The following is a 57,671-nucleotide window of genomic DNA, read 5'->3' as shown; positions in this document are numbered from 1 at the left end:
AAGCAAGCACTGATTAGCGAGGTCGTAATTTTCTCTGACGCGTTAAATGTCGAGCTGATTGAGCTATTAAAAGAGTCGCTGACTGGTATTAAATATGATAAAGAAGCTATTAAAAACAAGCTCGATGACTTAGGCAGAGCGCATCTTGAGTTAGCTGCACACATTGAAGATGTTGGTTCGTGGATGGTTAGAGAGTTGGAGGATGTAGAGCTCGATGAGCTTTAGTAGCTTATTGTTTGGCGGATGACGCTGTCGCTAATCTTACGCTTGCTAGACAGTTCGGCTTATTTTTTAAACTAAAAAACGCTGCTGAATAAGCTATTCAGCAGTACGCTTACACAGAGTGTCAATATCTAGATTATCCAACCATTCTACGATTATCATAAAGAGTGTGGCTATGAATAAAAAAAATGAGTTTTCTCAATGCCTTGTCTGCGGCAAAAGTTATCCTATCAAAAACCTGACCCCGATAGGCTCAGTACGTAAAGCCATTACAGAAGAAATTTCACATGATTTCCCTGAATGTTTACCACAAAACTATATTTGCCAAACAGACTTGGGTAAATACCGAATGCAGTATGTGCACTCGTCACTAAAATCTGAAAAAGGCGAGGTGTCAGATCTAGAATGTGAATTGATTAAAAGTATGCAACAGCACGAACTCATCACCAAAGATGTTGATACGACCCTCGAGCAAGAATGGACATTTGGTGAACGCTTAGCAGATAAAATTGCCACGTTTGGCGGCAGTTGGACGTTTCTTATTTGTTTTGCTATTTTTCTAGCCATTTGGATTATCATCAATACCGTGGTGATGGTCGCCCGTCCTGCTGATCCTTACCCGTTTATTCTATTAAATTTGATCTTGTCCTGTATCGCTGCGATTCAAGCCCCTATGATTATGATGAGCCAAAATAGACAGGAAACCAAAGACCGATTGCGCTCAGAGAATGACTATCAAATTAACTTAAAAGCCGAGCTTGAAATTCAGCATTTGCATGAAAAAATTGATCATCTTTTATTGCATCAATGGGATAGGCTGGCTGAAATACAAGAAATGCAACTCGATTTATTATCTGAAATGAGCAAAAAGCGTTAGGATAATACTCCTACTATTCCTACCCTAGCTTTATTAAAGTACAGTCAATATTTAAAAACGAGAATAATATGAATAAACTAACCTTGGCGGCAGTAAGCATGGCAAGTATTTGCATATTATCTACTCATGCAAATTCAGCCAGTTTTAATTGTAAAAAAGCCACTACTTGGGTAGAAAAAACCATTTGCGAAAGTCCTAAGCTATCTAAGCTTGATGAAGCAATGGCAAAAAAATATAAAAAAGATATTACTAACACAGCTAATGACGAAGACAGCGAAATCTATAAAAACAATGCAATTATAGATCAGAAATTATGGCTTAAATTTCAGCGCAATACCTGTAAAGAAGAAGCTTGTTTATTACGCGAGTATAAAGAGCGTATTGAAGATAAAAATCATTATGGTGTAGCTTGGAACTTCCCAGACGAGCTAAGTAATTCTGATCTACCTAGCAAAAACTCGTTTGGTGATTTTTCTCAAAATTTTAAAATTTCAATATATAATTCAGAAACTGGTAGACATGATACGCAAGAAGGGAAAAACACTTTATCAATTCATAGTGTCGCTAATAAACCTTATCTTTCAATGATTGAAGGCGTTTTCATTTTTACTAATGCGCATACCTGTGAGATTGAAACGAGCAAGGCAACATGGTCACAGAATCACTGGGTTATAAACGAGAGTCAGCAAGATAAAACCCTTGAGCTTCGCTTATACCCTGCGCCTTATCAAGGTAAGAATCAGTTACTACTAAGAGATATGGATAACAAATATAGAGAGTTACATTGTGGTATGCGAGGGTATTTTGACGGTATTGTATTAGAGCGTGAGTAAGTAAGCCGAGTCTCTTATTTTTATTGAAGCGATCATACGCTGAATTGAAGCTTTATTATAAGAAGCCAAATTTGCTAAACCAAAAAAACGGCAGGAGATATTATATTCTCCTTGCCGTTTCTTAATTTGCTAATTTAAATTACTCTTTAAATACTTGCCGCAACCTCAGCCCCATCACGAATCGCGCGTTTAGCATCTAGCTCAGCAGCTAGCTTTGCACCACCGATGAGATGATATTGCGCGTCTGGTGCGTCACCGACATTTGGCATCAGCTCAACGACTGACTCTTGACCGGCACAGACAACGACACTATCAACACGTAGCAACTGGCTTTGACCTTGATTATTGGTGATCCAAATACCTTCGTTGGTGATTTTATCATACTGCGCGCCTGATACTTGGATGACGCCATGTGATTTGATGTGCGCGCGATGTACCCAGCCCGAGGTTTTATTCAAACCACTGCCCAAACGCCCTTTGGTGCGTTGCATCAGATACACTTGGCGGATAGGTTTGATGGCTTCAGGTTTAATCAGCCCACCTTCAGTTTGATATTCTGTGTCACTAGTCACGCCCCATTCTTCACGCCATTCGCTAATAGACTGGGCTTTTGGACGATAGCTTGGGTCTTTTAACAACTCAGGACCTAGCTCATCTAATGGCTGACCGTGCTTGGCAGTTAGATATTCACTAACATCAAAGCCAATACCGCCTGCACCGATGACGGCAACCGTGTCACCGACTGATTTTTCACCAGAGAGCAGTTCAGCATAGCTCATCACTTGTGGCAAATCAGCGCCTTCAAGCTTACCTGCTAGGCTTCTAGGGACAACACCGGTTGCAACAATAACGTGATGAAATTTGGCTTTTTCTAACATCGCTTTATCAACTTTGGTATTGAGCTTAATCTCAACGCCTAAGTGCTCAAGCTCATTGATATAATAGCGAATGGTTTCAAAGAACTCTTCTTTACCAGGGATGACCTTGGCATAGTTAAACTGACCGCCCAAGATATCTTTGGCTTCAAATAGTGTCACATCATGACCACGCAAGGCTGCAACGTGCGCCGCTGACATGCCAGCAACACCGCCACCGATAACGGCGACTTTTTTAGGTTTTTTAGTTTTCTTATAAACCAATTCAGTCTCGTAGCAGGCTTGTGGATTGACCAGACAAGTTGAGCGTTTATTGGCAAAAGTATGATCGAGGCAAGCTTGGTTACAGGCGATACAGGTATTGATGCGATCGGCTTGACCGTTTTTGGCTTTATTCACCCAATGGGCATCGGCTAAAAATGGACGCGCCATTTGAATCATATCTGCTTGCCCACTAGCGACAATCTCTTCAGCGGTTTCTGGCATATTGACACGGTTGGCCGCCATCATTGGAATGTTGATATGCTTTTTAATCTCAGCGGTAAAATCAACAAACGCCGCACGCGGTACGCTGGTTACAATCGTTGGAATGCGCGCTTCATGCCAGCCGATACCAGTGTTCATAATCGTCACGCCCGCTGCTTCTAAGGCCTTGGCGACGGTGATGACTTCATCCATGACGTTACCGTCTTTGACCAAATCAATGACTGATAAGCGGAATAAAATAATAAAATCTTCACCGGCAGCTTCTCGCACCGCTTTGACCACATCGACGGCAAACTTCATGCGATTTTGAATATCACCGCCATACTCGTCCGTGCGTTTATTAACATGGCGCGATAAAAACTGATTCAGCAAATACCCTTCTGAGCCCATAATTTCAACACCGTCATAACCCGCCTGCTTAGCCAGTTTTGCACAGCGCGCGTAGTCTTTTACTGTTTGCTCGATGTTTTTTATGCTCATCTTACGCGGTTTAAATGGCGAGATTGGTGATTTTATCGGACTTGATGACACCACAAATGGTTGATAGCCATAGCGACCACTGTGCAAGATTTGCATGATGATTTTGCTGTCATATTTATGTGCTGCACGGGTCACACGCTGATGATTAATCACATCAGCTTTGCTGTTCATCGTGCCACCAACAGGCGATAACCAGCCTTCGCGATTGGGCGCAATACCACCGGTAATCATCATCGCCACGCCGCCTTTAGCACGCTCTGCAAAATACGCTGCCAGCTTACCATAATTATAAAAACGGTCTTCAAGCCCAGTATGCATCGAGCCCATGACCATGCGGTTTTTAAGCGTCGTAAAGCCCAAATCTAGCGGCTCAAATAAATGCGGGTAATGTTCGTTGGTGCTAGCGGTCTCAATGGTATTGGCAGTACGGCTGGCGGACATATCATTTTCCTTATGAATGGTTTACGGGAATGCTTAGTGAGAATAGTGATGCTTTACAATTTAGGAATTTAGCGTTACCGCTATCGTACCACACCGCTATTATTATCAGCTACGCAGACAAGCGACTGACGAGTGAACACTATGTTCATCCTAACTATTAATAACATCTACTGACGGCGTTTCTTTATAGTATTTGTTTAAATAAGCACCAAAAAATCCACCCAATTTTTGCTTATGACTGTCTATAATTAACAGTTACTGCTACAGTAGTTTCAATACATATTGCCTCACTGCATACTAGAACGACGATAAAGGATTATCAACATGACCGACTTCCATACGGGTCTTGGCAAAAATGCTGCCAATCATCAACCACTTACCCCTATTGATTTTATCATTCGTAGCGCGCAAGTTTATCCTCATAAGACTGCTATCATCTATGATGATCTAGAACATAATAATTTGAGCCAAACTTGGCAACAGACTTACGATCGTTGTCGAAAACTGGCGGATGGTTTACGTAAATTGGGCATTGATAAAAACGACACGGTTGCGGTCATGCTACCGAACACGCCAGCGATGGTTGAGTGTGCCTTTGGTGTACCGATGTCAGGCGGCGTACTCTGTACCTTAAACACGCGACTCGATATCAACGCGCTTACCTTTTGCTTGCAGCACTCAGAAGCCAAAGTATTAATTTTGGATAGCGAATTTGCTGAGCACGCTGAGATTATTGATGAAGCCTTCCCCAGCTTAATCGTCATTCATGCAACCGATGCTGCCGTCGATATCGAGCGTTTTGGGCAAATGACTTATGGCGAACTGCTTGCCAGCTCCGACAGTTTAGACAATTGGGAAAAACCATTGGATGAATGGGACGCCATTGCCCTCAATTATACCTCTGGTACGACTGGCAAACCCAAGGGCGTGGTTTACCATCATCGCGGTGCTACGCTCAATGCCATCTCCAACATTTTAGACTGGGACATGCCCAAGCATCCGATGTATCTATGGACGCTACCATTATTTCATTGCAATGGCTGGTGTTTCCCGTGGACGATTGCTGAGCGCGCTGGCGTCAACGTTTGCTTGCGTCAGATAAATGCTGATTTGATTTTGCAGCTGATTGCCAAGTATAAAGTGAGCCATTATTGCTCAGCGCCAGTAGTACATAATATGATTGCTGGTGGTAAGCCTGAATACAAAGACGCCATCACTCACGAAGTCAAAGGCTGGGTTGCCGGTGCCCCGCCGTCTGAAACGATGCTTGCTGCCATGGAAGCTATGGGCTTTCATATCTCGCACGTTTATGGTCTTACCGAAGTTTATGGACCCGTCACAGTTTGTGCTGAGCAAGAGGAGTGGAATGAGCTTGATATTGCAGAACGGTCACAAAAGAAGTCTCGCCAAGGGGTGACCTCGCATTTGATGACCGGATTTGAAGTATTTAAACAAGGGACGACTGAGCCAGTCGCCGCTGATGGTGAGGAGATGGGCGAGCTGGCACTACGCGGTAACATGGTGATGAAAGGCTATCTAAAAAGCCGAAAAGCCACCGAAGCCGCCTTTGCTGATGGCTGGTTTCGCACGGGTGACTTGGGCGTTAAATATCACGACGGCTATATCAAAATTATGGACAGGCTCAAAGATATTATCATCTCAGGTGGTGAGAATATCTCTAGTATCGAAGTCGAAAACGTCTTATATAAAATGCCTGAAATCCAAAGCTGTGCTGTCGTCGCCGCGCCACATGACAAGTGGGGCGAAGTACCCGTCGCCTTTATCGAGATTTATGAAGGCAGTACCTTACAGCGCGACCATGTAATGGAACATTGCAAGCAGCATCTTGGTGGCTTTAAAGTACCTAAATATATCATCTTTGCTGAAGTACCAAAAACCAGTACCGGAAAAGTACAGAAATTTGAGCTACGCCAAGCCGCTAAATCCCTTGCCCATGAAACGCCAAAAGTAACGACAAGCGCAAAATAACTCATCAATTACTCACTAATACGTTTCTCAGATATTAGTGATTAAGCACAAAAAAGGTCAGACTATAAATTTAGTCTGACCTTTTTTATTTAGACTTAAGCTTTTAAATTCACTATTTATTAGCCAAGTTTAGGCTCAAACCATTGATAGACCAACATGCCCACTATCATCGCTGGGATAAAAACATAGGCCTGCCACTGCCCTGTCCCAAGCAACACGATACCTGGTCCTGGGCAAATACCAACGAGCCCCCAACCGACACCAAATAACATCGCGCCAATAAGCAGTTTTTTATTAACACTGGTTTTACTTGGCAGCTCTATTAATATGCCAATCCAGCTGCTCTGTTGGCGCTTAGCCAATTGCACTCCGATAATTGCCACTATTAAGCCACCACCCATTACCAACGCAAGAGAAATATCCCATGCGCCAAAGACGTCTAGAAACCCTTGTACTTTGGTAGGATTAGTCATCCCAGATATGAGTAGCCCGATACCGAATAGCAGCCCTGCCAGCAATCCAATTATATTTTTTAGCATTATTATTTCTCGCACTTAATATATTAATCCAAGCTTTTATAAATCCAAGCTTTTATAAATAGTACCCAACGCTGTCTTAGCAACGTGCCGCCTATGTGCTATCTAAATCACACCTAAGACATGCCGACCCAAATAAACGGTCACAATACCAAAGAGCATAAAGGTCACTGTCGCCGCTATCGAACGTGGCGATAGTCGAGCGTTTCCGCAGATACCATGCCCACTGGTGCAACCTGAACCCAAACGTGTACCAAAGCCAACCAATAATCCTGCACCGATAAGCAATGGCAAAGAGGTACTGATTTCTATATCAGATAACGGTTTGACCAGACTATAAAATAATGGCGAAACCACAAGACCCAGAATGAATAGCACCTGCCACATCTCCACACGCTTGGGCTTTAACATGCTTGAGAAAATACCACTAATCCCAGCAATACGACCGATACCCAGTAGCAATATGACGGTTGCAAAGCCTAATAGCAGACCACCGACTAAAGAGAGTGGCGTAAAGGCTTGCCAGTCTATTTGTATATTCATCATAGTTACCTAAGCTTCTTTTTATCGAAACTAACATTAAAATCATTTTATATAAAAACATTATATTATAAAATATAATAAATAGGTAAAAAAATACTGAACCTTGCGTAATGCAATGCTCAGTATCTCTTAATTTGGTTGCTGACTGCTTAAAAAAAGGTATTGTTTAATAAACGAGTCAACTGCTCAAATTATTTTGCTAACACTTCATCAAGTGCTTTTTCAAAACGCGCTACTGCACCGTCAACGTCCGTTAATTTATCTAAACCAAATAGACCTAAACGGAACGTTTTAAAGTTATCCGGCTCACCAACTTTTAGCGGTACACCAGCGGCGATTTGTAAGCCAGCTTCAGCAAAAGCACTGCCTTTATGGATGTCATCACGTTCAGTATAAGCAACCACCACACCTGGGGCTTCAAAACCTTCAGCGGCAACGCTCTCAAAACCTTTGTCAGCTAATACTTTACGGACACGCTTGCCAAGCTCCCACTGTGCATCACGCAATTTATCGAAGCCAATTTCTTTCGCTTCTAAGACAGTATCGCGGAATTGACGCAAACTATCGGTTGGCATGGTTGCATGGTAAGCATGACCGCCGTTTTCATAGGCACGCATGATGGTTAGCCATTGTTTCAAATCTAGACTAAAGCAATTAGATTCCGTATTTTCTACTTTTTTGATGGCAGCGTCGCTGAGCATGACAAGACCTGCGCATGGCGTGCTACTCCAGCCTTTTTGCGGCGCACTGATAAGTACGTCAATGCCCAAATCTTTCATATCCAACCACACGCAACCCGAGGCGATACAGTCAATAACCAATAAGCCGCCAACGCTATGTACCGCTTCACTTAATGCTTTGATATAGTCTGCTGATAAAATAATGCCCGATGAGGTTTCAACGTGCGGTGCATAAACAATAGCAGGTTTGTCTGCTTTAATTTTGGCAACTGCAGTTTCGATATTAACGGGTGCAAATGGTTTTGGCGCTTCAGTGTCTTCCGTACGCTCAGCCGTTAAGACCGTAGATGACTTGGCAAATTTACCTTTTTCTAAAATTTGCGTCCAGCGATAGCTAAACCAGCCATTACGGATAATTAGGCAATCTTCATCAATGGTCAGTTGGCGGGCGACCGCTTCCATGCCATAAGTACCAGAACCTGGAATGATAACTGCTGCTTCAGCGTTATAAACTGTCTTTAGGTTGCTGAGCAAATCATTCATCACCTCTTGAAAGGCCTTTGACATATGATTGAGGGCGCGGTCGGTATAAACCACTGAGTATTCTAATAAACCGTTTGGATCAATATCTTGACGTAATGCAGTCATGTGACGCTCCTGTCTGTTGTAATGTTTTTTAACTATGAGTTTTAACAAAATCTAGATATTATCTTAGCCAATATAGGCCAACTATTATTTTGATTAAACGTTTTTTTGACCAAAAAATAGGACAGCCAAATACTACTATAGATAGTATGAACTAAGTAATAATATCGAGTAATAATCGAGAGTTTGACGCAGGGTTGACGATATAGCACTTTATCCTAGCGCTATTGCCGTTGATGCTTGTATCTTTTACGTCGTTGGTGTTCTTAACGTTAAACGAAAACGCACATAATATGCGCACCATGATTATTGCTACACAGAGGTAGGAGGATAATAATGGTCATTGATAACTAATGAAATGAGCAGATATTAAGTGAGAATAAATGTGGTAGGTTTTTTAAAGCATAGTAGTCAGCAAGGAACTACCAAACCATAACAACAAATTATCACTACTTAATATATTCATAACAGCTTGATATTAGCACTGATAATGCAGGTTGACAACGCTATATTTGCATAATAATTTTGCATGAGAATAGCGCTTAAACGACTTTAAATTTATCGATAAGTAGGCAGTAACTAGTGGCGACCACGATGGGCGTCTTGTAATCCTGATACTACAAAGTCGAGCAGTTCATTATCACCTTCGCGAGCCGCCTTGCGCATCAGCTTTGAGGGCGCATGGCTCAAGGTTTGAGTCAAGCGTCGTGATAGCTCAGTGATAATATCCTCGGGATCAGCGTTGTGACGTTGCAGCTTAGCAATGGACTCATGCAAGAGTTTTTCTACTTGATCATGAGTACGAGCGCGATATTGCTGAATATCCTTGCCAACTTGCCGTACTTGAAAACGACGATCCATTTCAACGACTAATTGACTAACTAGCAGCTCAGCGTCGACTGCGGCTTGCCGACGTTGTTCAATATTACCAGCAATCACATGCTGCAAATCATCAACAGAATAGAGATAAACATCGTCTATGCGGCTAACGGTTGAGTCAATATCACGCGGCACCGCCAAATCAATCATCAACATCGGCTGATAACGACGACTCTTTAGCGCCCGCAGCGTCATAGTTTTATCAATCAATATATCCATACTACCGCTACAGCTGCTCACAATATCGGCTTCTGCCAATACTTGCCCGAGCTCATGTAAAGGTCGTACATCGATGATCCGATTAGGCTGACGTAGCTCGGCGGCTAACGCTTCTGCACGCTCAGGATTACGGTTACAAATAATAACGCGCCCAACCCCAAGACCTGCAATATGGGTCGCCACCAAGCGATTCATCTCTCCTGCCGCCACTACCAATAACGTGCGACTGGGCAAATCATCAAATATCTGCGTAACTAATTTGGCGGCAGCATAGCTAAGCGATACCGCCTGTGCGCCGACTTGGGTCTCATTACGTACCCGTTTTGCCGCCGCAAATACCTGATCAACAATCCAGCCTAGCTGATTACTAAGGGTTTTTTGATCTTGCGCCAGATGGACAGCCCGCTTGATTTGCCCGAGTATCTGCGGCTCGCCGAGTATCATAGAATCAAGCCCTGATGCAACTCGCAGCCAGTGGGTTAAAGCGTGGGTATCACGATGGACGTAAAGATAAGTGTCAATCTCGCTAAGTGACAACTGCTTAAAATCAGCAAGCCACGTTTTTATTCTTAGGATATGAGCGCTGATGACCGCAGCAGAGAGATTAATGCTATTAGTCAAGGTGTTGCTACTGTCAACAACTGACGAAGATAGGTTTTGTGTTGACGCACTTTGAGGTGTTAAGTTTTGAGCTATCGAATTTTGAGGAACTAGCGCGTAAATCTCAGTACGGTTGCAAGTTGAGACAATCACGCTACCATCATTAAAGACTTGCAGCTGCTCAAGTGCAATATTGACATCGTCACCCACAAGCGCCAAGCGCTCTCGTAGAGCGACTGGTGCAGTTTTGTGATTAACGCCAATGACCACTAATCTCATTATCGATAGACCATAAATATAATATTCACTCGCCAACCAGGTGCGCTTAGCGGTTTTCATTTAAAAGGTTAAAATCCCATTTTTCAAAGATAACTCATGATGAGAAAGCTTTGAAAAATAGCTTTTAACAAATAAGGTTATAAGTAAAATACTAAAAAGCGCTTATTATATCATTATTGGCAGCTTTATTTAACACTCACCTCTATCCGCTAGCACTTTATCAACCAACACTTTGTCTGTATCTGGGCGCCGTGCTGACAAATCAACTGTAATTTCGGGCTTAATAGGCAAACGCTTTAGTATAAATCCATCTTATTACTGCCCAAGTAACACGGCTGCTATTGTTTATATTCTCACTCTGCTCTTATAATGTTTGGCATTACTATTCATCACAGTTATATGTTTTTAAAACGATTATGATAAAATCAGCCTTTTATATAGCAAATCATTTTATGCCATACAAAAATAGGTGAATACTCTACGCTATGGTTTTTTTTGGCTTATCCTTTAGACAGCAATCCATGCATAATGCTCAATCTAAGCTTCGAGCATTAATGCATAGCCTTATCGAGCGTCTATGCCAACGCTATAAGCTAGCGTTTTCGTTGGCTATTTTTTTGTGTCTGGGATTACCTGCTCATGCCAGCAATGCAAGCGTCGCATCCAACACAAATTTACCTAAAACCTCTCTTACTAGCACCAGTAATGCCACCGTTACCACAACTATTAAGCCATCTAACAAAGCTACTAGCAGTCAAATACCAATTAGCAGTCAAATACCAATTAGCAGTCAAATACCAATTAGCAGTCAAATACCAATTAGCAGTCAAATACCAATAAATGAAAATATAGCTGATAGAGGTTTGATAGCTGCTACTTCCGTAACAGAAAGCAATCCATTACCTGACTTTAATAAAACAAGCAATGAGCCAAGCCTTCGATCAAACAACGAACCAAGCTTGTATGCGTTATTAGATGCAGAGTTTTCCGCCAATCGTGATGATACCGAGCGCGCCCTAACTATCTATAAGCAGCAATCCTTTAAACAAGATGCGACAGCCGTTTTTGAGCGAGCACTAAGCTTATCGTTACGCAATGATCGGGTTGAAGAATCGTTACAATTTGCCAAAGCATGGCAAGATGACAACCCAGACCATGTGCCCGCTTGGTTTTATGTCGCCCATTTGGCACTACGCGCGCACGATTATGAGTTGGCAGGCGAAACCCTAAACCGTATTTTAAGCTATGACCCCCGCGCCGATCTCAGTGAAATCCTGATTGGCATTTATCCGAATAGTGATGAAGATAAGCGCGAGCTACTCGCCGCTCTGCAACCTATCGACAGTGAGCAGAACGCCTCGCTATCGGTCTTAAAAGCTGGTTTGCTTTATCAATTTGATGAGCCTGAGATAGCTATCGTCCATATCAATCGAGCGCTTGAGCGCCAGCCAGATTATGTGCCTTTTATTACTTTAAAAGCAGATATCCTGCGCAAAATCGAGCCGTCAACCACAGTCATTGATTATCTTAGCCAAGCGCGCTTACGCAATGCGGATAGCAAAAACTTATACTTATATGAGATTCGCTATTTACTGGATTTAAAACAAAACGAGCAAGCGTGGCAACTGTTGTTAGAGGCTCACGAACGCTTTGCCGATGATGCTGAAATAACTTTGTTAGCCGCACTGGTTAGCTTAGATATCGAAAAATACGCGAGCGCCGATAAGCTACTTAACGCCTTAGCTAAAGACCCCGCTTACCTTGATCAATCCTATTATTATCTAGGTATCAGTGCCGAGCGCCAGCAAGACTTTGAGCAAGCCAAATACTACCTCAATGCAGTCATGCAAGAGGATTTGGTACTAGAAGCGCGACAAAAAGTGGTGGCATTGGAGTTGCTTAACGATAATGTCGATGCCGCCATCGCTACGTTAGAAAAAATGCGTAAAGATTTTAATATATTTGCGCCTGATAGCTTTGTCTTGCAAGCCGATATCTTATGGCAGCAAAATGAATCTGCTGAAGCCTTACGCTTATTGAGTAAAGCCGCTCGTAAGTACCCTGATAATGAGACACTGCTCTTTGCCCGCGCCCAGCTTCTTGATGATAAAAACGATTATATCGTCAAGCGTACCTTGCTCAATCATCTGCAAGCGCTCGACCCTACCAACCCTGCTTATCAGCTGAGTTATGCCCAGCTGCTGCTTGCTAATGAGCGCGGCTCTGAGCAAGGATTGGCGTTAGCAACGGCTATTATACAAATCCGCTATGATGACCCTCGTTACGACAATGAGCTGCACCTACAGGCGCTCAATGTGCTAGCAAGCAATGCGCTAGCAAACGAGAATTATCAACAAGTCATCGACTATCTACAAACCCCTTATGATGTGCTCCCTACTCTGCGCTCGGGAACGCTACTATTACGCGCTTATCAAGGCTTGGGTGATAATGAAAAAGTTGAGATATTACTGGCTGATTTGCAGAAACGTTTCTCATTTGGACAGCGTAATATCAATGACCGCGTACAACTTTATTAATAAGCAACGGTGTAATTGATAAGTAACGTTTAAGCTTTTAAGTATGCTGTTCATTATTACAAGTCACTTATAAGAAGCTAACAGCCACGCATACCCGAGTAACAAATAACACTTAAGCTAACTTACTTTTGAAACAACACTTTTGATTTCGAAATAACAATTGTGTAAATTTGTCCATTTTTGAGGAAACGCCATGTCGACCCTAATACCTAATTATAAACCTAATAAACTGGCTTTATTCACCGCCATGACAGCAGCAGCTCTAATCACCTCTGGTTGCCAATCAATGAAAACTGCCAACGCGACCAACCAGCCTAGCACTACCATTCAAGGTCAAAATGCCGAGCAACCAAAGAAACTAGATAACTTTAACATTACAGGTAAGATTGGTGTCACAACGCCTGCTAGTGATACAACAGGCGCTCAAGGTGGCAGTGCATTTTATGCGTGGGGACAACAGAATGATCGCTTTGCCATTGAGCTAATAGGTGCGCTAGGCATTGGCAAAACCAATATTGAATATAACGGTCAATCAGCGACTTTGGTGAGCGAAAAAACGGGCACCTTAACTGCTGCTGACCCTGAAACACTACTCAAAAAAGCGACAGGTTGGCAAGCGCCTATCTCACAAATGCCATATTGGATTTCTGGTCGCTCAGCACCATCAGACAGCGCGCCGCAGCTCGATGCCCAAAATCGTTTAGTCAGCTCAGTCAATGGCGAATGGCAAGCAAGCTTTAGCTATAAAGGCAATGATAAATTACCAAATAAAATTAGCGCTATGCAGTCGCAAGGTAATAAAGTCGTCATGACAATTGACCATCAAAAATAATAGTGCCAAGTACACTAAGTGGATTTGATTGCTGTTTATAATAGTGATTTATAGAAACGGTTGTTTGAAACTGTATCTGAGAATTGTGATGATGATTTATGACTAAGAACGCTACTAACGAATCGCTTATCACGCGCTTATCACCAGCAAAGATTAATTTATTTCTGCATATTACCGGTAAGCGTGCTGATGGTTATCATGATTTGCAGACTGTTTTTCGTCTGCTCGATTGGGGCGATTATCTGCATTTTTCGATAGCAGATAAATTAATATCTACTATTGATAACTCAGCAAATAACAGTCGACTAGATATTAATAGCCTGTGTGGTCAGCTGCTAACGTTGGCTGGGGCAGAGGCTATAACCAGCAGCATAGAAGATAATTTAATCTTTAAAGCTGCTAGTACCTTACTGGCAGCTGCCATAGACTCAAATAAGCTGCCTGAGTACCTACCTCAAGTAGAAGTGACTTTAGATAAACACTTGCCAATGGGTGCCGGCTTAGGTGGTGGCTCATCCAATGCCGCAACCACATTGATTGCTCTTAATCAGATTTGGCAGCTTAATTTTACTCAAAGCGAGCTGATAAAAATTGGTGCTAAAGTAGGCGCGGATGTGCCAATATTTATCTTTGGTCAAGATGCTATTGCCATGGGTATTGGCGAAGAGCTGACCGCCATTGATTTGCCAGAGCAGCAGTATTTAATATTGACGCCAGCTGCACACGTCGATACTGCTGAGCTTTTCACACATCCCAAACTACAGCGCGATATCGCGCCGTTATCGATTGAGGCGATTAAAAACCAGTCCAATGATTATGTACAACATTTAAACACGCCTTATCAAAATATCTTTACACCAGTCGTAACCAGCTTTGCTCCTGCCGTCGATGAAGCATTACGTTATTTACAAGGGTTAGAAAAAGTAGCATTAAGCACAGCAAGAATGACCGGCTCTGGTAGCGCAGTATTTTTACCATTGGATTCAAGTGTTATTGATGATAAGACGCTTTTGACAAAGTGGATTAACAATGCGCCTTGTACAGGGTACGTGGCGGGGAGTTTTTAACTATCCATTTTTCACAATTCAGAGGTTGGTTTCGATAATACGACCATCACTTACTGAAGCTCAAGCTTTAGGGAAAAGAATTTGATAATGCTTGGAAATACAGAAACCATTGCTTTCAATGTGCATGAGATAAAAGAAAAATTTGTCGTGATGGATATTATTGTGAACTCAATAAACATTAGTTATCAAGATAATAGCTATTATATTTTCCCACTGATTAACAATCTAAAGAAAAGTGACTTTTTGACCATATTGCTTGAGCTACTGGATACAGTTGAGTCTCATGCCATTCCTTTGGATAAGTAAAACACATCTCTTAGAATGCTAAACCAGATGCAATCCACCCAAACCCACTTATAGAACCCTACACTAAAATGTAATTAACGCGTCAATTTTTATGGTCGATTTCTGCCACTCACCTATCAAAACCACCTCAACATCAACTCATTGTTAATAAAAGCCATAAAAACACCTAAAGACCTTGCAAAATCTGAAAACTTATTTATAATAGGTCGCCTCAATAGGGGTATAGCCAAGTTGGTAAGGCATCAGGTTTTGATCCTGACATCCGTTGGTTCGAGTCCAGCTACCCCTACCATTTTTAAGCGCAAAGCATTTGATATGTGCTTAAGATAAACAGTTTATAAATAGCTGCTTATCTTATTGACATTGACAATGTTATCCCAGTTTCGGTATAGTTCGCAATGAACACCGTTAGGGAAAAGTTATGTTGTAGACGGTTTATGCGTTTATAAGATAACCAACAGGTCGTGACGCTATTTTAATAATGACTGTCAATAAAGTTATAATTAGATATCGACGTACACAGCCTAGACATTATAGGGGTATAGCCAAGTTGGTAAGGCATCAGGTTTTGATCCTGACATCCGTTGGTTCGAGTCCAGCTACCCCTACCATTTTTTACTGTAATAGTAGTCATCAATAGTTTCCAATACTCTTTTCTGAATTTGAGCAGTTTGACACTGCTTAGCGGTCGCTGCTTGAGTCAATCAATAGGACTTCTGTCATGCCTTATTTGGCGATTTTTACGGGCAATGCCCACCCAGAATTAGCAAAAACCGTAGCCGATCATCTCCATATACCTCTTGGTAAAGCTGATATCACGCGTTTTTCTGATGGCGAAATTGCCGTAGAAATCAAAGAACACGTGCGCGGTAAAGACGTGTTTATCATGCAGCCTACTTGTGCACCGACCAACGACAATTTGATGGAAATCATGATGATGGCAGACGCTTTGCGTCGCTCTAGTGCTGGTCGTATCACAGCAGTCATGCCGTATTTTGGTTATGCCCGTCAAGACCGTCGTCCTCGTTCAGCTCGTGTGCCTATTTCTGCTAAAGTTGTCGCTGACATGCTGAACATCGTTAGTATCGATCGCGTGATGACGGTTGATTTGCACTCAGATCAGATTCAGGGTTTCTTTGACATCCCTGTCGATAATATCTACGGTACGCCTGTACTATTAAACGATCTACAAAAACAAGATTACGACAATATTATGGTGGTCTCTCCTGATGTCGGCGGCGTCGTACGTGCACGCGCAATGGCTAAGCAGTTGGGCGATACAGATATGGCGATTATTGATAAGCGCCGTGCCCGTGCCAATGAGTCACAAGTCATGCACATCATCGGTGATGTCCGTGACCGTGATTGCGTCATCGTTGATGATATGGTCGATACCGCAGGGACGTTATGCAAAGCTGCGGAAGCACTCAAAGCAAATGGCGCGCGCCGCGTAGTGGCTTATATCACTCACCCTGTTTTATCTGGTAATGCACTGCAAAACATCAGCGAGTCGGCATTGGATGAAATTGTGGTTACTGATACCATTCCATTGACTGACGCAGCGAAGGCTTGTAGCAAAATTCGTCAAGTCAGTATAGCGCCAATGCTTGCTGAGAGCTTACGCCGTATTAATAACGAAGAATCTATCAGTGCTATGTTTGATGCTTAAGCATTCTGCTAGATTAAAAAAAGCGCTAAGTTTAGATACTTGGCGCTTTTTTTATGTAATGGTTTTACGCTGTTATTCACATAGCCATTTTACGTAGGTCTTTATTATTGTTAAAGAATCACGTATAATGCGCGCCTGTATTCGTCATTAGTTAACATCTAGCATTTTTAGATATTTTTATACTTAGCGACATGATTGGTACATTCTAAAGTATTGATTATCCAGTGCTAGACTGGTCGCAAGTCTATTATTACTGGTAGATACTTCACATACTCTCTATAGGATTATATCCATGGCTATTGATCATTTTGCAATCAACGCGGTTGACCGCTCTGCTGAACAACAAGGTAAAGGTGCGAGCCGCCGCCTACGTAAGCAGAATCTAGTTCCTGCTATCATTTATGGTGGTGGTGAAGAACCAACTGCTATCTCAATCAAAATCAACGAGCTAGTAAAGTCGCTTGAATATGAAGCCTTCTTCTCACAAATTTTGACCATCACCACCGATAAAGGTGAAGAGTCTCAAGTTGTTATTAAAGCGCTACAACGCCATCCAGCTAAAGGCTTCCCAATGCATGCTGATTTTCAGCGCGTTGTGAAAGGTCAAAAAATCAACATGAATGTTCCTCTACATTTCCTTGGTGCTGAAAATGCGCCAGGTACGAAAGCGGGTGGTATTCTATCTACAGTAGTAACTGATGTTGAAATCGTTTGCATACCATCACAGTTACCTGAATACTTACAAATCGACGTATCTGCTATGGAAATCGGCGATTTGTTCCGTCTATCAGACATCAAACTCCCTGAAGGCGTTATCATCTTTGATCTTGATATGGAAGATGCACACGACCGTACGATCGTGAACATGCAAGCGCCAACCGTTGAAGAAGTTGACGAAGTTGCTGAAGTTGCTGCCGCTGAAGTACCTGCGACTGCACAAGCTGCTGATGACAAAAAAGACAGCTAATAATAAACAGCCTATATGTAGCAACCTATTGTTCGCTATGTAATACAAGGTTTGTTTAGTCAAAAAAATAGCAGGTGATGAATATCTCCTGCTGTTTTTGTAAGTAAGGTTTGAGAAAATAGATATACGCTATTCAATGAATGGCATTATTATCTCAAACCTTACCCCTCATTTATTATATTCAAGCAGAGTGTTTTTATGGCCATAAAGCTTATTGTCGGTCTTGGTAATCCGGGTCAGGAGTATATGTTTACGCGCCATAATGCAGGATTTTGGTTCGTTCATCATTTGGCGCAGCAGTTTAATATCACCCTTACTCCCGACAAAAAATTCCACGGGGTGACAGGACGTGGGCAAATTCATGGCTCTGATGTACGTTTATTGATGCCGCTGACCTTTATGAATAAATCGGGTCAATCGGTTGTGCCTATGGTTAACTTCTACAATATTGATAATAATGACATGTTAATCGCCCATGATGAGCTTGATATTCCCGCTGGCAGCATCAAACTCAAAACCGACGGTGGTCATGGCGGTCATAATGGTCTGCGTGACATTACTCCGCATATTGGCAGCGACTTTCATCGTTTGCGTGTGGGTATTGGTCATCCGGGTCACAAATCTAAAGTCAGTGGTCATGTGCTCTCAAAAGCAGCGCCAGATGAGCAAATTGCCATTGATAGCGCATTGTCGGCAGCATTTGACGCTTTGCCTTTATTATTGGGCGGTGATATCGAAAAAGCACGTTCACAAATTAATGGCTTTAAATTACCTGAATAAATCGCCTTTCTATTATAATAGCCTTTTATTCTCGTCCAATTATCCCCATTAACATTTTGATTTAACTCATTTATATCCGTTACACTAAGGAAGCAATCCATGCTACTTAATATGCTCAAGTGCAAATTACATCGCGCCCGTGTTACTCATGCTGAGCTACATTACGAAGGCTCATGCGGTATCGACGGTGATTTATTAGACCTTGCGGGTCTGCGTGAAAACGAATCTATCGACATCTACAATGTCACCAACGGTAAGCGCTTTCGTACCTACGCTATTCGTGCTGAAGCCGGCTCTGGTATTATCTCATTAAACGGTGCGGCTGCTCATATGGCAGACTTAGGTGACATCGTTATTATCTGTGCTTACGCGCATTTTGATGAAGTTGAAGCGTCAACGTATCAGCCAAGATTGGTTTATTGCAACGAAGACAATACTGTGAAAGACACGGCGAATATTATCCCAGTACAAGTAGCTTAATCGGCACAGTTATAACAGCATGTGTCATACATACCTCGTTTGACTATATATTGATTGTTAGTTAATAAAAAAAGCTGAATCCTATTTAGATTCAGCTTTTTTTATATTCTTTATTACGAACGCAGAAAGCTTACTATTTAGCGGTTCTTTTTACGATTTTTAAAGCCGCTCCATAAACCTTCATGTTCGACTTTTGGCATTTTTAAAGTAATGGTATTCGATATCATATCTTGTACCGCTAAGCCGCGACGGTTAAATAAGCAGAACGCATAGTTAAATGTGAGTCCCAAAAACGCGCTGGTTAATAATATGGCGCGCGAGCCACCGATGACACTACCGATCAAGCCAAATATAAGCGGCATCAAAGACGCTGCAAAAATACGTTGGAAGGATTGTCCCCATGTCAGTAGATGACCGTTGTTATTTACCGTTTTAAGCCGCCACGTCTGCATCCCTAGTGTTTGCCCACCACGACGCCAAAACAGCCCGTAAAAGCCCACTAGCGTTAGTATAAAGGATGGTGTCATAATAAAGTTCTGATACCAAGTCGGTAGCGACTGCGCTTGTGAAGATTCCGAGCCTGTCTCCATCGTAAGTAGTGTGCCAATTACCGTCAGCACCGTCCCTACCAAAAACAGCAATGCCAAAATCAGCATACCATCATAGAGAATTGCCACGACACGAGCCATCGGCTTAGCAATCGTTGGCTCTTCACTCTCAAAGTTTTGATGCGCTGATCTTTTAGATGCTACGTTTGATGATTGGGCGTTAGCAGCAGATTTAGACGGACGTTTAGATAAACTCTTTGACATGGTACCAGCTCATAGCAAGCAGTGAATAATAGCGCTATTGTACCGTAATTGCGGCAGTTAGCGTACATTATCCTAAGATGCTACTTAGTCACATATTAAGCCACATAAGGATGATCTAAACAAAAATTACAGACATAAAAAAACCGCCAAATTGTCATAAGACAGGCGATTGATTTAGTATAAAAGCGATGATGTAAAATGGTGCGCTTGGAGAGATTCGAACTCCCGACCCCTTAGTTCGTAGCCAAGTGCTCTATCCAACTGAGCTACAAGCGCTTACTTTACACATCATTCACTACGCGGTAAATAACTTTGTAGTAAATTAGGTTGGTAATTATATAGATTATATTGCTCGTGTCAAGCATTTTTAATAATTAAATATGATATTTTTATATTAACAATTAAAGACGTTCAACAATTTTAAATTGCATTATAACTCTAATAATAAACCGAATATAATGGCGGTGAAGGAGGGATTCGAACCCTCGATACGCTTACACGTATGGTTCCTTAGCAGGGAACTGGTTTCAGCCACTCACCCACTTCACCGAACGATTTAAGACGCTTATCAAAGTATTTTCAATAAATATACTTCTTTAAACATAGTATCGATGCTAATGATACGTCTTATGCCGTGGGCGGTATTATAACAAAGCTCAAACGAATTGCAAGCATTCTATTAGCTTTAAATCGTGATTTTCGTATAATCATCAATTTAATGGTCTTTATGGCTTTTTTACTAGCGGATGGCTATAGTATTTGCTACTTATTATAAAGCTATCAAAGGATATGTTATGCGACCAGTCGTATTGTGCTTTTCAGGCTTAGATCCCTCCGGCGGAGCGGGATTACAAGCGGATATTGAAGCTATCGGGCAAGCAGGCGCTCATGCTGCTATTGCCTGTACTGCGATTACCATACAAAGCTCGCAGCAGGTCATTGGTTTCGAAGCATGTGCAGCAAGTTTGGTCAAAGACCAAGCGACAGCGGTACTCGATGACTTGCCTGTCAGTGTCATCAAATCAGGCATGCTAGGTACGACTGATAATATCGCCATGCTAACCCAGTTATTTGCTGAACAAATTATTGCTGATGGCACCCCTTTTGTATTAGACCCTGTCTTAGTTGCTAATAGTGGTGGGAGTTTGGGCGATGAGCAGACGCTGGTTGCCGCATTTAGACAGCTACTTCCCTATGCCACATTGATCACACCAAACACCCATGAGCTACGTGCCTTAAGTGGCGAGCAGGATTTGCATATAGGTGCGCAAAAATTATGTGCACAAGGTACTCATGCAGTATTGGTTAAAACCTCACATGATTTTGATAGTGGAGATATCGAGCAGTATTTATATATTAAAGGCGAGATGGTACATAAAAGCATCTTGCCGCGTTTAGAGGGTGAGTTTCATGGCTCTGGCTGCTCGCTAGCCAGCTTTATCGCTGGACGTTTGGCAATGGGTGATGCACTTATGGATGGCGTCAAGGCAGCCGATAGCTGGATTACGCAAACGCTGCGCGTTGCTGATGCACCGCACCCTGATGATACTAAAGCACAACTGATACCCAATCGCTTTGTACGCTTTTAGCACTTATTACTTAGTATTTAGCTTTATATAAACGACGGATATAAAAAAGGCGCTCTATCTTGTATAGAGCGTCTTTTTATTTAAAATTTTATTATCCCAAAAATCTTTTTAACCTAACTGGCTTAGCCCAACATTGGCATAAAGCTTGATGCTAAACCACCGATAAAAATCTCAAGTAGATAAAAGGCAAAGAAAGCAATCATGGGTGATAAATCAATCATCCCTAAGTTTGGCGTAATACGGCGAAACGGTGCCAAAATAGGCTCTGCCAAATTAACAATAATACCGATAATCGGATGCTGAGACTGTGTAAATACAACAATCCAGCTAACGATGATAGAGCCGATGACTAAGTAACGGCACATACGTAAAAAGTCTAAAACCAAGCTGATAGTACCAGTAAAGAATAACGGTACAGGCCCAATACCTTTATGCGTTAATGCCGCCTTGCCTGCAATATCAATCAGGCGAATCAAAAACATCAGCACAATAGCAGCAATGCTGATACGACCTTGTCCGACGGTTGGGAAGATACGTCCGAAAACATCGACGATATGGGTGGCTTTATAAGCAGGCGCAATCATAGGATTGCTGGCGTCCATACCAGCGAACTGTAGCATAAAGCGAATAAACACCAACATCATGGCGAAGGTAGTGACCAAATCAAAAATTTGCAATAACATGTTGTTCATGAAGCGCTACTCAATGTGACATTATTAACAGGTTTTAGGATGACGAATGTCATTATTAGGTATTTATTATTATCAGTCAGATGCAGCATTTTAAAAATACCGCCTCTGATATTAAGATGATTACTTGCTCATCTCTTCACTTAACGCTTGGCTGCGATCATAACACGCTTGCATAGCTTCACCAATTTGACGACCAATATCATTGGCTTGCATCGATTCAATCGCCGCTTGGGTGGTGCCGTTTGGTGAGGTCACTTTACGACGTAGCTCACTTGGCGCATCTTCGCTACCCATTGCCATTTTTGCCGCGCCTAGCATCGTTTGCATGGCAAGCGCGGAGGCTTGCGCTTTATCCAAGCCTAAGGCAACTGCGCCATCAACCATCGCTTCGATGATATAGAACATATAAGCGGGTGCTGAGCCTGATACTGCCGTCACTGCATGCATATGCGCCTCATCTTCGACCCACATCACAAGCCCTGACGCTTCCATAACAGCGGTTGCCAATTGCTTTTGCTCAGCAGAGATATCATCAGTACCATAAAGACCGGTAGCGCCCATCTGAATCATCGCCGGCGTATTTGGCATCGCACGTACGATATTGCCATAGCCACCAAGCATGTCAGATAAAATCTCGGTAGATAACCCTGCTGCTACCGAAATCACCAACTGCTTATCCAAAACATCCGCAAAATCACTAACTACCACTTTCATCACTTGCGGCTTCACTGCTAGCACCACAATATCAGCATCGATAACAGCTGCTTTGGCATCCGTCGTTGGATCAACGGTATTCAACCCTTTAGCAGCAAGTTGCGCGCGTGCTTCGCTGTTAGGATCTGCGACCGTAATCAGACTCGGCTTGATGCCGCAGCTCATAAGCCCGCTAATCAAAGCCTGCGCCATATTTCCGCCACCGATAAAGCTGATTTTCTTATTATCTAATACCGACATACTGATCTCCAACTGAACAAATTCAAAGGCATTCAAACTAACATAATGATAGATAAAATGACACTCAGTTTACCATACTGCCACTAGCACCGTTTAGGAAATTCGGCTAGGGAACCGTCGGGTTCAGCTTATGCTAATGGCGATATCTCGCACCACTTAACTATTATTTAAAGTAGTTTATTTAGTATTAATTGGCAGTCGATAAATAGATAGTTTATTTTCAACACTCAATTCAGCATTTACTATGTCTGAATTTAGCGCCCAATATTCAAAAGGCGATAGTAATAACAAAGGTAGCTCTATCGTTAATTGGTCTTCTGCATTTATAAATGTAGCAGATACTACCGCCAAACTCTCACGCATCCATGACGGAATGCCTAAGGTTTGATAGAGCTTTTTGCCTGCCTGCGGGCGCGTTGCTAGGGCGGTTTGGATACGCGTGTTGCGATCTAATGGCATTATTTTTAATATCGGTGTTAATGCTGGCTGCACTGCTATATCGCCTAATAGCAGTAATATCTCATTTGGTATCATCTGCACTTGCCAACTAACCTTTTTATCGCTACATAAAATGATGGATATAGACTGATGCTCAGGTAAATTGTTAGCCAGTGACAGAGAATCATATAACGGTAGTATTTGCTCAGTAAGCGGCAACTCAAGCCATTTGAGCCAGTCATTACTAATCCGATAAAGCTGCTGACGGTAGCGACGAATGGTATAAGACTGCTTGCGACCTTGCCAAAAAATTTCCGTTTGATGGTCGTGGTCAACGCGTTGGCTAAGACCTAATACATCATCGACAAACTGCTTAGCGGGTGGTAATGGCTCATCTTGACCTAACCAATAATGCAGTAATTGGCGTTGGCGATACAGCGGTAGCTGTTGTAGTTCATCAATATTTAGCACGCGCTGAGCAGGCAACAGCTGTAATGATGCTACCTCTGTCTGCTGTAAATCCTCTATCGCTTGTGCATTAATCGTTAATTGCGCATCGCTTAATAATTGCGCACTACGAGCCATGTTATCAATAACATTGGGATTGTATTTCGCCAATAGCGGCATAATGTCACGGCGCAAGCCGCTACGGACATTATCACCGCCGTCATTGGTTGGATCATCGATATAGGGTAGTTTTAGACGATTGGCATAACTGGTAATATCGCTCCTACGTACAGTGAGCCAAGGTCGCCATAAGACAATGCGATGCGTGCCCTGTGTTTGTACACGCCACGGCTGCATACCGGATAAGCCAGTAGCACCTGCGCCTTGAATCAGACGCATCAACACCGTTTCCGCTTGGTCATCAGCATGATGCGCTAACAATAAAATATCGTCTTGATTGAGCTGCACGCGCATCACGTCATAGCGTGCTTGTCGTGCTGCTTGCTCATCATGTCCATTAACTTGCGCCTGCAAAATAGTGCAAGGTAATTTTTGAGCGGCTGCCCAATCAGCCACATGCTGTGCCCAGATATCGCTATTTGCTTGTAAGCCATGGTTAACATGCAGCAGCTGTGGTAAAAATGGCAATTTACCTTGTTCATATAACTGCACACACAATGCTGCCAATACCAATGAATCACGCCCACCACTACAGGCCATCCAAACTCGTCGACTCTGTAGTTGCGTGCCATATTCAAGCAAGCTGTTTAACAAGGCTTCTGCCAGCTTGTTGTCTATCGGCAATTTAGCTATTGGCTTAATAGGATATGGAAGGATTGCGCTATTATTCATAATTATTCTTATTTATTTAGATGATATATAAGTTTACTGGCAGATAAATTGATTGAAAGATAAATTAATTGTTATAAAAAAACGCGCCATCAAATGACACGTTTTTATTTTAACATTAAGAACAAGCATCCACTGCTAAAAGCTGCTCACTAGCTATTTACAATAAAACCTACTAGCAAGGTAACATCACTTCTGAGTTAAAAGATTTGAACTTCTGATAACGTAGCTCACAACGCTCGTGCGCATCCAAATCTTTAAGCTCATTCACTTGCTCAATAAGTAATGCCTTTAACGCATTCATCACTGGCTGTGGCTGCAGATGGGCACCCTCGCCTTCGTCGATAACGGCATCAATCAAGCCCATTTGATAGAGATTAATGGCATTTAATTTTAAGGCTTCACTGGCGTCTTGCGCTTTTTCAGCGGTTTTCCAGAGGATAGAAGCACAGCCTTCAGGTGAGATAACGGAATAAATACTGTTTTGTAGCATATTTACTTTATCACCAACACCAATGGCCAATGCACCACCTGAACCACCTTCACCAATGATAGTGACGATGATAGGGACTTTGAGGCTTGAAAATACAGCGATACTCTCAGCGATAGCCTGCGCCTGTCCACGTTCTTCCGCGCCAATACCAGGATAAGCGCCTTGGGTATCGACAAAGGTCATGACTGGAATATTAAAGCGCTCAGCCATTTTGACCAAACGAATAATTTTGCGATAGCCTTCAGGATTGGCCATACCAAAGTTATGAGCAATACGCTCACGGGTGCTATGTCCTCGGTGTTGACCAACAACCATCACTGGCATACCATTTAAGCGTGCAAGTCCACCAAGGATGGCCTTATCATCTGCAAAAGAACGGTCGCCATGCAACTCATCAAATTCGGTAAATAGCTGATTAACGTAGTCCATAAACAATGGACGTTTGGCATGCCGTGCAAGCTGAACGCTATCCCAGACGGTACTCATAGACGCTTCCCTTTCGTAATGATACTTAATAGAGTGATATCGAATAAAGTTAGGTTGAATAATGGGATTACTGTCATTACTAAAATCAGTACTAAAACATTAAAAGTACAGTTGTAAACTCAATAAAATCCATAATAACACATCTTATATGCTATAACATTACCGACAACACCGCTTTTGTTACGTTATTTTCAATCAAATTTCGGCGGTATCTGCATCGCTGTATCCATAGCAGTCTTAATAGTCAACCCTTTAAACCTCAACGACGCTCAGCTTGACGCCCCATTTGGCAAATTGTTCAATCTCAGTATGCAAGTCTGATAATAAGAAAGCGTAGTGCTCGCTGCTGTCACCGACCGTTATTTGCCAGCGGTTCTCATCCATCACTGTTAGCTCTAATGCTGGTAATTCATACTCACTACGACTGTGGTGCGCGAGCACTGCCAGACGTAGCAGTAAACACAAATAAACGAGCTGGTCACCGCCGATATTACAAGTCTGCTCTAACATATCAGCTTTCAGTTTACGGCGATGATTGAGCATCAACTGCGCCATACGCTTTTGGTCAACTTGCGAAAATCCTGGAATATCGGAATATTCCATCAAATAAGCACTGTGTTTGTGATAGCTGCTATGAGCAATCGCTAGTCCTATTTCGTGCAAAAACGCTGCTCGTCTGAGTAAATCCCCATCTTCGGTACTGAGCCCAAGTTTTTCTTGAACTTGTCCAAAAAGGCGACGACTGGTTTTGACCACTTGCTTGGCTTGCTTTTTATCGCCTGAATAGCGCTTAATCAATGCTAATACACTGCGGTCACGTACATCTTCACTGGCAAAACGCCCGAGCATGTCATACATAACGCCTTCACGTAACGCGCCATCGGAGTAAGTGATGGTTTCAACCTCAAGCACCTTCATGACCGCTCGTAACACTGCAACACCTGCTGGGAATACCGCTTTACGATGTTCTTTGACACCTTCTAAGTCAATATCATTAACGTTGCCAATTTTAAGCAGGAGTTTTTCTAACTTTTTAACCCCTTTATAAGTGATACGTTCTTGCTCATCCGCCCAGCCTTTAGAGACAAGGACATTACGCACCGCTTTAATCGTACCACTTGAGCCAATAACGCTACTCCAGCCTACCTTTTGGTAGCGACCATTAATTGCTAGCACTTCTTTACGCGCGCCTGAGATGGCATCATTAAAGGCTTCTTTGGTAATCAGTCCATCAGCGAAATACTTTTGAGTAAAAGCAACACAGCCCATCTGTAAGCTTTCGGTCAATAGCGGATCAAACTCTTGACCAATGATAAATTCGGTCGAGCCACCACCGATATCAATGACCAAACGCTTATCGCTACTGGCATTGGTGTGTGAAACGCCCAAGTAAATCAGACGCGCCTCTTCTCGACCCGCAATAATCTCAATAGGTTTGGGTAATACTTTATTAGCACGAGCGATAAAATCATTGGCATTTTTGGCTTGACGTAGAGCGTTGGTTGCGACGATACGGATACGCTCAGGAGGTACAGAATCTAATCGTGCTACAAAGCGGCTTAGACATTCTAGACCGCGCTTTTCAGCAGCAGCACCCAAAATATTATGCTCATCCAACCCTGCCGCCAGCTGCACTTTTTCAGACATAGATACTATTTTTCGCACCTCGCCATGATCAAGACGAGCAATGGCAAGATGAAAACTGTTGGAGCCAATATCAATGGCTGCCATCATTTCATCTTCTGCAAGTGGTGGGTTTTTTAGATAGTTTTTGGGCATAAGTGAGGTCATTACCGTGTCAAATAAGAAGGTGTTTAAAAGGGCTTATTCTTTTAAAAAAGAGAATACGTTAGTGATTATATTAATGCAAAAATAAGGGTTCTTATATGTAAAAACGCTACCAATCATGCAACTGCAAGCAAGTTTCGCCATTAAAACATTTATGCTAAAGAGTGGCAAGTAAACGACTGCAACCACCAAAAATTGACCGGAGATAGTATAAGCATTATTTAACTTAAAATACTGCCTCTGCCCTTAGCGCTTATTTGTCTAAAATTGACTTACTACGCTCGTTATTGTTTATACTATAATAGAGAACAAGCACTCAGCGATAAGCATTGATAGTCATTAATAACTATTATCGTATCAAGCTATTTCATGTTGCTATATTTTATATTGCTATTAAAACTCATCACGGATGGATGAGCAATACTCTGCAAGGAAGCTAAAATCATGAACAAGACCATTGATCACGGCATTAACCAGACCTCCACCAAAACATCACTAGACAAGACTACGACCTCAGAAACTAAAGCCGCTGAGAAAGTCGCTAATAACGCATTTGTTAAAGCAGACAACACAACCAAACAGAAATTCTATGATTTTTATCTCGATGAACATCAAAATATGACGTGTCGCCGGCTGCATTTTGCAGGTAGTAGCTTTGGCTTAATAGGCTTGGCAAAATCTGTTAAAAAGCGCTCAGCAAAACCACTTCTTAAAGGCATTGCTACAGGATATGCCTGTGCGTGGGTTGGTCATTTTTTCTTTGAACGAAATAAACCAGCTTCTTTTAAGTTTCCGTTAAAAAGCTTTGTAAGTGATTTTCGAATGTATGGCGATGTACTGCGCGGTAATTTGAGTTTAAAAGATAAGAAATTTGATAAAGTACGATCAAACTAAAACAGTTACTTATCATCAATAAAAAAAACCAGCATGATTTCTCATCCTGGTTTTTTAAGCGCGTAAGTTTTAAGTAATTCTTAAATAAACCGCTTACGCTTTTGCCATTTCTGCAAATATCTCATCAGCGGCTTTGATAGACGTTTCGATGTCTGCATCGCTATGCTTGATAGACATAAAACCCGCTTCATAAGCAGATGGCGCCAGATAAATACCGCGATCAAGCATGCCATGGAAGAAGGTGTTAAATACATTCATATCGCACTCGGTCACTTCATCGAAGTTTTCTGGTACGGTAGTTTCATTTTCTCTGACAAAGAACATACCAAACATACCGCCAAGCTTATTGGTGCGCAAATTAATACCATGCTTGTCCGCAGCCGCTTGGAAACCATCAACCAGCTTATCTACTTTCGCTGACAGCTCATCATAAAAACCATCGACGGTTAAGTCTTCAAACATCGCAATACCGGCACGCATCGCCAGTGGATTACCTGATAGTGTACCCGCTTGATAGACGCCGCCAAGTGGCGCGATACAAGACATCACTTCTTTTTTACCGCCAAAGGCACCCACTGGTAAGCCGGCACCAATGATTTTACCAAAGCATGTCAAGTCAGGGTCAATATTAAAATGCGCTTGTGCGCCGCCAAGTCCAACACGGAAACCCGTCATTACTTCATCAAAGATTAATACCGCACCATTGGCAGTACATTCTGCACGTAACGTATCGTGGAATTCTTGGGTCGGAATGACCATGTTCATGTTACCAGCGATTGGCTCAACGATAATGCAAGCAATCTCATCGCCCCATTTCTCAAAGCACTCTTTTATCGCTTGTGGGTCATTATAAGGCAACGTAATCGTGTGCTTAGCAAAATCTGCTGGCACGCCTTTAGACGTTGGTTCGCCGATATCGAGCATGCCTGAGCCTGCTTTTACCAGTAAACTGTCTGAATGACCATGGTAGCAACCTTCGAATTTGACGATTTTATCGCGTCCTGTATAACCACGCGCCAGACGGATGGCGCTCATGGTCGCCTCTGTACCTGAGCTGGTCATACGAATCATCTCAACGCTTGGGACGATATCGCAAATTGTATCAGCAACGGTAGTCTCAAATGGCGTTGGTGTACCAAAGCTTAGACCATCATCAGCGGCTTTTTTGACCGCATTAATCACTTTAGGGTGTGCATGGCCCAAAATCATCGGGCCCCAAGAGCCCACATAATCGATATAGGCGTTGTCTTCAGTGTCATAGATTTTGCTACCGTTAGCACGGTGCATAAAGATTGGTGTACCGCCAACGCCAGCAAAGGCACGGACAGGTGAGTTCACACCGCCGGGGATATGCTTACGAGCTTGGGCAAAAAGTTGTTCGTTTTTAGTACTCATAGTTATTCTCTAATTAAAAGTTCTCTATTTTTTATTCAAAGTAAGTCTGATATGTAATGTTTTAAGCTTTTTTAACCACTGACGATTTTAATTTCATTGGGCCATAACCATCAAGTCTACAATCGATATCGTGACCATCGGTAGCATCAGGCAATAGACGAATACTTTTTGCTTTAGTACCTACTTTGATCACGGTCGAAGAGCCCTTAACTTTTAAGTCTTTAATGACGGTGACAGCATCGCCATCTTGTAGCTCATTGCCGACTGCATCGCGAATAACTGCGTCTTGCTCTGCAGATTGTGCTGCATCGGTTTCTGCCGCTGTCCATTCATGAGCACACATGGGACATACCAACAACGCGCCATCTTCATACGTATATTCAGCATCACATTTCGGACAATTTGGTAAGCTCATAATTTCCTCGGCAGCCATCATAAATTAAGTTTATTGTAGAGCCTATATTGTACCGTAACTCGCCACCTTTCACCAATTCGTGCGCTTGAAACATGGTCGCTATACACAATCTAGGAGGAACAGTTTTCTTGACGATGACGTTTTTCATGACAGGAGTTTTTGTGGTACTCTTCTTAGCCTCATTTAATTTTATATTTGTTTATCTTATCATCGCAATCTGACGTATTATTTTTTGACACTTATCTTTACCCTTTAGTGATTTAACAAAAAAACCTCTTATTAGAAGGATAATAACAATGACTCAATCTATCAATACATCCACATTGCCGCAATTTTCCCAATTAACCATTCAAGGTGAGGATGCCGAAAAATTCTTACAAGGACAAATAACTTGTGATGTCACCAAACTCGGACTTAGCTATCAAGCAGCTGCTATTTGCAATTTAAAAGGTCGGATAGAATTTGGATTTTGGATAAAGAAGCAAGCGGAAAAACATTTTGACGTGGTTATTAGTGCCGATTGTGTGGATGCTCTGCAAGTACACTTAAAAAAATTCGGCGCATTTTCAAAGTTTGAAACCAGCTCGCCAACGCCCATTTATCCTTGCGTGCTCGATGAGATGCCGACCTTTAGCCATCAAAATGACCACAATACGCCAGAAAACACCCAAGCTTGGATGCAGTCTAGTATTGCCATAGGTAACTATTGGATCGTGGCAGCCACGCAAGGCGAGTTTCAACCGCAAGAGTTACGTCTGCATCAACGTGGCGGCATGGACTACGATAAAGGCTGCTACCTCGGTCAAGAAGTCATCGCTCGTATTTATTTTAAATCAGCACCTAAAGCGTTCTTGCACTATATAAAAGGAACAAGTATAAAAGGGTCAGGCGCTGTACCTACAGCCGGTGAAAAACTGGATAAAATCCAAGTGGTCAACGCTATCGCTAGCGCCGAAAGTTTTGAAGCATTGGTGGTTGCCCGTCCAGAATATCTTGCTGATAGTGATTTAACCATACTAGAATTACCGCTAGCTCTACAAGCTGATGTCGCCCGCCCAAAGTAAAGCCAAACGCTAAGCAGGCTCTCATTTACTTTCATCAATCGCAGCAGAGCAATCTATGACCCATATTGCGGTACTCGGAGCAGGCGTGGTGGGCGTAACCACCGCATGGTATCTTCGCCAAGCAGGCTATGATGTAACCGTGATTGAACGCGAATCCGCAGCTGGCATGCAGACCTCATTTGCTAATGGCGGGCAGATATCCGTCTCGCATGCCACGCCTTGGGCCAATCCTGCAACCCCGATGAAAGCACTTAAATGGTTATTTAAAGAAGATGCGCCCCTGCTTTATCGTTTGCGTGCTGATAAAGCGCAACTTAAATGGGCGATGCAGTTTTTGCAAGAGTGCCGCGCCGATCGTGCCGACGCCAACTTGGTACAAATGGTACGTTTGGGTCTGTATTCACGAACGGCACTGCAAAAACTGCGTACTGATATCGACATCGAGTACGAACAGCAAACGCGCGGTATCATGCACTTTTATACCAATCAAGCTGAGTTTAATGCTGCCATCGCGCCGACAGAGCGCATGCAAGCACTTGGCTGCGAGCGTTATGTGATTGACATCAATACTGCTGCCAGTCTTGAGCCAGCACTTTATCCTATTGCTCATAAGCTCAAAGGTGCGACTTATACCAGTAGTGACGAGTCAGGCAATGCGCACTTATTTACTCAGCGTTTAGCTGAGCGCTGCGTTGCGGCAGGTGTGCAGTTTTTATATGACACTGAAGTTTTAGCCATCAATGCAGATGCTCACTCTACTCGTCCGCACGTCCATAGTATTACTATTCGACCCAAAAGTGAAAACGCGCAAACATTTAGCGCTGACAGTCATGTCTTGGCACTCGGTAGTTATAGCGTAGCGCTGATGAAACCGCTTAACATACATCTGCCTATTTTCCCTGCTAAAGGCTATTCTGCGACTTATCAGATTAATCCTCGTGCTCCACATTTAGCGCCCTTTGTTAGTCTGATTGATGATGAGTTTAAGCTTGTGACCTCCCGTCTTGGCGATAAATTACGGGTAGCTGGGACAGCAGAATTTAATGGCTATAATTTAGATTTAAATAGCACGCGCTGCGCCGCCATTACTCGCCGCGTGCAGCAGTTATTTCCCAAAGGCATCATCGCTAATTCAGTGCAGTATTGGGCAGGACTACGTCCAATGACCCCATCAAATGTGCCATTAATAGGACGCGCGCATCTTGGTCAAGTTCGGCATGGTAGTCACAATATGCAAGCGACTTTTGATAATTTATGGCTCAATACTGGTCATGGTACACTTGGCTGGACGCATGCTTGCGGTTCGGCTAAAGCGATTAGTTTATTAATTCAGGGCGAGACACCACAGGTTAACTTTGATTTTGTTGGTATTTAAAATCTAGTCTAAGCCAACTAGAACGAAAATAAAAAGCGCTTATCATTACAGATAAGCGCTTTAATTCTAATTTTAACTATAGAACTATCTGTATTTATGCTGCGCTGTCCGACTCAGCTTTTAAACTTGAAATAGATTTTGAAATGTCTGACTTAGCAGCTTGTATTTGCACAGCTTCTATTGTGACAGGCACACCGTTCACAGCCGCATTACCACTTAGCCGATCGATTAAGGTATCATCGGTCAAATCATTGACACTGACACCGGCATGCGCCTGCGCGATTTTTTGTTTAACCCCTTTACGGCTGTGTCCAAAACCATGTGGAATACTGACGACATTAGGCATCAGCTCATCCGTCACTTCTGCTGCAATAATGACACTACCGACGCGTGAGGTTACTTTCGCATCCTGACCATCTTCGATACCATATTGCGCAGCCGTATCGGGATGCAACATGAGCGTACAGCGTGGCTTGCCTTTTACCAAGCGATGACTGTTGTGCAACCATGAATTGTTACTACGGACATGACGGCGACCTATCAATAACACCTGCTGAGCATCATAATCTTGCATCATCGCTTGCACACGCACCAAATCTGCTATATAAAAATCAACGTTAAGGTGAATCTGCTTATCTTTATGCTGTAAAGCTTGTGGCAGCATAGTTTTTAGCGGTCCCAAGTCAAGACCATGAGGATTTTTCTTAAGCTTATGTAGCGTCATGCCAGCATAAGGTCCACGCCGTAATCCCTGATCCAGCACAAACTTCGGTCCTAATTGCTTTATCAATAATCGCTCAGCTTTAGTCGTTAAAGATGCTTTTTTATCCAAACGCTTTGCCAACGCCAAATAAATTTGCCAGTCGTGTTTGGCGTTTTTATCTTTAGTAAATAGAGCTTTTGAGTATTTAGCGACGTTATGCACAGCAAAATTATTAAAGGTAACGTCATAATGGTCACGTTCAAGCGGCGATACTGGTGGCAAAATAATGTTGGCATGGCGGCTGGTTTCATTGACAAAATAATCAATAGCGACCATAAAATCCAGCTCAGCAAACGCTTTGTCTAGCTTTTCGCCATTTGGTGTACTCAAGACCGGATTGCCCGCCACGGTCATAAAGCCTTTTAACTGCCCCTCACCTGTGACCAACATCTCATCGCTCATGGCAACCACGGGATAATCACCATTAAAATCAGGCAATTTACTGACGCGGCTATGACGCTTACCCAAATAGCCGGGTCCAGAGTTATTCACCACATCGACTGCCGCATTTGGGAACATTAAACCGCCTATTTCGTCCAAGCGACCAGTAACGATATTAATAGCCATGATTAAATACTGGCTCAATAAGCCAAATTCTTGCACAGATACGCCCATACGACCGTAACAAACAGCGCTTTCAGCTTCACAAAACTCTTTAACAAGGCGTTTAATCTCGGTCGCAGTAATACCTGTGATACAGGCGACCGACTCTGCACTATAGTCTTTGGCAAAATCTGCCAGTTGTTCAATTTCTGGCGTAAATTTCGCAGCTCTATTATGGACTTTTGCTTTATCGGCATAGCCTTGTAGATAGATTTCATTGAGCATAGCGAGCAGTAGTAGCACATCAGTCGCTGGACGAATAAAATGATGCTCGCTTGCAATGTCTGCAGTTTCGGTACGTCTTGGGTCGATTACAACCACTTTACCAGCACGCGCTTTGATGTCTTTTAGCTTTTGGCGCATATTTGGCGCCGTCATGATGCTGCCATTAGACGCTAGCGGATTACCACCGATGATCAGCATATATTGGGTACGATTGACATCAGGCACAGGGATACGCAGCATATGCCCAAATAGGTGCATGCTGACAATATGGTGGGGCAATTGATCGACTGAGGTCGCTGAAAAACGGCTGCGCGTTTTTAAGCTGTTTAACAGATGCTTAATCGTTAGCATGCCACCCATATTATGGACGTTTGGGTTACCAAGGTAGACACCAAAAGCATTTTTACCGTATTGCTTTTGCACCGCGCCAATACCAGCTGCGACTTTATCTAATGCCTCAACCCAGCTGATTTCTTGCCAACCGTTAGCCGTTCTTTCAACTGGATGACGTAGACGGTCAGGATCCTCATGCAAATCTTGCAATGCCGTTGCTTTTGGGCAAATATAGCCTTTAGAAAATGGATCGTTCTTATCACCTTTAATAGATAACACTTTTTTGCCATCGTGCTTTATTTCAATGCCGCACATCGCCTCACACAAATTACAGGTTCTAAAATGTGTTTGTTCCTTGGATTTGACTTGTTCAGTAGCCACGGTTACGCTCCCTGTTGTGTTATATCAGCTATCAGCGTTGCTCTTAAATTTTTCTCAACAAATCGCTAATCAATTCCGTTTTAGGGCGTTACTTTCCGAAAGCCCATTCCCTCTACTATATCTCGCTACTGACCTAAGTCATAATAAAATCTGTGCACTCTAGTGACGCCACTGAGTTACGTACCTTGCTGACAAAACTCCTTAATCATTACATAAGTCAGCCATCCATAACATTGCTATAGTTTTTTTCATAATCGAGCAACAGTATCAACATTGTGCATACAGACAAAGCGCTTTGAAATTCATATATTGGTATCACAAGTTAGCTAATGGCTGATTGTGAAGTAAGTTATTTATCAGTAATAGCGTATTAGCAATAAAAATCATAAATAATAATCTGGATACCAAAAGCGTCATACAGGCTATTGATTTAACGCTTTAAATAATAGCTACTGTAAAGAACGCAATAATTAAAACAAGGATAACAGCAATGAACGAACATACTCTAAAAGGTGAATGGAACCAAGTTAAAGGTTCAGTAAAGCAGAAGTGGGCTGATCTGACTGATGACGATTTATTACACGTTGAAGGCAGCCGTGATAAGCTCGTTGGTAAAGTACAAGAGCGCTATGGTCATAGTAAAGATGCTGCTGAGCGTGAAGTAGATGCCTGGCGCACTGAAAACAAATACTAATCAAACAGAAAATCGTTTGAGCAAAAACCGCATTAGCCCTTAATGCGGTTTTTTTATGCTTTGTTTATTAGTAATTGGCTATAAAAAGTTTATGAGATATCAAACCCAAAGCTCAGACACGATAAAAACGCATAGCAATTACTTGTTATGCGGTTTTATTGTTAACTATCCTTGTTACCTGTCACCACTCTAATCGCTGCATCCTTGCAAGATTTGAAGTATATTATGACTGTCGGGCATCCTGCCCTTTTTTACACTATTGGCATTATCTGCCTTCAACACGGGTTATGTGTCCTTATTCCAATTGCTATTATCATCCTGATGCTAGCAGCTGAAGTATTATCCTTAACTCGGTCAACTCAATCCTTGAGTAACATTCCCTTATGCCGTGTGTGTATAGTGTCAAATTCTTGACCTAATGTTAAGTCGCGTAAGCGTCATTGCGTGTAAGCATATGCTTACGTCGGATAGATTCTGAATACAGTATAATTTAACTCATTGATTTTTATGTTTTTATTTTTTATAAATGAGATAGGATATTCTTTTATTTAATAAAAAATATAAGAGTGTTAGCGATATTTGTGATTTTAAGCAACACCTTAGTCACCCAAAGTATCGAATGCTTACGCAAGTATTTGCAAAATTTACAACTTCTTAACACCAACGACATGTAGTGATGATTTTTAAGTCTTAACATGTGTATGTAAGAAAATATTTCAAAAATTGTGATAATAAAGAACAAATATCGATAATATAGCATTATGTCTTCTTTATTATCGTTTTATAAAGCATCATCAAATAAAAAGTACCTTAAAGAGCCCATATAAAAGAAGTTTCCTTATACGTAACCTCCTACTATATAGCCCCATATCTACTTTCTAAAATTTTTAACCATTAAAAAGCATTATTGAAAACTGTCATATCATAGGAGATTTTATCGTGAAAATTTTACAACCTTGGTCATTTAAGACTGCACTCTCTGCCGGTCTTGCCATCACTTTGCTAGGAACTACTGTCGGTTGTGCGGTAGCAAGTCAGAATTATGATAATAATTCCGTATACAAAAATGGTAATTACGGCAACAATAACTTTGGCCGTATCAGCCAACAGCTTCGCCAAAATTTGCTTAGTCAAGGCTATCAGCCTATGGAGATCAAACCTGATAACTATAAGGGTAATGAGTCAATTACCGCCTACGCCAAAAAGAACAATCAACCTTATATACTTAAGTATACTTATCCTGGATTGAAACTGATTAGCTCAAGTAAAAGCGATTGGTCAAACGTCTGGCAAGATAAGAATCATAATAAAAACGGTCATAATGGTAACTACAATAATAATAACCGTTATAAAAATGATGATGTTGAAGATAGAATTAAAAGAGAAGCTCGTTACCCAGCTATCAAGCAGCGCGCCGTTACTAAAGTACAAGGTATGGGCTATCGCGTCAAAGATATCGAGCTTGAAGAAAAGAACAATCGTGGTGTTTTTGAGATTGAAGCCAAACGCGGTTCTCAAGAATATGAGATATTACTCAGCTATCCAGACTTAAATGTGATTAAAATTGAAAAAGACTGATCTTTGCTAACAGTGATTTATATACCATCACATTAAAATTTTGGCATCATTGTTGATTTGATGCCTTCGGTCAGATAAACCAATACTTGGTCTATTTGGCCTTTTTTTATAACGTCCTTTATTAGGCAATACTTAAAACCGTAATCGATGAAATATTAATAATACGATAGGAGCATTTATTATGAAAATATTAACTCTCTCAACCCTAAAAACAGCTTTCTCTGCCGGTATTATGGTTGCACTGTTGGGTACCGCTGTTGGTTGTACGACTGTGACACCAGGATATGATGGTCAAAAAGTTTATTACCTTCAAGACAAGCATCATAATAACGGCAACTATAATAATGATCGTTACAAACAGGGCAATTATGATAATAACGGGCATCATAAGAATAAGAATCATGAAGGCAAAAAAAAGAATAATCACTATAACAAGAACCGATACAGTAATAATGGTCGCTATAACAACAACCATTACCGTTATAGATAGAATGATATGCTCGAAGAGGTATTCTAAAAACTTTAAGTAGGCCTCTCATGTTAGTCGTAACTTAATTTAATCAATGAACACAGACGATGAGGAGTCTAAACTATGAACCGTAAATTTCTATTAAAAACTACCGCTGCGACCAGTATGGCTGCTGTACTATTGACTGTAATAACGGGCTGCGTCACCACGCCCGGTTATAATGCTTATGGCGACCTTTATGAAGATATTTATAAAGACAGTAGCGTCTATAAGAAACACAAGAAAACCATCAATAATATTGATAAAGACATTTATCGTCCTGCTATTGAGCAAAGAGCGGCAAATAAAGTCAGTAGCATGGGTTACCGTGTTGAAGATGTGAAATACAAAAAAGGCGACAGCAAAATAAAAGTAAAGGCGCGCCGCGGCGGTGAAGATTATAAAATTGAGATTGGCTATCCTGATTATAATGTGCTTAAAATAAAAGAAGACTGATATCTTGAAGCAAGAAGTTTAGAAATATTAAAAATCTAACACTTCAATCACATCATAAGCAGGCGTCTCATAAGGATGCGCCTGCTTTAATGCGCTGATAACCTCTGCAATATTAGCCTTAGCAACCACCATCTCAACGCGCCATTCGCTTACTTTCTGTAAACTGTCCTGTATACCTATATGCGGATTGCTACCTGCGAGTGGCATAAACTGCCCTATTCCCTGCACTTGCCAACAACACTGTTCATAATTGCCAATCTCACCAGCGCCCGCAGCAAATAAGGCAGACTTCACTTGATCTAATGCTTCTTCTGGTACAAAAACTGTGAGTTTATACATGTTGTAGCCTTATTAAATAGCAATATTATTAAATCCAGCTATTTTTTTGATAATGAAGGATGATCAGTCCATATATAGCGTAGTAACCAATCCTTTGCCTCACCTGCATAGTCGATACCGATACGTGGACGTAATGACAACGGTGGCTGACAGCCATCATCTTCAACCCAGACTTTTGACGTTGGAGTAATCGGTTTTCCATATAACGCTCGATCTATTTGTAAGATTTTCGTCAGCTTTCCTGGACCTGCTAGCCGTTTCATATGCTTTAACTGTTTGGATGCTACTAGCAATTGCTCTTCAACTAGGGGCTCACTATCTTCTGTTAAAAACCCTGCACGTATTAAAACGGCTTCTGGCGACTCCAACGGTCCACTGACTAAATTGAGCATATGATGAATGCCATAGGTCAAATATACATAAAACACCCCACCTTGGCTGTACATAATCTCTGTGCGCGGCGTCCGTGTACCTGCATGCGCATGACACGCTGCATCATCTTCACCAATATAGGCTTCGGTTTCAGAGATACGCATGCGTAATATTTTTTCCTTACCATCGCTATCGGTCAGCTGTCGGCACAATATTTTGCCAATTAAATCCGCAGCAACCACGCAAGTTGGACGAGTAAACCAAGATGGCGCCAAAACAATCGATGCAGCTTGAGACGGTAACATCAGTTATAACCTTTTCTATAAAAGTATACGTTTACACTCTATATCACAGCAGCATAAATTTAACATAAAAAGCCATTAAGGGTTGTCTAATGGCGCGCATCATTACCTATTGCAACTGACGCTATACAGACATTCAACTCGGTATAGTAGTATGCTCGATAGCAGATATACGATAAAAAACATAATCAAATGAAAAGGATAGCACTATGAGTAATTCTAATAGCCAAAACAATAAGCAGAAAAATGACAGCGATAAAGCAGAAGACAAAAAGAATGATGTAAAAGATAGCAATACTGCTCACGATACTAAAAATCAGGATGCTAACAAAAATTCTGACAATAATAACTCAAGTGATGCTTCAAACAACAAAGACAACAAAGACAACAAAGACAACAAAGACAACAAAGACAACAAAGACAACAAAGACAACAAAGACAACAAAGACAACAAAGACAACAAAGCATCAGATAGCGACAGCAAAAAAGACAATGATACTTCTGATTCTGATAAAAAAGATAAAAACAGTAAAGATGCTAAAAACAAAGATGATAAAGAGACATCATTAGCAGACACTGCAACTACTAAAGCAAAAGAAGTAGTTGGTACATTAGCAGACAAAGCGGCAGATGCGATGGAATTTGCTGCTAAGAAAATTAAAGAAGCGCGTAAAGACAGCTAATTTATTTAACACATAAAAAAAACTGAGCTTATGGCTCAGTTTTTTTATTGGCTTAACTATTTGTTAGCTATTTTGAAAAAGGCTAGGCTTATAGAACTATCTATTCATTAATTTAATGGCACACCAATACGTTTTGCGACTTCTTCATAACCTTCGATAACGTCACCCAATGATTGACGGAAACGGTCTTTATCGAGTTTTTTCTTGGTTACTTTATCCCAAATACGGCAGCCATCTGGTGAGAACTCATCACCTAAGACGATACGATCGTGGAATACGCCAAATTCTAGCTTGAAATCAACCAAAATCAAATCACCAGCATCAAATAGCGCTGTCAATACTTCATTCACTTGATGGCTTAGCTCTTGCATTTTTGCTAACTGTGCATCGGTTGCCCAGCCAAGAGAGATAGAAATTGACTCATTGACCATTGGATCACCGAGCGCATCATCTTTATAAAAAAGCTCATAAGTCGGCGGCGTTAATGCTTGCCCCTCTTCCAAACCTAAACGGCGCACCAAACTGCCCGCGGCAAAGTTACGCACTACACACTCAACCGGAATCATATCCAAACGCTTGACCAACACTTCGTCATCAGACAATTGCTTTTCAAAATGCGTCTCGATACCAGCTTCAGCCAATTTTTGCATGATAAAAGCATTAAAGCGATTATTAACCACGCCTTTACGTGCTAACTGCTCAATACGTTTACCATCAAGTGCTGAGGTATCATCACGGAAATGTAAAATCAGCAGATCGTTGTCTTCTGTTTCATACACAGATTTGGCTTTGCCTTTATAGAGCAGTTCTTGCTTTTGCATTAGGAGGTTTCCTGTTCGTTCAAGCTTATGTGGTAAAAACGCGCAGCGGCCGCTAATAGCTTATAAAATCAATTAGACACATTGGTATTTATAAAAGCATCAGCGGCATAGATAAGGTCAAAAAGTTATTTATTCCGTAAGGCTCGCAACAGCACGTTGCGGTTTTGGCAACTGATACTGTTTACCAGCCTCATTCTGCAATGTGAGTGTGTTACCACCCGCATTAGGCGTTGGGTAAAGCGGGACAAATGGTGCTGTCTCTTGCGCAGCGGGCAACTGTAGTGGCGCCAACTTTTTGCTTTGCTGATACTCTAAGCTACCATTATCACGTTTGCCAATGAAGTCTTTTGTCGCTTGGCAACCGCTTAATACTAACGTACTAGCCAATACAACCATCATAGTCGGGAATATTTTTGCAGTTATTGATGATACTTTCATCATATTATCTCTCTACATTAGCATTTACATGCATCATTTTATAATAAGTTGGCACGAACCAAAGCACTGTCAATCGTTGCATGATGTTGCTCAGCAAGCCATACCAGCGGTAGACGGATACCTTTATCTATCATGCCCATTTTGTGCAAAGCATACTTCGCTGGGATAGGACTTGATTCAATAAATAGGTCACGGTGCAAGTGCTTGATAACATCATGTACTTTATTGGCAGCGTCGAAATCACCGCGCAAGCCTGCTGTAAAGGTCTCACTCATGGCTTTTGGTGCGACGTTGGCAGTGACAGAAATATTACCTTTGCCACCAACTTTCATCAGCTCAAGGGCGCTAAAGTCGTCGCCAGACAAGACAACTAGACGATCGCCAACGGCTTTGATTAATTGCTCACCGCGTGCCACTGAACCTGTTGCATCTTTGATAGAGACAATATTGTCAATATCAGCTAAGCGTTCAACCGTTTCTTGCGCGATATCAACGACCGTACGTCCAGGGACGTTATACAGCATTTGCGGAATATTTACAGCTTCAGCGATGGCTTTATAATGTTGATACAAACCTTCTTGCGGCGGCTTATTATAATAAGGGGCGACCAATAATGCACAATCCGCACCGGCATCTGCTGCCTCTTGGGTCAGCTTGATGGCTTCTATCGTATTGTTCGCGCCCGTACCTGCAATCACCGGTATACGACCGTTGACATGCTGTACAAAATAGCGAATCACATCGCTGTGCTCTTGCATCGATAAAGTAGCGGATTCACCAGTCGTACCGACAGCGACAAGGCAATGAGTGCCTTGCTCTATCTGCCAATCTATGAGGTCTGCCAGACGTTTATAATCGACCGTGCCGTCACGAAGCATGGGCGTTATCAAGGCTACCATTGAGCCTTGTAGTCGGGTTTTAATATCGTCGTATGCTGTGCTCATAACTATGCCTTACTGTAGTATCCTAGCTTTAATTAAAGCTATCACATGATAGGTCGTTTGCAAGTACCAATGCTGATATAAAAGGTTTATTATAAAAACCTGCATGAATGTAATACATACTATACATGCTCATAAACGTCATTGATGATATCTTGCTCGATGTTAATACTGAGTGTTTGTCTGTCTTCTAACGTCGTTACTGCTATATTTATCTAGTATGAAGAGAGCGCTTAACTCGTCATAAAAACGCCTGCTAGTGTAGCATATTTTGGATTAACCGCTATCAATCAATTAAGGCGCAAGCAAGCTATTCTACAAAAAATTGCTACCTCTTTTTGGCTGTATATTTTTAATAGTGGCTAAGCTATATCTAACTTTTAAACTAAACAGCCAGTTTAGCCTAATTACTCAGTCGCAATAAATGCTTTTCCGCTGCATTAACCAATCGTCAACACAGCGTTGGCTAGCCGATACAAGGATACAAACGCTTGCGCCTTCTTACGCCATGAGTGTTAGCAGTAATAGCAAATATTCATTTCTACTCAATTCGCAAACCGATGATACCGGGAATACCTTGGCGCATTAACTCAATCGTTACCACGCCTTTTTTGGGCAATACCGACACAGCGCTTGAAAAATCAGTGACGGTTTTAATGGGTTTTTGATGTAGGTTGGTAATGATATCGCCTGCTAATATGCCTGAACGTGCTGCCAATCCAGTTGGCTCAAGCGTTGTGACCAAAACACCCGTTTTATTATCAGCTGCTAGCTCTACTTGCTCCTCCGGGGTCAAGTTCCGTAGTGCCAAGCCCAAACTTATCTCATTATTTTGCTGACCACGGTTTTGTGACTGCATGTCATTTGAGGCGTCACTAAGCTTGCCAGTTATGAGGGATTGTTTACCATTACGTTGAATCTGCACGCGAAAGGCGTCGTTGGGACGCGCGCGATTAATCAGGTTAAGTAAATCTGAAGCTTCCATAATTTGCACATCATTATACTGCAAAATAATATCACCCGATTTTAGCCCTGCTTTTTGGGCGGGTGAATCTGGCGAAACCCTTGTCAACAATGCCCCTTGTGGACGCGCTAAATTATAGGCTTCAGCGAGATTACGGTCGATATCTTGCGGATAAATACCCAAGTAGGCACGTTCCACCTTACCATTGGTTTTGAGCTGCTCATAAACCTCCATCGCTGCATCGATCGGAATAGAGAACGACAGTCCCATATAACCGCCTGTACCACTAAAGATGCGCGAGTTAATGCCAATCACTTCACCGCGTTGATTAAATAAAGGTCCGCCTGAATTACCAGGGTTCAATGCCACATCCGTTTGAATAAAGGGTACGCTGGTTTCACGCGAAAAATTACGTGATTTGGCGCTGACAATCCCAGCCGATGCTGAATAATCAAAACCAAATGGCGAGCCAATAGCCAATACCGGCTCACCCACTTTTAAGCTATTAGAATCGCCAATCGGCAGCGCTGGGAATTTTTTGCCCGTAACTTTTAACACCGCCACATCCGAGCGCTCATCACTGCCAACCAAGGTAGCATCAAGCTCTGTTCTATCATTGAGGGTCACAGTGATTTTATCTGCACCCGCCACCACATGGTGATTGGTCAGCATATAACCATCAGCGGTCACAAAAAAACCCGTACCATAAGCATGCTCAATCGCAGGCGTTGCTGCTTGATCAGGAATGCGCAGGCGATCGCCGAAGAACTTTCGTAATAGCTCAGCGGTTTGGGCTTTAGCAAGCTCAGCCTCGCTCACGGTTTTGGTCACATTGACACGCGCTACGGCTGGCGTAACCTGCTGTACCAGTCCTGAAAAGTCAGCAGTGGTAACAGCAGCTTGTGCGCTCGACATCGTATTAAGGTTAATACCAACCACCATCGTAGTAGCGACAGCGATTGCTAAGCTACTGCGTTGTAGCAAGCGTTGCATGGTACTAGTGGTGTTTTTCAATTTAGCGATATTGATTGGCATTGTATCCCTCATCCAAGTAATTGTTATGATTGACTGGCTCATTATGTATTTTTGCAGCTCAAGACTTCAAGATTTTTGCTAATAAATTTTGACTGACAAACCGTCAGTTTACCGATTATTTTTGCTGACTGCAGCTTAGTTTGCCGCTTATTCAGCCATTATCTTATTGACGATAATTACATGTTTATCATAACAAGTGCTTAAGATAATTGCAGGCTAAGCTCATTAGTTGGCGGGCTCATTTTATCTCTGGTATTGCCTATGCTTTATTGACCATGCTTTCAAGAGTCCTACAACGCTTTGGGTGACAGTTAGCGCTGAGTTATATAAAATAAAAGCATACTACGTTGAGCAGGAAAGCATTTTTGACGTGAGTAACAGTGAATAATAAGGATCTATTATTTAAATTACCTTGCTCAAATGATGTGATTATTTTCCGTTTACTCTCTTTTTACGCTACTGGTTTTTAGGCATTGAACTTTGAGACACTGAGCTTTTATTTTCTAAAGCTTTACTGTTTTAACCAATAGTGCGTTTGTCTTTGCAATTATTTTATAGTTGCTACTATATAGTATATATGATTCATGCTGCGACTCTTGCTATAACTTTCAATAGTGAGGGTTTGCGCGTCATCAACTAAAAAGGCTGTCTCTGCCAAATGTGGCTAGCAGCCATCGCTATAAAGTATGAGCATATAATAAAAGGATTAATTTATGGATACCGCCCTACTGTTATCCGGCGTGGTTGGGATCGGTATTGCCGCCCAATGGTTGGCTTGGTATTTAAAGCAACCGTCCATTTTGTTTTTATTACTGATTGGTATTATTGTTGGTCCGATATTAGGGGTATTCGATCCTGACTTGGTACTCGGCGAGCTGATGTTTCCCTTTATTTCATTAGGCGTGGCCATTATTTTATTTGAAGGGTCACTGACGTTAGAGTTTGAGGAAATCAAACAACACGGCTCTGTGGTACAGATGCTGGTATCTGTCGGCGTTCTCATTACCATTGCCATCGTATCGCTGTCGACATACTTACTTTTTGATGTCGATCCTATTATCGCTTTACTGTTTGGTGCCTTGGTTTGCGTCACAGGTCCAACCGTCATTACGCCGCTACTGCGCAGTGTACGACCCAATAAAAACATTTCCAACATTTTGAAATGGGAAGGCATCATCATTGATCCTGTCGGCGCAATTGCGGTGGTATTGGTCTATGAATATATCATTTCAGGCGGTGAAGGCAGTAGTATTGTGCTGTTCACCAAAATTGTGATATTGGCAGTAGCGATGGGATTGGCTGGTGCGTGGACATTAGCATTTTTAATGCGCCGTCATATGATTCCTGAGTTTTTACGCAATGTTTTTACCTTAGCCTTTGTGCTGGTGCTATTTTCAATCTCCAACCATTTAGAGCACGAATCTGGCTTACTGACAGTGACTGTACTTGGTGTTGCGCTGGCTAATTGGCCAAAATTCCCACGTGATACAATTTTAGAGTTTAATGAATCACTAACCATATTACTGGTATCGGTTTTATTTATTATTCTCGCTGCTCGTGTTGAGCTGGAAAGCTTATTAAGTGTGGGCTTTGCTGGTTTGGTGTTATTAGCGATTGTGATGTTTGTTGCCCGCCCCTTATCGGTTTGGGTATCCTCTATCGGCTCCAATCTAAAAACCAAAGAAAAGATGATGATCAGCTGGATTGGTCCACGCGGTATCGTTGCCGCTGCTATTTCATCACTGTTCGCCATTCGTTTGCAAGAGTATGATATTCAAGGGGTTGAGCTACTCGTACCTTTAGTCTTTCTTATCATTATTGGCACAGTGATGATTCAAGGCTTGGGTGCCAAAATGGTCGGTAACTTTTTAGGTGTTCGTGAACCTGAAACCAACGGTATTTTGGTTGTCGGCTCAAACCCTATCGCCTTATTGGTCGCTACCTCGCTCAAAGATCAGGGATTCGATGTCATCGTCGCCCATAATAACTATACCAATATCGCCAGTGCACGCATGAGTGGATTGCGTACTTATTTCGGTAATCCAGTTTCCGACCATGCTGACCATCATTTAGATCTGATTGGTATCGGACGTCTGTTTGCAATGAGTATGGACAAAGAGCTCAATACCTTATCTGAGATTCACTACCGTCATGAGTTTGGTGAGCGCAAACTATACCGCTTGAAGTTTAGCGATGAAAAAGTCAAAAGTGAGCGCGATGATAAGCAAGGCAACCTCCATTCGCAGTGGTTATTTGGCAAAGATGTCACCTATACTAAGCTTGCCAGCATGCTGTCCAAAAAGGCGCGTATCAAAATAACTAATATCACCGACAGCTATAGCTTTGAGCAATATAAAGCCGATAATAAGCAATTTGTACCGCTTTACACGGTCGATAAAGAAGGTAAGCTGCATGTGATTACTGATAAATTCGATGGTACGGTGCCGCGTGAACGCAAGCTTGTTTCTTTAGTTGTCGATGATGACGTGCAACCAAAACCGGTCGATGTGACGGTGAAACAGGAACAAGCTCGCGCTGTAGCCGATGCAAGCTTTGAATCTAGCTCTAAGGCGCCTGAAAAACGTCAAGAAACAGAGCTAATGGACGGTAGTAATAAAAAAACTACGCCAGAACCTATAATAGCAACAGATAGAGAGGCTGCAAAAAACGCTGATATAAAAACTGAGCAAGATAACCTATCTAGTACCGTGACCAAAGCGCTAGAAACTCAGTCCGAAAAAGTAAACACTCAAACGTCAGTGCCTAAAGATGAGTTTAACAATGCTACTAATAAAGGTGTAATATCAGATAATTCAACAGCAACTTCAAAAACCAAAACCTCTAGCAACACCAATGGTAATGGCAGCGCACCGAAAACTAAAAGCGGCTCACTTGATCCTAATCGTCTACCAGACTCAAGTGGCGACAATATAAATAACGCTAATGATAGTAATAAAGAATAATAGCCATTTTTTAATAATAAATTCATAAAAATAAAAAAGCCCCAACTCAGCAGTTGGGGCTTTTTTTAAGTGTGCTAAGACAGAAATGAGAGTTTACATAAAACCAAATTTAACCGAGCGCAAATCTCTCTTGTACCGTCCGCCAGATACGCGCGCCGACTTCATCGGCTGTGCCTGAAGCATCAATACGCTGAATACGTTCAGGTTGTTCATTCGCTAGCGTGCTAAACCCTTGATGTACTCTGGTAAAGAACTCTGTCGCTTGCTGCTCAAAACGGTCAGCGGCACTACGCTTATTGGCGCGCGCCATACCATCTAATACCGGTAAATCTAACCACAAAGTCAGCTCGGGTAACTGCACAACAAACTGCTCGATAAGCATGTCTATTTTACAGCGTACAGTCGCGTCGCCATCTGCACGCCCAAAGCCTTGATAAGCAACGGTCGAGTCAGTAAAGCGATCACATATCACCCACGTACCATCTTGCAGCGCTGGCAAGATGACTTGCTGCATGTGATCACAGCGCGCAGCAAACATTAATAGTAACTCTGTATCATCATTAATCGTGGTATTCGGGTCTAACAATATCTCGCGCAAACGCTCAGCAAACGGACTACCACCCGGCTCGCGAGTACGCAAATAGTCAATACCAGTTGCCTGCAAACGTGCACATAATTGCTCAATTGCCGTCGTTTTACCGACGCCTTCGGTACCCTCAAAACTAATAAAACGCCCTTGCATGGATGTCGTTGTAGTTTGAGAAAATGGCGCTTGTATGGATACTGACATGATATAACCTATTGGCATTGAGGAACATGGTCATTGAACAACAGTGTCATTAAGGAGCGTTATTTTTATAACGTTCCTTAATAATGGGTGTGTAGAAAAATTTAAAGCGCAGCTTATGATGGCGGCGTTTGCGATTTTTTCTCACGCATAACGCTCAAGTACTCTTTTACTGCTTGGTTATGCTCATTTAAACTACTAGTGAATTTGTGCCCACCATTACCTGTCGCCACAAAATACAATACTCCGCTATCAGCAGGATGCAAAGTTGCTTCGATAGAGGTTGCTGACGGTAGTGCAATAGGTGTTGGCGGTAATCCATCGATTTGATAGGTATTATAAGCCGTCTTTTCATCGATATCTTTGCGGCGAATATTGCCTTCATAACGGATGCCCATACCATAGATAATGGTTGGATCGGTTTGCATACGCATGTTTTTATTCAACCGATTATTAAACACCGCCGATACCAAAGGACGCTCTTCTGCCACACTGGTTTCTTTTTCAATAATTGACGCCATCACCAGTGCCTCATAAGGGGTTTTATATGGCAAATTCGGTGCGCGATTTCCCCATGCTTTGGTCAATGCTTGCTGCTGACGTTTATACAAATCGGTCAATACCTGCTTATCACTAGTACCTTCGCCATAATAATAGGTATCAGGGGCAAACCAGCCTTCAAGATTGTGATTGACGATAGGGTCATTACTATTGACGACCGTCTCCGGCAATATCCCAACCAAATCTAGCGCTTGCGCGATACTAGCATTGGTACTGTCCGCCGTTAGCACCTCTTTTTTGATGCCTTTATTATCACGTAATGCTTGATACAAATCTTTTGAGGTTTTACCTTCGATAATTTGTACCTTGACCATCGACGCTTTTACCCCTTGCCCAAGTACGTGTAGCGTTTCAGCAAAGGTTGGGTTTTCTGGTAATTGGTAAATACCGGCGTGTAATGGACCATCGACTTGCGTTTTCATATAAAGCTTGGCAATCGTGGCAGAAAACAGCGGAATTTGCGACTGCCACTGGGCTAGCAAACCATAATAGGTCTGACCGGCTTCAATAGTGACCATCTGCTTTGACTGCTCAATGCGACCAAACAAGGTCTGATAAACCATCACTAAAAAAAATGCCGCAATCAGTCCGAGCACCAACAACACTTGATAACCACGCTGCATAAAGAACGATGGGTTATCAGCTTTATAATGGCGCGGTTTATTGTCGCCACTGATAAGCGATACATCTGTCGGCGGTACTTCCTCTGCTATTGCCTCGTCTACGACTGGTTTTGAATGCGGTTGAGTGATATCGACAGGCACGTTAGCTATGCCTTCTTGCTTATTCGGTGGCATATCGTCAGGACGTTCAGGAGGCGTTTCAGGGGTTGGGGTGCTCATGGTCACTCGCGAGGCAGAAGTTTGCTAGAATTTAGCACTGAACCGTGCGATTTTCAATGGTATTTGCTTAGCTTATCAATTAACTTGGCGTTCAGAGCAGATTATATGGCTTAATACACATATCGATGGTTTTAAATTTTAATTCTAATAAGAAAACTGGCTATGAATCTCAACTTCAATCAAAGTCTCGCTGCAAACTATAAATCACCCAGTCAAATCATTAGAGTATTAAGTGAGAGTTGGGTTGCCAACCAAAGCTATTGCCCTAATTGTAGTGCTGAGCCATTGACTGAGTTTGCTAATAATCAACCTGTCGCTGATTTCTATTGCACAAATTGTAGCGAGGAATACGAGCTAAAAAGTAAAAAGGCGAATTTAAGCAACATTATTAATGATGGTTCTTATGACACCATGATTGAACGTATCAATAGCGAGGATAATCCCAGCTTTTTCTTTTTGACCTACTCTCAAGAATATAGGGTTAATAACTTCTTAATCATTCCCAAACAATTCTTCAAGCCGGACATGATTATTAAACGCAAACCTTTATCCGTCACTGCCAAACGCGCCGGTTGGGTTGGCTGTAATATTGACTTGCGTAAAGTGCCCGAATCGGGAAAAGTATTTTTGGTCAAAGACCAGCAAGTCATACCACGCGATAATGTCACCGAGCAATTCCAGAAAACCTTATTTCTACGTAAGCAATCTACAGCTTCGCGTGGTTGGACACTGGATGTTTGGCAATGTATTGATAGACTGGATGCTAATTTCTTCCTCAATCAAGTTTATGCGTTTGCTGACTTATTAAAACTTAAACATCCCGAAAACAACCATATTCCAGATAAAATCCGTCAGCAACTACAAGTATTACGTGATAGAGGTATTATTGAGTTTTTGGGTCGTGGACATTATCGAAAGTTGTATTAAATCTCTCAATTATCCCAAAGTGGTAATTTCGCGCTTGATACCAGAATTTCATAAAACCTATGAGGAAGATAATCCTTCTCTAACTCGCCATGTAGCAGAAATAAAGAATTCAAGTCATCTTCAAAGCAATTACTGACTTTATTTTTTACATATTTATTCCAGTCTATTAATAATCCTAATGGTGTACGAGCAGGTCTAGTAAAGGGTTGTCCTTTGACGGTAATCTGGCACATTGGATAATCACTATTTATTGGAATATCGAAATCATACTTAATGCCTTCATCTGATATATACGAATATTCAAACACACTGCCGTAAGCGACATACTTCTTACTTTTCTTAAAGTACATGACACTAAATGCTAGTTGCGACTTAGTATTTATATGGACATTTTCATGAGGACATTGTTTTGCTTTAAGACAAAGTTCGCTAAATATCATTAATCGACGTAACTGTAGGGGAATTCGTTTATTTTCATAGATTAGGTGCATACGATTTTATCCTTTTAAAAACAGGATCATTGATCGATTTTCCTTATCGCACAAGTCTTTTTCACAAAAGACGATCACTTCTATTTAGTCGCCTTTGCTAACTTAGAATATATAAATGCTCAAGAAATCTTGATAAGCGTATATCGGGGATAGTAATGATGAAAACAGATAAGAAATTGAAGAGAGTCTTTCAGATAGAGATTGTCGAAACGTTGAGTAATATCGTGGAGGCTAACGCAGAGAACGAGCAAGACGCGCTATTAAAAGCACAAGATATGTATCGCAATGAAGAAGTTGTTTTATATCCTAATGATTTTATTGACACCAAATTTAATATTTTTAAATACGGTTAAACCACTTAAAAACTCACCACCTCACCCGATAATAACGTCAGGCTACTCATCGGCATGATGCCGCGCAGTGCATTGCAAAAGAATAGCTGGCTTAATCGTGGTAAATTCTCATCTTGTAACGACCTGATGATAACGGGATGTTTGCTAGTCGATAATGCATCGATAAGCACTTGACGCATAACCCCAGCGACGCCTGACTGCGCCATCGACGGTGTATACCATTGACCAGTTGTCAGATCATTGGTGTTGTACTCATTACTATTTGAAAGATTTTTTGATTCTGCTAATTGCTTATTTGATAATTGATAAAACACATTGCTCATCGTACCCTCAACCCAATTTCCTGTCATATCACGTAGCAAGCCTTCAACGATGTTGAACTCAGTATTAGGTACTAAATCTTTGATTTTTATAGCTTGTAGCTCAGCACTTGCCAGCACATTATCCAGACGATTTAAGCTTTTTAGTCCGGCAAGCGGCGGCGGTAGACAAGCGATTTGAGAAGATAAGCAAACAGCCGTGCTCATAGGCTGCATGGGAATTGAGCGACCATTCGATAAATGCAACGGTTCGGCAGTAGCGACGGTCATCGCCGAAGATTTTAGCCAAATCTCACACTCACTACCAGATTCGCTCGGCGTATAACCATAACCACGGATAGCTTGCGCAGCGCGAGTCACGATAAGTTTCATCATGCCTTGTTGTAGCTGCTCGGCATGTGCTTTTAATATGGTTAGGAGTGCGTGGCTGTCCAAATCGAGCTGCAAGGCTTTGGCGTGAGAGATAAGGCGCTGATGATGGTAGCTGAGCCACAATATCTGCCCATCAATTACGCCCATCGTAGTAAAAAACCCATCACCGTATGCCAAGCCGCGATTATCTAAAGAAGCAGTCGATGCGGCGTTCGGCTTGTCTAATGACGATAAACAGACCCAGCTATTTGATGGCTGCATTATTTACTTACTTTGGCTAGCGGATTTGTTGATTATCAGCATACAGCTATAAAACTCACACTTTGCCAGCTCTACCTTTTGACCACCAATGACTTTATTTTTGACAATTTGACCATTTAGCATATCAGCCACCAGCTTACCGCCTTCATCACCTATTAATTGACGAGCTAGCTGATAAGCTTTTTTGGCATGGTCTTGACTGAGTGATTTTTCTTTATCAGAGTCGGTCGGATTAGCAAAATACCAGCCAAGCTCAAGATATTTTTCAGAGTCGATAAGGTCTAAATAAGGCGCTTCGGTATTCATAAAGCGGTATTTGGAGGCAGGGTTACTGGCATAATCCAAGCTATTTTCATCAGTGCTAACTACTTTACCAAGGGTTGACTTGATAGCGTCCAATTGATCAATGGTGAGCGACTCGACTTTTTTAGAATCCCATGAAGCAACATCATAGGTCACTGGGGTGCCCTCTTGAGCAGTAGCGCCATCTAAATCAGCATGTGACGCAGGCGTTTTTGGCGTATCGGCAACGGCTTGCTTATCAGCACTGACCTCTTCAGCTGATACTTCGCTATTTTTACTGTTATCACAGGCGCTAAGCGACACGCCAACTGCCATTATCGTACTGACCATAAAGGCCTGTAGGGTTTTATTCCACATGGGCAACTTACTCACACTTTTAGATAGTTCTGAAAAATGGTATTAACGAGCTGGCAGATACGCCGCTGATAATGAATAATGTCTGTTATGAATCGTCTACTTATAATGAATCGTTATTTTCCTGCTTTTTCTATAAAATAACAGCCATAGAGCAACAGTCGTAATAATTATTGTGTTACTTTTTATGCTTCCCTAGTTTACCCAACTGCTGAACGCTTGACCACCCTTTACCTTACCGATAACACTCGCAGACAGTACAGATTTGTTAAAGACCTAACATCATACAGTATCTCTCGAATTGCCTATTTATGTCCTTAACGCCATGTTTGTTAAATGCAACGTTATCCCTTATGATAAATGAGTTTTGATAGCATTTTACCCGCCCTTTTATCCTATATCATCAGTGGAGCAGTTATGACCCAGCATTTTATTGTTATTGGTAATCCGATTGCCCACAGCAAATCTCCTGAAATACATAGCTTATTTGGCGCGCAAGCAGGACTTGATATCTCATATCAGCGTCAATATTGCCCTGATGATGCCGCAAGCTTTACGGCAGTGATTGAGGCATTCTTTCATGGTGGCGGTGTCGGTGCCAATGTGACCGTGCCTTTTAAACAAGTCGCTTATGAGTGCTGCGCGGCGCGTGGCGGCTTATCTGAGCATGCCAAAGTCGCCGGTGCGGTCAATACACTACTATTAAATCCTACGCTATTGACAAAAGGTGTATCTCCAGCAGAAGCGTTATATGGTGATAATACTGATGGTCAAGGATTGGTCAATCATACAAAGCGCTTAGACTGGTCTTTGCAAGGTGCACGTGTTGCCATTATTGGCGCAGGCGGCGCAGCGCGTGGCGTGGTATTGCCACTGATAGAAGCGGGTATTGGCGAGCTGACTATCTCTAACCGCACATTGAGTAAAGCTACAAACTTGGTCAATGAGCTTAGTCATGCCAGCCCAGCTATCAACGACAAGCAAATTCAAACGTGCCGTACTGTGGATTTAAGCGGAGAGTTTGACATCATTATCAATGCTACCTCCATTGGCTTATCGGGTGAAACCTTACCATTAGCTGATCAGCTAAACTGCCATTACGCTTACGATATGATGTATGGTCGTGAGCTACCATTTCTGCAGCATTTTGCCGCCCGTGGCGCGCAAGTATCTGACGGTTATGGCATGCTTATCGGGCAAGCTGCGTTAAGTTTTGAGCGTTGGACGGGGCATGTTATTGATGTTGTACAGGCGACTGAAACTTTGCAAGCACAATAATTCAAAACCTACACGCTATGTAAAACACACCGATTATCCAAAGCGCGCCAGTAACCAGTTTTCCATACGTCGTAATGGCAGCCTTAGATTGGTTGAATGCATAACAAATCCACCACCAAGACCAACCATGCAACCCAGTAAAGTATCCAACAGCCGCGTACGTATCACTTCATGATAGACCGCTGGCGTAAGCGGCAAACCACTACCGTATTCTGCGATGAATATCGTCAGGGGGGTAATAAATACGACGGCTAGACCGTAATGCCGATCAACCAATGATTCAATGCAAAGCATCATAATCAATATCGAAATAGCCACACCCCATATTGGCAAGCCCCAAGATAGCATCCAACTCGCCAGCCCCACGCCTACCAATGTCCCTAGTAAACGATGTATTTGCTTAATCCACATCGTCCGTAAATGGATACCTTGAATAATAAGGAAGCAACTGACTGCCGCCCAATACGGATTAGACATATCCAGCATCAATGCAATCAGCAGCGCTAAACTCACAAAGCCTGCGACAATAATGCTCTCACTAATGGTATCGGGCTCATAGTTGTAGATTGGTGTAGGCGTAGCAGGACGCGTTGCTAATAAAAACAGCGAATACAGCAGTCCCATGATTAAGGCAAAGCCACTGCCGAGCATCACAAGCCCAGTTGCTGACATGATATTTTCTAGCGGCACTGGTATGAATAACGCAATCGCTCCTGCCATCATTACAAATAATCCTGCGGGCGGTGGCTGGCGATAATAACGCCCAAAGATAACCACACCAAGGGCTATCAGCATAAATACTGGCAGCCTAAGAATGGGGGCTTGCTGGGCTATCAGACCGAGTGCAAAGCATAGCGACATGGCAAAGCCCCATGCCATCACCGTCACTAAACGATAGGGCAATTTGCCGACTAAGGGTAAGTTTAAGATAACCATAGCCCCTAACGATGCCTTGATTCCCGATGACAAAGCGTCAAAGTAAGCGCCCACAAATACAGGAAAGCTAATGGCAATAGCGGCGATAATCGGCATATGCCACGGTCTTTTACTGCGATGGACGGTTATTAAATGCTCAAGCTCACCACCAATCAACGACCTTATGCGAGTCAATAATACGGTTAGCCAAGTTACTCGCCTTACCTTGTAATTTGGCTCGCGCTTTGATGCGCTCATAACTAACATCCCTCATTTTGTAGATACATTTAATTTGTAGACTGCTAAATTACTTTATTCATTTGGCAATCTGATAGTAATTGACTGCTCAATCATAAATAGCAATAACAAGTTAATTGACATTTTTATAACTTAATGTTTTCATTAATTTAATTAATCATGAATTTTAGTTATTAGTTGTATATTTGTCGCTATAGAAGATTTATACTGACATTACTGCCACAACAGCTGTTTTTTATCAAGGACGCCTTAACGGTTATCAAAATGGATAAGCTGTTCTTAATGAATATTCTTGACGACCATTGATACCGTCTACTTTCAACCCCAATAATTAAATAACCGTTTATATAAACCGTGGCTTAAATACTGAGTCTACTGTCTATGATAACGAATAATTAAAGAGAGCGACTATGTTAACTTACAAAGCACCTTTACGTGATATCAAGTTTTTAATTAATGACGTGTTTGACTTCCAGACGCATTATAAAGATTTGGACAATGGCGAAAACGCAGATCCTGAAACTATTGATATGATTCTTCAGGGTATGGCTGACTTTGCTGAAAACGTTTTAGCTCCTTTATATCAGCCAGCTGATGCTGAAGGCTGTCATTTTGATAATGGCGTGGTCACAACTCCCAAAGGCTTTAAAGAAGCTTACGATCAATTCGTCGAAGGCGGCTGGCAAGGTATTTCATACCCTGAGAAATTTGGCGGTATGAACTTGCCTATGTCAATCAACCTCATTAAAGCGGAAATCATCGGTACGGCTAACTGGCCTTGGGCAATGTATCCTGGGCTATCAACCGGTTGTATCAATACCATTATGCAATATGGTACCGATGAGCAAAAAGAAACTTATTTGCATAAATTGGTCGAAGGCTCATGGGCAGGTACTATGTGCTTGACTGAGCCACAATGTGGTACAGACTTAGGTCAAGTTAAGTCTAAAGCCATTCCACAAGAAGACGGTAGTTATAAGCTTAGCGGTACTAAAATCTTCATTTCAAGCGGTGAGCATGATTTAACCGAAAACATCGTGCATATCGTATTAGCGCGTCTACCAGGTGCACCAGAAGGCACACGCGGTATCTCATTATTTATCGTACCAAAATTTTTGCCAAATTCTGAAGGCGAGATTGGCGAGCGTAACGGTGTTTCTTGTGGTTCAATTGAGCACAAAATGGGCATCAGCTCATCAGCAACTTGTGTCTTGAACTTCGATGATGCAGTCGGTTACTTAATTGGTGAGCCAAACAAAGGCCTTAAAGCCATGTTCACCTTTATGAACACCGCTCGTATCGGTACTGGTATCCAAGGTCTAGCGCACACTGAATTGTCATTCCAAAACGCGCTCCCCTATGCCAAAGATCGTCGCTCAATGCGCACTTTATCTGGTACCAAAGAGCCTGAAAAAGTTGCTGATGCAATCATCAATCATGCTGACGTACGTCGTATGCTGCTCACGCAAAAAGCCTTTGCTGAAGGCGGTCGCTCGATGATTTATCATTCTGCACGCTATGCAGATAAAATGTCACAAGGCATCGCCAACGGTGATGATGCAGAGTTTGAAAAGTGGGATGATAAGCTTGGCTTCTATACGCCAATCCTAAAAGGCTTCTTAACGGAACTTGGTATTGAAGCGGCCAAACACGGTCAGCAGGTATATGGCGGTCACGGCTATATCAAAGAATGGGGCATGGAGCTTATCGCTCGTGATGCTCGTATTGCCACCATGTATGAAGGCACTACCGGTATCCAAGCGCTAGATTTGTTAGGTCGTAAAGTGATTTTACAATCGAAAGGTAAAATTATCCGCGATTACACCTCAAGCATCATGAAATGGTGTGGCGAGTATGCACTTGATAAAGACATGCGCAAATTCGTTTGGGCACTAACCAAACTATGTGCTGAGTGGAATACACTGACTGTACGCTTGATGCTGATGGCACGTAAAGACCGTGAAATCATTTCAGCAGCATCCGACGATTTCTTGATGTACTCAGGCTATGTAATGATGGGTTATCATTGGGCGCGTATGGCCGCTGTTTCTTATGACAAGCTAAAAAATGGCGGTACTGAATCACCAGAATTCTATAAAGCTAAAATTCAAACAGCTGAATTCTATTTTGATAAGTTATTACCACGTACTTCAGGTCATGCTGAAGGCATGGTTGCACCAAGCAGCAGCATGACAGCCATGGATATCGATAACTTTGCTTTCCTAGACTAGGATTAAGTAACAATTAATCGATAATTAACAAAAAAGCGCCTAGCATTTAGGCGCTTTTTTATGCTTAACTAAAAATGAGCCAACTTTAAATCAGAACAATTTCTAA

General features: G+C 42.1%; 52 protein-coding genes and 4 tRNA genes (1 of these 56 running past the window's edge). 28 read left to right on the top strand and 28 right to left on the bottom strand.

Annotated features, from left to right (window positions below):
- The 3 genes from ACMHKH_RS03205 to ACMHKH_RS03195 form a co-directional block, all read left to right on the top strand.
- Positions 1-225, top strand: partial view of a lipoate--protein ligase gene (locus ACMHKH_RS03205; protein WP_413519224.1) — the 3' end only. Its footprint begins 798 nt before the window's first position; only the last 225 of its 1,023 coding nucleotides appear in the window; its start codon lies beyond the left edge, outside the window; it ends in the stop codon at positions 223-225.
- A 172-nt stretch (positions 226-397) separates the two neighbouring features.
- Positions 398-1,099 carry a DUF1003 domain-containing protein gene (locus ACMHKH_RS03200; RefSeq protein WP_413519223.1) on the top strand — a complete coding sequence of 234 codons (702 nt, stop codon included), beginning with the start codon at positions 398-400 and terminating at the stop codon, positions 1,097-1,099.
- Between the two features lie 68 nt (positions 1,100-1,167).
- A complete protein-coding gene (locus tag ACMHKH_RS03195; protein WP_413519222.1) occupies positions 1,168-1,932 on the top strand; it encodes a lysozyme inhibitor LprI family protein in 765 nt (254 codons plus the stop codon).
- Positions 1,933-2,078: 146 nt separating this feature from the next.
- Here ACMHKH_RS03195 and ACMHKH_RS03190 read toward each other — a convergent pair whose 3' ends face one another.
- Positions 2,079-4,214, bottom strand: coding sequence for an FAD-dependent oxidoreductase (locus ACMHKH_RS03190; RefSeq protein WP_413519221.1), 2,136 nt, complete (start codon positions 4,212-4,214; stop codon positions 2,079-2,081).
- 324 nt (positions 4,215-4,538) lie between these two features.
- Here ACMHKH_RS03190 and ACMHKH_RS03185 point away from each other — a divergent pair, with 324 nt between their 5' ends.
- Complete coding sequence (locus tag ACMHKH_RS03185; RefSeq protein WP_413519220.1) at positions 4,539-6,203, top strand: AMP-binding protein; 1,665 nt, start codon at positions 4,539-4,541, stop codon at positions 6,201-6,203.
- A 119-nt stretch (positions 6,204-6,322) separates the two neighbouring features.
- Here ACMHKH_RS03185 and ACMHKH_RS03180 read toward each other — a convergent pair whose 3' ends face one another.
- From ACMHKH_RS03180 to hemA, 4 genes are all read right to left on the bottom strand, one after another.
- A complete protein-coding gene (locus ACMHKH_RS03180; RefSeq protein WP_413519219.1) occupies positions 6,323-6,742 on the bottom strand; it encodes a DUF6691 family protein in 420 nt (139 codons plus the stop codon).
- A gap of 102 nt (positions 6,743-6,844) precedes the next feature.
- The gene (locus tag ACMHKH_RS03175) at positions 6,845-7,282 is read right to left on the bottom strand and encodes a YeeE/YedE family protein (protein WP_413519218.1); all 438 of its coding nucleotides are present in this window, start codon (positions 7,280-7,282) and stop codon (positions 6,845-6,847) included.
- 191 nt (positions 7,283-7,473) lie between these two features.
- Positions 7,474-8,610 (bottom strand): aminotransferase class V-fold PLP-dependent enzyme, encoded by a 1,137-nt coding sequence (locus ACMHKH_RS03170; protein WP_413519217.1) that lies wholly within the window; start codon positions 8,608-8,610, stop codon positions 7,474-7,476.
- A 576-nt stretch (positions 8,611-9,186) separates the two neighbouring features.
- Positions 9,187-10,584, bottom strand: coding sequence for a glutamyl-tRNA reductase (hemA, locus tag ACMHKH_RS03165; RefSeq protein ID WP_413519289.1), 1,398 nt, complete (start codon positions 10,582-10,584; stop codon positions 9,187-9,189).
- 521 nt (positions 10,585-11,105) lie between these two features.
- On the opposite strand from hemA, the gene ACMHKH_RS03160 reads away from it, so the two are divergent.
- From ACMHKH_RS03160 to panD, 10 genes are all read left to right on the top strand, one after another.
- Complete coding sequence (locus ACMHKH_RS03160) at positions 11,106-13,121, top strand: hypothetical protein (protein ID WP_413519216.1); 2,016 nt, start codon at positions 11,106-11,108, stop codon at positions 13,119-13,121.
- Between the two features lie 193 nt (positions 13,122-13,314).
- Positions 13,315-13,953, top strand: a complete 639-nt coding sequence (lolB, locus tag ACMHKH_RS03155) for a lipoprotein insertase outer membrane protein LolB (RefSeq protein ID WP_413519215.1) — start codon at positions 13,315-13,317, stop codon at positions 13,951-13,953.
- A 98-nt stretch (positions 13,954-14,051) separates the two neighbouring features.
- On the top strand, positions 14,052-15,020 hold the full coding sequence (gene ispE, locus ACMHKH_RS03150) for a 4-(cytidine 5'-diphospho)-2-C-methyl-D-erythritol kinase (RefSeq protein ID WP_413519214.1): 969 nt from the start codon (positions 14,052-14,054) through the stop codon (positions 15,018-15,020).
- Positions 15,021-15,107: 87 nt separating this feature from the next.
- Positions 15,108-15,326 (top strand): hypothetical protein, encoded by a 219-nt coding sequence (locus ACMHKH_RS03145; RefSeq protein ID WP_413519213.1) that lies wholly within the window; start codon positions 15,108-15,110, stop codon positions 15,324-15,326.
- Positions 15,327-15,542: 216 nt separating this feature from the next.
- Positions 15,543-15,618 (top strand) — tRNA-Gln (locus ACMHKH_RS03140).
- Positions 15,619-15,861: 243 nt separating this feature from the next.
- Positions 15,862-15,937: transfer RNA gene (locus ACMHKH_RS03135), tRNA-Gln, on the top strand.
- Between the two features lie 110 nt (positions 15,938-16,047).
- On the top strand, positions 16,048-16,995 hold the full coding sequence (locus ACMHKH_RS03130; protein WP_413519212.1) for a ribose-phosphate pyrophosphokinase: 948 nt from the start codon (positions 16,048-16,050) through the stop codon (positions 16,993-16,995).
- Positions 16,996-17,287: 292 nt separating this feature from the next.
- Positions 17,288-17,962, top strand: coding sequence for a 50S ribosomal protein L25/general stress protein Ctc (locus ACMHKH_RS03125; protein ID WP_413519211.1), 675 nt, complete (start codon positions 17,288-17,290; stop codon positions 17,960-17,962).
- A gap of 198 nt (positions 17,963-18,160) precedes the next feature.
- The gene (pth, locus tag ACMHKH_RS03120; protein ID WP_413519210.1) at positions 18,161-18,742 is read left to right on the top strand and encodes an aminoacyl-tRNA hydrolase; all 582 of its coding nucleotides are present in this window, start codon (positions 18,161-18,163) and stop codon (positions 18,740-18,742) included.
- A gap of 99 nt (positions 18,743-18,841) precedes the next feature.
- Positions 18,842-19,222 carry an aspartate 1-decarboxylase gene (gene panD / locus ACMHKH_RS03115; RefSeq protein ID WP_011279481.1) on the top strand — a complete coding sequence of 127 codons (381 nt, stop codon included), beginning with the start codon at positions 18,842-18,844 and terminating at the stop codon, positions 19,220-19,222.
- 137 nt (positions 19,223-19,359) lie between these two features.
- Here panD and ACMHKH_RS03110 read toward each other — a convergent pair whose 3' ends face one another.
- From ACMHKH_RS03110 to ACMHKH_RS03100, 3 genes are all read right to left on the bottom strand, one after another.
- Positions 19,360-20,034: an RDD family protein gene (locus tag ACMHKH_RS03110; RefSeq protein ID WP_413519209.1), complete on the bottom strand. Its 675-nt coding sequence runs from the start codon at positions 20,032-20,034 to the stop codon at positions 19,360-19,362.
- Between the two features lie 199 nt (positions 20,035-20,233).
- Positions 20,234-20,310 (bottom strand) — tRNA-Arg (locus ACMHKH_RS03105).
- 183 nt (positions 20,311-20,493) lie between these two features.
- A tRNA-Ser gene (locus ACMHKH_RS03100) sits at positions 20,494-20,583 on the bottom strand.
- A gap of 245 nt (positions 20,584-20,828) precedes the next feature.
- Here ACMHKH_RS03100 and ACMHKH_RS03095 point away from each other — a divergent pair.
- A complete protein-coding gene (locus tag ACMHKH_RS03095; protein WP_413519208.1) occupies positions 20,829-21,623 on the top strand; it encodes a hydroxymethylpyrimidine/phosphomethylpyrimidine kinase in 795 nt (264 codons plus the stop codon).
- Positions 21,624-21,745: 122 nt separating this feature from the next.
- On the opposite strand, the gene ACMHKH_RS03090 is transcribed toward ACMHKH_RS03095, so the two are convergent.
- The 5 genes from ACMHKH_RS03090 to ppx form a co-directional block, all read right to left on the bottom strand.
- Positions 21,746-22,315 (bottom strand): YggT family protein, encoded by a 570-nt coding sequence (locus tag ACMHKH_RS03090; RefSeq protein WP_413519207.1) that lies wholly within the window; start codon positions 22,313-22,315, stop codon positions 21,746-21,748.
- Positions 22,316-22,435: 120 nt separating this feature from the next.
- Positions 22,436-23,269 (bottom strand): pyrroline-5-carboxylate reductase, encoded by an 834-nt coding sequence (gene proC, locus ACMHKH_RS03085; protein WP_413519206.1) that lies wholly within the window; start codon positions 23,267-23,269, stop codon positions 22,436-22,438.
- A 177-nt stretch (positions 23,270-23,446) separates the two neighbouring features.
- Positions 23,447-25,006 (bottom strand): tRNA lysidine(34) synthetase TilS, encoded by a 1,560-nt coding sequence (gene tilS / locus ACMHKH_RS03080; RefSeq protein WP_413519205.1) that lies wholly within the window; start codon positions 25,004-25,006, stop codon positions 23,447-23,449.
- Positions 25,007-25,178: 172 nt separating this feature from the next.
- The gene (locus ACMHKH_RS03075; RefSeq protein ID WP_413519204.1) at positions 25,179-25,982 is read right to left on the bottom strand and encodes an acetyl-CoA carboxylase carboxyltransferase subunit alpha; all 804 of its coding nucleotides are present in this window, start codon (positions 25,980-25,982) and stop codon (positions 25,179-25,181) included.
- 252 nt (positions 25,983-26,234) lie between these two features.
- A complete protein-coding gene (gene ppx, locus ACMHKH_RS03070) occupies positions 26,235-27,761 on the bottom strand; it encodes an exopolyphosphatase (protein WP_413519203.1) in 1,527 nt (508 codons plus the stop codon).
- Positions 27,762-28,238: 477 nt separating this feature from the next.
- Here ppx and ACMHKH_RS03065 point away from each other — a divergent pair, with 477 nt between their 5' ends.
- Positions 28,239-28,664 (top strand): Mpo1-like protein, encoded by a 426-nt coding sequence (locus tag ACMHKH_RS03065; RefSeq protein ID WP_413519288.1) that lies wholly within the window; start codon positions 28,239-28,241, stop codon positions 28,662-28,664.
- A gap of 93 nt (positions 28,665-28,757) precedes the next feature.
- Here the strand turns inward: ACMHKH_RS03065 and hemL are convergent, their stop codons facing one another.
- Both hemL and ACMHKH_RS03055 read right to left on the bottom strand, forming a co-directional pair.
- A complete protein-coding gene (gene hemL / locus ACMHKH_RS03060; RefSeq protein ID WP_413519202.1) occupies positions 28,758-30,059 on the bottom strand; it encodes a glutamate-1-semialdehyde 2,1-aminomutase in 1,302 nt (433 codons plus the stop codon).
- 61 nt (positions 30,060-30,120) lie between these two features.
- The gene (locus ACMHKH_RS03055; RefSeq protein WP_413519201.1) at positions 30,121-30,474 is read right to left on the bottom strand and encodes a zinc ribbon domain-containing protein YjdM; all 354 of its coding nucleotides are present in this window, start codon (positions 30,472-30,474) and stop codon (positions 30,121-30,123) included.
- 296 nt (positions 30,475-30,770) lie between these two features.
- Between ACMHKH_RS03055 and ACMHKH_RS03050 the strand changes: the two genes are divergently transcribed.
- Together ACMHKH_RS03050 and ACMHKH_RS03045 are read left to right on the top strand one after the other, a co-directional pair.
- The gene (locus tag ACMHKH_RS03050) at positions 30,771-31,538 is read left to right on the top strand and encodes a YgfZ/GcvT domain-containing protein (protein WP_413519200.1); all 768 of its coding nucleotides are present in this window, start codon (positions 30,771-30,773) and stop codon (positions 31,536-31,538) included.
- A gap of 55 nt (positions 31,539-31,593) precedes the next feature.
- Positions 31,594-32,913, top strand: a complete 1,320-nt coding sequence (locus ACMHKH_RS03045; RefSeq protein ID WP_413519199.1) for a D-amino acid dehydrogenase — start codon at positions 31,594-31,596, stop codon at positions 32,911-32,913.
- Positions 32,914-33,007: 94 nt separating this feature from the next.
- Here ACMHKH_RS03045 and ACMHKH_RS03040 read toward each other — a convergent pair whose 3' ends face one another.
- Complete coding sequence (locus ACMHKH_RS03040) at positions 33,008-35,218, bottom strand: molybdopterin oxidoreductase family protein (RefSeq protein ID WP_413519198.1); 2,211 nt, start codon at positions 35,216-35,218, stop codon at positions 33,008-33,010.
- A 490-nt stretch (positions 35,219-35,708) separates the two neighbouring features.
- Here ACMHKH_RS03040 and ACMHKH_RS03035 point away from each other — a divergent pair, with 490 nt between their 5' ends.
- The 4 genes from ACMHKH_RS03035 (at position 35,709) to ACMHKH_RS03020 (ending at position 38,454) form a co-directional block, all read left to right on the top strand.
- Positions 35,709-35,912 carry a CsbD family protein gene (locus tag ACMHKH_RS03035; protein WP_413519197.1) on the top strand — a complete coding sequence of 68 codons (204 nt, stop codon included), beginning with the start codon at positions 35,709-35,711 and terminating at the stop codon, positions 35,910-35,912.
- A gap of 939 nt (positions 35,913-36,851) precedes the next feature.
- Complete coding sequence (locus tag ACMHKH_RS03030) at positions 36,852-37,490, top strand: PepSY domain-containing protein (protein WP_413519196.1); 639 nt, start codon at positions 36,852-36,854, stop codon at positions 37,488-37,490.
- 181 nt (positions 37,491-37,671) lie between these two features.
- Positions 37,672-37,980: a hypothetical protein gene (locus tag ACMHKH_RS03025; RefSeq protein ID WP_413519195.1), complete on the top strand. Its 309-nt coding sequence runs from the start codon at positions 37,672-37,674 to the stop codon at positions 37,978-37,980.
- 102 nt (positions 37,981-38,082) lie between these two features.
- Positions 38,083-38,454, top strand: a complete 372-nt coding sequence (locus ACMHKH_RS03020; RefSeq protein WP_413519194.1) for a hypothetical protein — start codon at positions 38,083-38,085, stop codon at positions 38,452-38,454.
- A gap of 27 nt (positions 38,455-38,481) precedes the next feature.
- Here the strand turns inward: ACMHKH_RS03020 and ACMHKH_RS03015 are convergent, their stop codons facing one another.
- Both ACMHKH_RS03015 and ACMHKH_RS03010 read right to left on the bottom strand, forming a co-directional pair.
- Positions 38,482-38,793: an NGG1p interacting factor NIF3 gene (locus ACMHKH_RS03015; RefSeq protein ID WP_413519193.1), complete on the bottom strand. Its 312-nt coding sequence runs from the start codon at positions 38,791-38,793 to the stop codon at positions 38,482-38,484.
- 38 nt (positions 38,794-38,831) lie between these two features.
- Positions 38,832-39,470, bottom strand: a complete 639-nt coding sequence (locus ACMHKH_RS03010; protein ID WP_413519192.1) for a DNA-3-methyladenine glycosylase — start codon at positions 39,468-39,470, stop codon at positions 38,832-38,834.
- 206 nt (positions 39,471-39,676) lie between these two features.
- On the opposite strand from ACMHKH_RS03010, the gene ACMHKH_RS03005 reads away from it, so the two are divergent.
- A complete protein-coding gene (locus ACMHKH_RS03005) occupies positions 39,677-40,150 on the top strand; it encodes a hypothetical protein (RefSeq protein ID WP_413519191.1) in 474 nt (157 codons plus the stop codon).
- A gap of 107 nt (positions 40,151-40,257) precedes the next feature.
- Here ACMHKH_RS03005 and purC read toward each other — a convergent pair whose 3' ends face one another.
- The 4 genes from purC to ACMHKH_RS02985 all read right to left on the bottom strand — a co-directional run bounded on the left by purC (position 40,258) and on the right by ACMHKH_RS02985 (position 44,349).
- A complete protein-coding gene (gene purC / locus ACMHKH_RS03000) occupies positions 40,258-40,971 on the bottom strand; it encodes a phosphoribosylaminoimidazolesuccinocarboxamide synthase (protein ID WP_413519190.1) in 714 nt (237 codons plus the stop codon).
- Positions 40,972-41,100: 129 nt separating this feature from the next.
- Complete coding sequence (locus tag ACMHKH_RS02995; RefSeq protein ID WP_413519189.1) at positions 41,101-41,412, bottom strand: hypothetical protein; 312 nt, start codon at positions 41,410-41,412, stop codon at positions 41,101-41,103.
- A gap of 35 nt (positions 41,413-41,447) precedes the next feature.
- The gene (dapA, locus tag ACMHKH_RS02990) at positions 41,448-42,353 is read right to left on the bottom strand and encodes a 4-hydroxy-tetrahydrodipicolinate synthase (protein ID WP_413519188.1); all 906 of its coding nucleotides are present in this window, start codon (positions 42,351-42,353) and stop codon (positions 41,448-41,450) included.
- 538 nt (positions 42,354-42,891) lie between these two features.
- A complete protein-coding gene (locus tag ACMHKH_RS02985) occupies positions 42,892-44,349 on the bottom strand; it encodes a Do family serine endopeptidase (protein ID WP_413519187.1) in 1,458 nt (485 codons plus the stop codon).
- 713 nt (positions 44,350-45,062) lie between these two features.
- Here ACMHKH_RS02985 and ACMHKH_RS02980 point away from each other — a divergent pair.
- Positions 45,063-47,312: a cation:proton antiporter gene (locus tag ACMHKH_RS02980; RefSeq protein WP_413519186.1), complete on the top strand. Its 2,250-nt coding sequence runs from the start codon at positions 45,063-45,065 to the stop codon at positions 47,310-47,312.
- A 109-nt stretch (positions 47,313-47,421) separates the two neighbouring features.
- Here the strand turns inward: ACMHKH_RS02980 and tmk are convergent, their stop codons facing one another.
- Both tmk and mltG read right to left on the bottom strand, forming a co-directional pair.
- Positions 47,422-48,102 (bottom strand): dTMP kinase, encoded by a 681-nt coding sequence (gene tmk, locus ACMHKH_RS02975; protein ID WP_413519185.1) that lies wholly within the window; start codon positions 48,100-48,102, stop codon positions 47,422-47,424.
- 113 nt (positions 48,103-48,215) lie between these two features.
- On the bottom strand, positions 48,216-49,502 hold the full coding sequence (gene mltG / locus ACMHKH_RS02970) for an endolytic transglycosylase MltG (protein WP_413519184.1): 1,287 nt from the start codon (positions 49,500-49,502) through the stop codon (positions 48,216-48,218).
- 162 nt (positions 49,503-49,664) lie between these two features.
- Here mltG and ACMHKH_RS02965 point away from each other — a divergent pair, with 162 nt between their 5' ends.
- Entirely contained in the window at positions 49,665-50,429 is a 765-nt protein-coding gene (locus ACMHKH_RS02965; protein ID WP_413519183.1) for a DpnI domain-containing protein, read from the top strand.
- A 5-nt stretch (positions 50,430-50,434) separates the two neighbouring features.
- On the opposite strand, the gene ACMHKH_RS02960 is transcribed toward ACMHKH_RS02965, so the two are convergent.
- Positions 50,435-50,920, bottom strand: a complete 486-nt coding sequence (locus ACMHKH_RS02960) for a hypothetical protein (protein ID WP_413519182.1) — start codon at positions 50,918-50,920, stop codon at positions 50,435-50,437.
- A 158-nt stretch (positions 50,921-51,078) separates the two neighbouring features.
- Here ACMHKH_RS02960 and ACMHKH_RS02955 point away from each other — a divergent pair, with 158 nt between their 5' ends.
- Positions 51,079-51,273, top strand: coding sequence for a DpnD/PcfM family protein (locus tag ACMHKH_RS02955; RefSeq protein WP_413519181.1), 195 nt, complete (start codon positions 51,079-51,081; stop codon positions 51,271-51,273).
- Between the two features lie 5 nt (positions 51,274-51,278).
- Here the strand turns inward: ACMHKH_RS02955 and ACMHKH_RS02950 are convergent, their stop codons facing one another.
- Together ACMHKH_RS02950 and ACMHKH_RS02945 are read right to left on the bottom strand one after the other, a co-directional pair.
- Entirely contained in the window at positions 51,279-52,226 is a 948-nt protein-coding gene (locus ACMHKH_RS02950; RefSeq protein ID WP_413519180.1) for an aminotransferase class IV, read from the bottom strand.
- Between the two features lie 3 nt (positions 52,227-52,229).
- On the bottom strand, positions 52,230-52,886 hold the full coding sequence (locus ACMHKH_RS02945) for a hypothetical protein (RefSeq protein WP_413519179.1): 657 nt from the start codon (positions 52,884-52,886) through the stop codon (positions 52,230-52,232).
- Between the two features lie 414 nt (positions 52,887-53,300).
- On the opposite strand from ACMHKH_RS02945, the gene aroE reads away from it, so the two are divergent.
- Positions 53,301-54,161: a shikimate dehydrogenase gene (gene aroE / locus ACMHKH_RS02940; RefSeq protein WP_413519178.1), complete on the top strand. Its 861-nt coding sequence runs from the start codon at positions 53,301-53,303 to the stop codon at positions 54,159-54,161.
- A 33-nt stretch (positions 54,162-54,194) separates the two neighbouring features.
- Here the strand turns inward: aroE and ACMHKH_RS02935 are convergent, their stop codons facing one another.
- Positions 54,195-55,334, bottom strand: coding sequence for an FUSC family protein (locus ACMHKH_RS02935; RefSeq protein WP_413519177.1), 1,140 nt, complete (start codon positions 55,332-55,334; stop codon positions 54,195-54,197).
- Between the two features lie 410 nt (positions 55,335-55,744).
- Between ACMHKH_RS02935 and ACMHKH_RS02930 the strand changes: the two genes are divergently transcribed.
- Positions 55,745-57,565, top strand: a complete 1,821-nt coding sequence (locus tag ACMHKH_RS02930) for an acyl-CoA dehydrogenase C-terminal domain-containing protein (protein ID WP_413519176.1) — start codon at positions 55,745-55,747, stop codon at positions 57,563-57,565.
- Positions 57,566-57,671: the final 106 nt, after the last annotated feature.

It is taken from the genome of Psychrobacter glacincola (genome assembly GCF_965118485.1).
Classification (GTDB): Bacteria; Pseudomonadota; Gammaproteobacteria; order Pseudomonadales; family Moraxellaceae; genus Psychrobacter; species Psychrobacter glacincola_D.
The sequence above is the reverse complement of the archived record's forward strand: the minus strand, read 5'-3'. Positions and strand labels throughout refer to the sequence as shown.

What these genes read in the sequence shown, in the direction of transcription:
- ACMHKH_RS03180 (WP_413519219.1), bottom strand. Translation starts at nt 6,742, where the DNA reads ATGCTAAAAAATATAATTGGATTGCTGGCAGGGCTGCTATTCGGTATC.
- ACMHKH_RS03170 (WP_413519217.1), bottom strand. Translation starts at nt 8,610, where the DNA reads ATGACTGCATTACGTCAAGATATTGATCCAAACGGTTTATTAGAATAC.
- ACMHKH_RS03020 (WP_413519194.1), top strand. Translation starts at nt 38,083, where the DNA reads ATGAACCGTAAATTTCTATTAAAAACTACCGCTGCGACCAGTATGGCT.
- ACMHKH_RS03015 (WP_413519193.1), bottom strand. Translation starts at nt 38,793, where the DNA reads ATGTATAAACTCACAGTTTTTGTACCAGAAGAAGCATTAGATCAAGTG.
- ACMHKH_RS03175 (WP_413519218.1), bottom strand. Translation starts at nt 7,282, where the DNA reads ATGAATATACAAATAGACTGGCAAGCCTTTACGCCACTCTCTTTAGTC.
- ACMHKH_RS02965 (WP_413519183.1), top strand. Translation starts at nt 49,665, where the DNA reads ATGAATCTCAACTTCAATCAAAGTCTCGCTGCAAACTATAAATCACCC.
- ACMHKH_RS02935 (WP_413519177.1), bottom strand. Translation starts at nt 55,334, where the DNA reads ATGAGCGCATCAAAGCGCGAGCCAAATTACAAGGTAAGGCGAGTAACT.
- ACMHKH_RS03130 (WP_413519212.1), top strand. Translation starts at nt 16,048, where the DNA reads ATGCCTTATTTGGCGATTTTTACGGGCAATGCCCACCCAGAATTAGCA.
- ACMHKH_RS03185 (WP_413519220.1), top strand. Translation starts at nt 4,539, where the DNA reads ATGACCGACTTCCATACGGGTCTTGGCAAAAATGCTGCCAATCATCAA.
- ACMHKH_RS03145 (WP_413519213.1), top strand. Translation starts at nt 15,108, where the DNA reads ATGCTTGGAAATACAGAAACCATTGCTTTCAATGTGCATGAGATAAAA.
- ACMHKH_RS03075 (WP_413519204.1), bottom strand. Translation starts at nt 25,982, where the DNA reads ATGAGTACCGTCTGGGATAGCGTTCAGCTTGCACGGCATGCCAAACGT.
- pth (WP_413519210.1), top strand. Translation starts at nt 18,161, where the DNA reads ATGGCCATAAAGCTTATTGTCGGTCTTGGTAATCCGGGTCAGGAGTAT.
- ACMHKH_RS03005 (WP_413519191.1), top strand. Translation starts at nt 39,677, where the DNA reads ATGAGTAATTCTAATAGCCAAAACAATAAGCAGAAAAATGACAGCGAT.
- ACMHKH_RS03010 (WP_413519192.1), bottom strand. Translation starts at nt 39,470, where the DNA reads ATGTTACCGTCTCAAGCTGCATCGATTGTTTTGGCGCCATCTTGGTTT.
- ACMHKH_RS03035 (WP_413519197.1), top strand. Translation starts at nt 35,709, where the DNA reads ATGAACGAACATACTCTAAAAGGTGAATGGAACCAAGTTAAAGGTTCA.
- ACMHKH_RS02960 (WP_413519182.1), bottom strand. Translation starts at nt 50,920, where the DNA reads ATGCACCTAATCTATGAAAATAAACGAATTCCCCTACAGTTACGTCGA.
- ACMHKH_RS03190 (WP_413519221.1), bottom strand. Translation starts at nt 4,214, where the DNA reads ATGTCCGCCAGCCGTACTGCCAATACCATTGAGACCGCTAGCACCAAC.
- ACMHKH_RS03095 (WP_413519208.1), top strand. Translation starts at nt 20,829, where the DNA reads ATGCGACCAGTCGTATTGTGCTTTTCAGGCTTAGATCCCTCCGGCGGA.
- ACMHKH_RS02950 (WP_413519180.1), bottom strand. Translation starts at nt 52,226, where the DNA reads ATGCAGCCATCAAATAGCTGGGTCTGTTTATCGTCATTAGACAAGCCG.
- ACMHKH_RS03025 (WP_413519195.1), top strand. Translation starts at nt 37,672, where the DNA reads ATGAAAATATTAACTCTCTCAACCCTAAAAACAGCTTTCTCTGCCGGT.
- ACMHKH_RS02930 (WP_413519176.1), top strand. Translation starts at nt 55,745, where the DNA reads ATGTTAACTTACAAAGCACCTTTACGTGATATCAAGTTTTTAATTAAT.
- ACMHKH_RS03055 (WP_413519201.1), bottom strand. Translation starts at nt 30,474, where the DNA reads ATGAGCTTACCAAATTGTCCGAAATGTGATGCTGAATATACGTATGAA.
- hemL (WP_413519202.1), bottom strand. Translation starts at nt 30,059, where the DNA reads ATGAGTACTAAAAACGAACAACTTTTTGCCCAAGCTCGTAAGCATATC.
- ACMHKH_RS03200 (WP_413519223.1), top strand. Translation starts at nt 398, where the DNA reads ATGAATAAAAAAAATGAGTTTTCTCAATGCCTTGTCTGCGGCAAAAGT.
- ACMHKH_RS03160 (WP_413519216.1), top strand. Translation starts at nt 11,106, where the DNA reads ATGCATAATGCTCAATCTAAGCTTCGAGCATTAATGCATAGCCTTATC.
- ACMHKH_RS03195 (WP_413519222.1), top strand. Translation starts at nt 1,168, where the DNA reads ATGAATAAACTAACCTTGGCGGCAGTAAGCATGGCAAGTATTTGCATA.
- proC (WP_413519206.1), bottom strand. Translation starts at nt 23,269, where the DNA reads ATGTCGGTATTAGATAATAAGAAAATCAGCTTTATCGGTGGCGGAAAT.
- ACMHKH_RS03050 (WP_413519200.1), top strand. Translation starts at nt 30,771, where the DNA reads ATGACTCAATCTATCAATACATCCACATTGCCGCAATTTTCCCAATTA.
- ACMHKH_RS02985 (WP_413519187.1), bottom strand. Translation starts at nt 44,349, where the DNA reads ATGCCAATCAATATCGCTAAATTGAAAAACACCACTAGTACCATGCAA.
- ACMHKH_RS02995 (WP_413519189.1), bottom strand. Translation starts at nt 41,412, where the DNA reads ATGATGAAAGTATCATCAATAACTGCAAAAATATTCCCGACTATGATG.
- tmk (WP_413519185.1), bottom strand. Translation starts at nt 48,102, where the DNA reads ATGTCAGTATCCATACAAGCGCCATTTTCTCAAACTACAACGACATCC.
- ppx (WP_413519203.1), bottom strand. Translation starts at nt 27,761, where the DNA reads ATGCCCAAAAACTATCTAAAAAACCCACCACTTGCAGAAGATGAAATG.
- panD (WP_011279481.1), top strand. Translation starts at nt 18,842, where the DNA reads ATGCTACTTAATATGCTCAAGTGCAAATTACATCGCGCCCGTGTTACT.
- mltG (WP_413519184.1), bottom strand. Translation starts at nt 49,502, where the DNA reads ATGAGCACCCCAACCCCTGAAACGCCTCCTGAACGTCCTGACGATATG.
- ACMHKH_RS02980 (WP_413519186.1), top strand. Translation starts at nt 45,063, where the DNA reads ATGGATACCGCCCTACTGTTATCCGGCGTGGTTGGGATCGGTATTGCC.
- ispE (WP_413519214.1), top strand. Translation starts at nt 14,052, where the DNA reads ATGACTAAGAACGCTACTAACGAATCGCTTATCACGCGCTTATCACCA.
- lolB (WP_413519215.1), top strand. Translation starts at nt 13,315, where the DNA reads ATGTCGACCCTAATACCTAATTATAAACCTAATAAACTGGCTTTATTC.
- purC (WP_413519190.1), bottom strand. Translation starts at nt 40,971, where the DNA reads ATGCAAAAGCAAGAACTGCTCTATAAAGGCAAAGCCAAATCTGTGTAT.
- ACMHKH_RS03110 (WP_413519209.1), bottom strand. Translation starts at nt 20,034, where the DNA reads ATGTCAAAGAGTTTATCTAAACGTCCGTCTAAATCTGCTGCTAACGCC.
- ACMHKH_RS03125 (WP_413519211.1), top strand. Translation starts at nt 17,288, where the DNA reads ATGGCTATTGATCATTTTGCAATCAACGCGGTTGACCGCTCTGCTGAA.
- ACMHKH_RS02955 (WP_413519181.1), top strand. Translation starts at nt 51,079, where the DNA reads ATGAAAACAGATAAGAAATTGAAGAGAGTCTTTCAGATAGAGATTGTC.
- ACMHKH_RS03090 (WP_413519207.1), bottom strand. Translation starts at nt 22,315, where the DNA reads ATGAACAACATGTTATTGCAAATTTTTGATTTGGTCACTACCTTCGCC.
- hemA (WP_413519289.1), bottom strand. Translation starts at nt 10,584, where the DNA reads ATGAGATTAGTGGTCATTGGCGTTAATCACAAAACTGCACCAGTCGCT.
- ACMHKH_RS02945 (WP_413519179.1), bottom strand. Translation starts at nt 52,886, where the DNA reads ATGTGGAATAAAACCCTACAGGCCTTTATGGTCAGTACGATAATGGCA.
- dapA (WP_413519188.1), bottom strand. Translation starts at nt 42,353, where the DNA reads ATGAGCACAGCATACGACGATATTAAAACCCGACTACAAGGCTCAATG.
- aroE (WP_413519178.1), top strand. Translation starts at nt 53,301, where the DNA reads ATGACCCAGCATTTTATTGTTATTGGTAATCCGATTGCCCACAGCAAA.
- ACMHKH_RS03045 (WP_413519199.1), top strand. Translation starts at nt 31,594, where the DNA reads ATGACCCATATTGCGGTACTCGGAGCAGGCGTGGTGGGCGTAACCACC.
- tilS (WP_413519205.1), bottom strand. Translation starts at nt 25,006, where the DNA reads ATGAATAATAGCGCAATCCTTCCATATCCTATTAAGCCAATAGCTAAA.